This window comes from Marinovum sedimenti (assembly GCF_054052205.1).
The window spans coordinates 2,343,990-2,398,917 of the sequence record NZ_CM133223.1; the positions used below are offsets into that span (position 1 = coordinate 2,343,990).

The window sequence follows — 54,928 nt, forward strand, 5'->3', positions numbered from 1 at the left end:
CCATCGAATCCGGCGCTTGGGTGCTCGCGGCGGCGCAGTGTGGCAGCCATGCCGCCACCCGTGGCAAACCGCGCACAACATACGGGCATTCCATCGCAATCGACCCCTGGGGTGCAGTTGTGGCCGAGGCGGATGACACGCCGGGCGTGCTTTTTGTTGACCTCACGGAACAGGCGGTGGACAAAGCGCGCAACCGGGTGCCCTCGCTCACCCATGACCGCGAATTTACGGGACCGTGATGGCCGATCAGACAGTTAATAGCCTTGCGGTGGCGCTGTTTTCAGAGCTGTTCACCGCCGACCAAATGCTGCGCAACCGGCTCAGCCGGATGCTGCCAAAAGGCATGGAACTGTCGCATTTTTCGGTGCTCAACCATCTCGCGCGTTTCAAACTGGAACGCACTCCTGCGCAATTGGCGCGCAGCTTTCACGTCACCCGTGGCGCGATGACCAACACGCTGAACAAGCTCGAGATCGCCGGATTCGTCCACATTCGCCCCGATTGGGACGATGCGCGCTCAAAACTCATCACCATTTCGCCCGCCGGGGTACAGGCCCGCGACGCCGCGCTTGACGCGATCACGCCGCTGATCACCGATCTGGTCGATGAACTCGGGCAGGACAAAGTGCGCGCGACCCTGCCTGTCCTGCGCGAACTGCGCCAGAAGCTGGAAAAAGAGGACTGACCTGCCCCGTCACTCTGGTTTGAGGCTGGTCGTCACATAATTCACGCTCAGATCACGTGGGGACAGCGACCATGTCCAGGCGATCGGATTGAACACAAACCCCTTGCGATCCACCGGCGTCATCCCCGCGCGCGTCAGCAGGTCAAACAGCTCATCCGGCGTGATAAATTTCGACCAGTCATGCGTGCCCTTGGGCAGCCAGCGCATCACCCATTCCGCGCCAACAATCGCCATCGCAAAGCTTTTCGGGTTGCGGTTCAGTGTCGAGCAAACCTGAAGCCCGCCGGGCTTCAACAGCCGCTGGCAGGCGGTCAGATAGGCCAGCGGATCGGCCACATGCTCGACCACTTCCATGTTCAGCACCACGTCGAATTGTTCGCCCTGCTCCACCATCGCCTCGGCGGTGACATGGCGATAATCAATCGTAAGTCCTTGTTGCTGCGCATGTAATTGCGCCACCGGAATATTGCCCGCCGCCGCGTCGGCGCCCACCACAGTGGCCCCCAGCCGCGCCATCGGTTCGCACAACAGCCCGCCACCACAGCCGATATCGAGCAGCCGCAGCCCCTCGAACGGGCGCGCCACCGAAAGATCGCGGTCAAACTCCGCCGCAATCTGGCTTGTGATATAATCCAGCCGGCAGGGGTTGAGCATATGCAACGGCTTGAACTTGCCGTTCGGGTCCCACCATTCGGCGGCCATCGCCTCAAATTTCGAAATTTCCGACGGGTCTACTGTTGTCTCGGCGGATTGCATGGCACGCTCCCTATGGTCATTCGGTCCTTCGGTCTCATATAGGATGATTATGGACAAGTTCTCAGGCCAAAAGCGCGCAGTGCAATATCTCTATCCCCAGATCGATCCGTTTGATCAACGGGTGCTTGATGTTGGCGACGGCCACAAGATTTATGTCGAGCAATCCGGCAAGCGTGATGGCGTGCCGGTTGTGGTTTTGCATGGCGGTCCCGGTGGCGGCTGTAGCCCGGCGATGCGGCGCTATTTCGACCCCGAAGTTTACCGCGTGATCCTGTTTGATCAGCGCGGTTGTGGCCGGTCGCGGCCCCATGCCACCGTGAACCACAACACCACCTGGCATCTGGTGGCCGATATCGAGCGGATCCGCGACGCCTTCGACATTGACCGCTGGGTTGTGTTCGGCGGCAGCTGGGGCGCGACCCTGTCGCTGATCTATGCCCAAGCCCACCCCGAGGCCGTGCGCGCGCTGGTGCTGCGCGGTGTGTTCCTGATGACCCAAGCCGAGCTGGACTGGTTTTATGGCGGCGGCGCAGGGCAATTCTGGCCGGAAACCTGGGCGCGCTTTGCCGATCTGATCCCCGAGGACGAGCGCCACGATATGATCACCGCCTACCACAAGCGGTTGTTTTCCGGCAATCTTCCCGAGGAAACCCGCTATGCCCAGGCTTGGTCCGCATGGGAAAATGCCTTGGCCTCGGTCTATTCTTCCGGCCACGGCGGCGACACGCCCGGCGAATACGCCCGCGCCTTTGCCCGGCTGGAAAACCACTACTTCATCAATGCGGGCTTCCTGGAATACGACGGCCAGATCCTCGATCAGATGGACCGGATCGCGCATATCCCCGGCGTCATCGTGCAGGGCCGCTATGACATGATCTGCCCGCCGCGCCGCGCCTGGGAGCTGGCGCAACGCTGGCCCAACGCCGATCTTCGCATGGTGCGCAACGCCGGACACGCGCTGTCAGAGCCGGGCATTTCGGCGGAACTGGTGCGGGCGATGGATCAATTGACGGAACGTTAAGCCCGCCAAATTCAGTCACTTACGCCGTTATGGCCCCGCGTGGGCCGGATATGCTGGTGCCTGAACGCGGAGTTGATACCATCGGCGGCGCCGTTGTGGATAAGATGTGACACGAATCGCATACGAAGGGCGGCACCTGCAAGACGATCGGGGAGGATACCATGGCCAGACTGACACGACGCGGGTTGCTGCGCACCGGTGCCGCTGCGGGCATGTTGGCCGCCTCGGGGATGCCGCTCAGGGCCCAAAGGGCGCGCGGCGGGTGCCTGCGCGCGGGCCTCGCCGGGGCCAACACCTCCGACAGTTGGGATGCCCGAACCCACACTGACGCCTTCATGCAAAACGCCGCCCAAGGCGCGGTGTTTGACGCGCTGACCGAAGTCAAAGCCGACGGCACGCTGGCGGGGGAACTGGCCGAAAGCTGGGAGGCCTCGCCAGACGCCAAGGTCTGGACCTTCAATCTGCGGCGCGGCGTGACCTTCCACAACGGCAAGGCTTTCGGGGCAGATGACGTGCTCGCCTCGCTGGCCATGCACACCGCCGAGGGGTCGACCTCGGCCGCCAAACCCATCGTTCAGGCCTTCACCGAGATGAAAAAGCTCGGCCCGCATCAGGTGCAGCTCACGCTCGCGGCGGGCAACGCCGATCTGCCGTATCTGCTGTCGGATTATCACCTGATGATCTATCCCGCCAACCAGATCGACGACGCCATCGCGCAGGGCATCGGCACCGGCCTTTACCGCGTCGAAAGCTTTGAACCGGGGGTGCGGTTCACCGGCAAACGGGTCGAGGGCCACTACAAAGGCGACAGCGCCGGTTTCTTTGACGAGATCGAGTTTATCGCGATCAATGATCCCGCCGCGCGGCGGGACGCGCTGCTCTCTGGGCGCGTCGACACAATCAACGAGGTCGATGTAACGGCCAAGGCGCTGCTGACGGCCAACCCGTTGATTCGACTGCAAGACGTGACCGGCAACCGCCATGTCACCTTTCCGATGAACAGCACCCTTGCGCCGTTCGACGATGTGAATCTGCGCCGCGCGCTCAAGCACGGCATCAACCGGCAAGAGATGGTCGACAAGGTTCTGCTTGGCCACGGACGCATCGGCAACGACAGCCCCATCGGCCCCGCCAACCAGTATTTCGCCGAGGATATGGCGCCGCTGCCCTATGATCCCGACAAGGCAAAGTTCTACCTCAAACAGGCGGGCCTTGGCGCGCTCACCCTCGATCTGTCGGTCTCATCCGCGGCCTTCGCGGGCGCAGAACAGGCGGGGCAGCTCTATCAAGCCTCGGCCAAAACCGCAGGCATCACCCTCAACGTGGTGCAGGAGCCGGCGGATGGCTATTGGGCAAACGTCTGGCGGAAAAAGCCATTCAGCGCCGGATTTTGGTCGGGCCGCGCCACCGAGGATTGGATGTTTTCCGCCGCCTATGAGGCCGGCGTGCCGTGGAACGACAGCCAATGGAGCGGCAAGGACAACGCCCGCTTTCAGGACCTGCTGATCACCGCGCGCTCCGAGCTCGACAGCGACAAACGCCGCGAGATGTACACCGAAATGCAGATGATCCTGCGCGACGAAAGCGGCGTGGTCATCCCGATGTTCGCCAATTGGGTGCAGGCGGCGTCAACTAAGCTTTCGGTGCCCGCCACCCTTGGCAACCTCTGGGGGATGGACAACGCCCGGATGGCCGAACGCTGGTCGATGGCCTGATTTCAAAGCCCTCAAACGCAAAACGCCCCACAGATCTGCGGGGCGGTTCTCTGTAGCTTGGTCGGCTCAGATCAAAGAACGTAGCGGCTCACATCCGTCGAACGGGTCAATTCGCCAAGGTTCTTTTCAACGAAATCAGCATCCACAACAACGCTCTGGCCACCCCGATCTGGCGCATGAAAGCTCAGCTCCTCAAACACCCGCTCCATCACCGTATACAGCCGCCGCGCGCCGATATTCTCGACACTGTCATTCACCTCAGCGGCAATCTTGGCGAGCTGCGCGATGCCATCCTCGGTGAAGGACACCTCAACCTCTTCGGTGCCCATCAGCGCGGTATATTGCAGCGTCAGCGCGTTGTCGGTCTCGGTCAGGATGCGGACAAAATCGCCCTCGGTCAGCGCCCGAAGCGTGACCCGGATCGGCAAGCGACCCTGCAATTCCGGCAACAAATCCGAAGGCTTGGCAATGTGAAACGCGCCCGATGCGATGAACAGAATATGGTCGGTCTTGACCGTGCCATGCTTGGTGCTGACGGTCGTGCCCTCGATCAGTGGCAGCAGATCGCGCTGCACCCCTTCACGCGAAACATCGCCACCGCGCGCATCCTGACGGGCGCAAACCTTGTCGATCTCGTCGAGAAACACGATGCCGTTCTGCTCGACCGACTCCAACGCCGCCTTGGTGACTTTTTCATCATCAAGCAGCTTGTCGGCCTCTTCCGAAATCAGCGTTTGATAGCTCTCGGCCACGGTCATCCGCTTGCGCGTGGTGCGCCCGCCAAAGGCTTTGCCGAAAATATCGCCAAGGTTCATCATGCCCATCTGGCTGCCGGGCTGGCCGGGGATGTCCATCGTCGGCATCGGGTTGGAATGGTCGGCCAGTTCCAGCTCGATCACGGTGTCATCAAGCAGCCCATCTTTCAGCTTTTTGCGGAACATGTCGCGCGTGCCCTCGCGGGCATCCTCGCCGGCAATCGCAGTGATCACCCGCTCTTCGGCGGCGTGATGCGCCTTGGCTTTCACCTCGTCGCGCATCAACTCGCGGGTCTGGATGATCGCACCGTCCACCAGATCGCGGATGATCTGCTCCACATCGCGGCCAACATAGCCCACTTCGGTGAACTTGGTCGCCTCAACCTTGATAAACGGCGCCTTGGCAAGCTTGGCCAAGCGACGGCTGATCTCGGTTTTGCCAACGCCGGTGGGGCCGATCATCAGGATATTCTTAGGGTAAACTTCGTCGCGCAGATCATCGGAAAGCTGCTTGCGCCGCCACCGATTGCGCAGCGCCACAGCAACGGCGCGCTTGGCGTCGGCCTGGCCGATGATGAAACGGTCGAGCTCGGAAACGATCTCGCGGGGGGTAAGGTCGGTCATGATGGTCCCTTTGTCGTTGCGCCAAGAGATACGCATGGTGAGGGCGGATTTGAAGGGGCTGTGCTGGTCAGGCCCGGATTGAAGGCCAAAGGCCGCCGGGTTTGCGCCTGCCCACCCCACCGGGCTGCCGTTTGCGCGACCCTCCCGGCTGGTGCGGGCATAAAGCGCCCCGAATTGCCGTAGCAGCGGCCCCCCGAAGGCAGCCACTGGCGCGGCGCGGCGCTAGCCCCCGATGGTCTCAACCGTCAGATTGCCGTTGGTATAAACGCAGATGTCGGCGGCAATCGCCATCGCCTTGCGCGCCACTTCTTCGGCAGACAGGTCAGTGTCCATCATCCCGCGTGCGGCGGCCAAAGCATAGTTGCCGCCCGATCCAATGGCCGTCACGTCATGTTCCGGCTCAAGCACATCACCGGCGCCGGTGATCACAAACATCTGCTCGCCGTCCGACACGATTAACATTGCCTCAAGCTTTTGCAGATACTTATCGGTGCGCCAATCCTTGGCCAGCTCGACACAGCCGCGTGCCAATTGGCCCGGCGTGCCTTCCAGCTTGGCCTCCAACCGTTCGAGGAGGGTAAACGCATCTGCCGTTGATCCGGCAAAGCCACAAACGACATCCGTACCACCGGGCGATATCCGCCGCACCTTGCGTGCGGTGCCCTTGATCACGGTTTGGCCAAGGCTGACCTGCCCGTCACCGGCAATCACCACCTTGCCGTTTTTCTTGACGCCGATGATCGTGGTGCCGTGCCAGCCGGGGAACTCTTGTTTTTGCATGGATAGGTCTCCGTTTAGGCAGTACTTGTGATTGGGCCGAAGGGTTCGCAAGGGTGTACAGCGGAAAGGTCCGGAATTGAACGCGTTTTCTGACATACAAGACGTGGCGGTGGATGTGTTCCACCATCTTGCCGCGCAGGCCGGGCTTGATGCCGGGGCCTATGCCCCGACACGCCATTGGCTCAAGGACAATCCCCAGCGGCTGCATCTTGTGATGCGGTTTGATGCACCGAGGCAGGCTCCGCTGATCCTGAAACAGGTGTTCCGCCCCGAAGACCCTAGAGAATTCAACGGCATGCTCGACGCGCAAGCGATGGCGTGGCAAGCTCTTAAAGAGGCTCCGAACCTGACCGTGCCGCGCATTCTCGCCGAAGATCGCGCGTTAAAGGCCTGTCTGATGGCATTCCAGCCGGGCGAAACCCTGCGCGACCTGTGTCTCACGCACGAAGACCACACACCCTTTCTGCGCCAGGCCGGGCGCTGGCTCGCGGCCTTCCATCGCGGCACATTTCAGCAAAATCGCAAGTTTCGGCCGCACTTTATGGCCGACCACATGCTGCATCTCGCCGCTCAGATCGAGACCGGCGAACGGCGCATTCGCGGCCAGCGCCGTTTCATCGATCTGGCCCGTCGGATGCCCGCTATCGCGGCCGATCACGAAGGCGGTAAAAGCCGGATTTCGGCCAAGCATGGCGACATAAACTGTCACAACATCCTGATCGAGGGCGCCAGCGTCGCGGGCTATGATTTCATGCCCGCCAGACACGCGCCTGTGGGCTACGATATCGCCCGACTGCTGCTCAGCTATGCCATCACCGCGGCTGATCTCGAGGCGATCCCATCGGGGCAAATGCTGCCGCCCGCCGCCATGGAGGCGTTTTTCGAGGGCTATGATTTCGTCAGGCCCGAGGATCCGAGTGTGCAATTCTTACTGCGTATCCAGGTGCTTACCGAGTGGAACCGCACCGCCAATAGAAAAGGCGCCCAAGCTCTGATAGAGTTTGAGCGCCTCAAAGTCATCGCGCAGCGCGCGTTTGGTTGAGCCGCCGCGCGCGTTTGGTTAGGCCAAAGCCTTAGATCGATTCGTCGATCCAGCTTTGCAGCGCGGCCTTCGGCGCAGCACCGGTTTTGTTGGAAATCGGCTGGCCGTCCTTAAAGATGAACAGCGCCGGAATGCCACGGATGCCCATCGCGGCGGCAGTGTTTGGGTTGCTGTCTACATCAACCTTGGCGATCTTGATCTTGTCGCCGTATTGCTCGGACAGCTCTTCGAGCGCCGGGCCGATCTGTTTGCAGGGGCCGCACCACTCGGCCCAGAAATCCACAACGACGGGTACGTCGGATTCGCGGACTTCGGCGTCGAAGGTCTCGTCGGTAACGGCAACAGTGGCCATGCTCTTTCTCCTGAATGAGTCGATTGTCTCGCTTGGAGGGGGAACGTAGGTACGCCCCCCCGTGGCGTCAAGGCGATGTTGTGCGCGCCAGGGCGGCTGTCACCAGATCGTGTGGCAGAGTCATAAGCGCGGCGGACCTTGTCCAGAGAATGGCGGTCTGGATTTCGTGCTTTGGATAGAGATGCTTAAGCATTTCCGCGTAAGCTCCCATTTGCCGCAACAGCGCTTCCGGCGTGTCCTCGGGCCGCGTGGGCACGGTGGCATTTGTTTTGAAATCCACCGCCAAAACGGCGGTCTCGGTCACAATCAGCCGGTCGATCACGCCATGACATCGGCCCAAAGGCCCGGCATCTGCGCTCACCGCCACCTCGGCCAGGGTGCCGGGGGCAAACAGGCTGGCCAATTCGGGCTTGGCCAAAACGTCACAGGCTTCGTGATGGGCGCGGGCGCGCGTCTCGTCCTCGGGCACTTTCTGGCGCGCGGCTTCAGGCAGATTGCCCAGCCGTTCCAGCGCGAGGTGCACCAGCGTGCCAAAGCGCTTGGCGGCCTCCTCGTCTTGTCCGGCATCACCGGGCAGCGCATGCGCCCCGCCCAGTTTCGAAGGCGAGCGCGTTTCGGCCAGCGGCAGTGGTGCTGTGGCAGGCACCTTGGCCCAGTTCGGCAAAACAGCCGCATCCGGGTCCTCCGGCGGCGCGTGCACGGCCGCAACAGTCGGCCAATCGCCGCTTTGATAGCGCAGCCCCGCGCCAAAACCAAAGTCGTGCGGCGCGGCATTGGCGGCCTTCATCGCGGCCTCAATCGGCTCGTACCAGCTTTGGCCATCCTTGCCCAAATCCCCCGCCGCCGCGATGATCAGCCAAGTTTCCGCCCGCGTCATCGCCACATACAACAGCCGATCCCGCTCTTGCCGCTGCTTCTCTTTCGCCGCGTCCAGCGCCTCGGTCATGGCGCGCGGGCTCTCTGCCGCCGCTGTTTTCCACGTCACCGCGTCACCCACCGGAATCACCGCATCGCGGATCTGCACATCGCGTTTGCCGGTGTCAGGCAGGATCACAATCGGCGCCTCCAGCCCCTTGGCCCCATGCACCGTCATCACCCGAATTCGGTCACCCGCGCTGTCCATCTGGCGCTTGATCTCAAGCTCGTCGGTCTCCATCCAGATCAGGAAACCCGTCAGGCTGGGGATCTCGGTCTTTTCATAGGCAAGTGCCTGAGACAAAAGCGCATTTATCCCATCCTCGGCCTCTGTCCCCAACCGCGCAAGCAGCTTTGACCGCCCGTCATGCCGGGTCAAAATCCGCTCAATTAGGTCAAACGGACGCATGAAATCAGCCGAATTTTGCAAGTCGGTCAGCATCGCCCAAAGGTCTGGAAACTCGGCCTGCCGCGCCGCCAATTCGCGCCACAAATACTTCTGCTCCCGCCTCTGCGCGAGGTCATAAAGCTGCGCCTCATCCCAGCCGCCAAGCGGCGATTTCAACACCGTCGCAAGGCTTAAATCATCCTCCGGCAGCGCCAGCCACGACAGCAAAGCCGCCAAATCGCGCACCGCCAATTCCGCCCCAACCTTAAGCCGATCCGCCCCGGCAATCGGCAGTCCGGCCTCTTTGCAGGCGCGAATGATCTCGGCAAACAGGTCTGACCGCCGCTGAACGAGGATCAGGAAATCGCCGGGGCTGACGGTGCGCCCGGCCCAGCCATGCGGCTCTTTCTTCCACGGGATCGGCGTGTTCGCGTCCAGCATCCGCTTGATTTCACGCGCAATTCGGCGCGCCAAAATCACGGTGTGGTGGGTGTCAGCCGGCAGGTCAACGGGATCGTCCCACTCGCCCTTTTCGCTGTCGCTCGATTTGTCGATCAGCGGCCAGACATCAACGCGCCCGCCCATATCGGATTTGAACGCGCGGTGGGTTTCGTCGCGCGAAAAGCCCGAGCGCGCCCGCGCCTCAAACAACGTGTCCACCAGCCGCAGAATCGCCTCGGCAGAGCGAAACGAAAATTGCAGCGTGGTGTCCTGAAGCGGTTGATCGGTCGACAAAAGGCGCTCGGCAAACTCCGCTTTCATCCGGTCAAATTCCGCCGGATCCGCGCCCTGAAACGAGTAAATCGACTGCTTCTTATCACCGACAACAAAGATTGTCCGCGCCACATCCTGCCGCGCGCCATCGCCGCTGGTAAACTCGCGCGCCAGCTCCTCGATCACGCGCCATTGCACCGGACTGGTGTCCTGCGCCTCGTCGACAAGGATGTGATCGATGCCGCCGTCCAGCCGATACAGCACCCATTGCGCCACTTTGCGGTCGGTCAAAAGCGCCATCGTCTTGTGGATCAGATCGTCGAAATCGAGCCAGCCGCGCGCCAGTTTCGCCGCCTCATAGCGCGGCAGAAAGGCAGCGGCAAAACTGTGCAGCGCCTGCGTTTTGCCAACGGCAGCAAGGGCGCAGCGGCTGTCGCGCGCCTCTTCGACCCGGCGCATCAGGTCCTCCAACTGCGCCATCACCTCGGCCAAGGCCCCTTCGCGGGGGCCCTTGGTGGGAAAGCTGCCGATCTTGGCAGAATACGGCCCGGCCTTGGCCGCAGGGCCGTTCAAAAGCACATCTTCCAGCACCGCCAGCGCCTTCAAATCCGGCGCGGTGATCGTCCGCAGCTTGGCGGCGGCCTTCTGGTCATTGGCACCACTGCCCTGCAACACATCGGCCACCTGACCGATCAACTCCAGCTCACCGCCCAAAAACACCCGCCCCAAAAGCCAGCTTTCACTGGCCTCTTCCGGCAGTCCAAACAGCGCGCTGATCTCGGCCGCCTCCATCGGCTGCGCCAGCGCATGACGGTTGTTCACCACCTCATAGGCGATGCTGTCGAAATCGGTGTCGGTCAGATAGGCGGCCAGCGCCTCGATCTTGGGCGCGTCCGGCCCATCGGCCATCTGGTCGATAATCTCGGCCCGCAACAGCACAGCGGCGCGGTCCTCCATCTCTTTGAACTGCGGCGACACCCCGGCCTCCAGCGGGAAACGCCGCAGGATCGAGGCACAAAACGAGTGAATCGTCTGGATTTTCAGCCCGCCGGGGGCCTCAATCGCGCGGGCAAACAGCGTGCGGGCGCGGCGCAGCGCGTCTTCGGAAATATGCCCCTCGATCCCCAGATCGTGCAGCGCGTGATGCAGCGCCGCATCGTCTTTCATCGCCCAGTCGCCCAGCCGTTGAAACAGCCGGTTCTGCATCTCGCTCGCGGCAGCCTTGGTGTAGGTCAGGCAGAGGATATGCTCGGGCAGCACGTCTTGCAGCAACAGCCGCGCCACCCGGTCGGTCAGCACGCGGGTTTTGCCCGATCCGGCGTTGGCGGCGAGCCAGGTCGAGCGGTCAGGATTGGCCGCCGCGATCTGGCGCAGGGTGGCTTCGTCGCGTTGGGTCATCGCACAGGCCCCACGTCTGGTGCCGCAACGGGCCGCGCATCCGGCTGGTCGGTCAGATCCCATTCGCCGTAGCGTGCCAATTGATCGTAATCGCCAGTATCGCCGGATTTCTGCACCGCGCGACGGGCGGTAAAGCCCTGATTTTCATCCATATACTTGCCAATCAGAGCCTCGAACTGCGCCCACACCTTGGCCGGCGGCACCTCGTTCAGCGGCGCATCCCGGTTTTCCGGGCTGGACCCAATGCCGATGTAAACCGCGCGTGCGACCGCCGCCGGATCAATGTTTTCAAAGCCGCCCGCCTCGGCCACCGCCGCTTCAAGCAGCAGTTGCTTGTCGAAATGCGTTTGCTCGGCGGGGCCGGGCGGTTTGCCGGTCTTGTAGTCATAAATCATCAGCCGCCCGTCATCGCGCCGCCGGTCGATCCGGTCGGCCTCGCAGACCAGCCGAAAGCCCAGCGCCGGGATGTCGCGCGCGCCTTTGACCTCATAGGTCAGCGGTTTTGCCACATCCTGCCGGGCTTCTTCGTCGCGGATGAAACCATCCGCCGCCCGCGCCATCCGCGCCTGCCACATGGCCCGCGCCGAGGGCCAAGGCACGTTGTCGGCCAGCGCTTGCGCCGTGGTTGCCAACAGATGCGCCCGGCTCAGCTTGCCGGGATCGGCGGCGCTGTCCTTGATAAAATCTTCCAGAACCTCATGCGCAATGATCCCGCGCAACAGCGCATCAGGCGCTTTGGCAAGGCTGTCAAGACGGCGCAACCGCAGCACGTGCTTGGCATAGATCGCATAGGGATCTCGGATCAACCGCTTGATTTCAGTGACAGAAAGCTGTCGAGGCCGCGCCTCGGCGGGTGGTTTTGGCGAGGGGCGCGAGGCAGGCGGCACTGGCGTGACCTTCTCCACCGCGTGCGCCATCGCCAGCCAGTCCTGACCGCGCGCCTGCATGCCCGCGTAAGCATCCTTACCGGGCTGGCCCAACCCGCGCAGCAGGTTCGACAGCCGGTTGAGCCAGCGCGACGGCACCGTTTCGGCATCATCCGAGCGCACCGAACGCGTCAACCAAACCTCGCGCGCGCCAACCGCCTGTTGGAAATCATGCGCCGACAGGCCAATGCGCCGCTCGGGCAACAACAGCCCAACCTTGTCGCGCAGCACCCGGTTAAGCCAGGGATCAGGCGCAGGCGGTTCGGGCCAGCTGCCCTCGTTCAACCCGCCAAGGATGAGCAGATCGGCCCCCATCACGCGGGCTTCAAGCGTGCCCCAAATGCGGATATGCGGATGGCCGAGATCGCGGTCGCGCTGCTCTTCGCGGCCCAGAACAGCGCTGAACAGATCAACATAATCGCGCGCCGACAGCGTGCCGCCATGCGGGGCCGCCTGTTCCAACTTGCGCACCAGCGCCAGCGTTTCGATCCCCGCGACCTGCACCCAAAGATTGCCCGCGCCGTCGCGTAAATGCCCGGCGGCCAGCGCTTCGGTCAGCGCACGATGGCGCGCAAGCCAGTCGGCCAGCGGCATCGGCGCCTGCCCATCTTGCCCCGTAACCTGCGTCAGCCACGCGCCCCACTCGGGTGCGTCGCGCCCGGCGGCAAAATCGCCCAGCATTTCGGCATCGGGAAACGGCGGGCCTTCGCGCCGCAAGCGCAGCTCAAGATCGCGGGTCAGGCGCAGGTGATCGTTGCGGCCCCCGCCCGAATGGCATAGCGGATGTTTGAGCAGCGTCAACAGCGCGGGCGCATCCAACGGCCCGGCAAACAGCGCCGCGACATGGCGCAAAAATCGCCCCGGCGCGGTCAGTTGCAGCGGGATGCCGGCGCTGTCGTCGGGAATGATGCCCCAACGGTCGAGCGTGGCGGTCACTTGCCGCGTCAGATGCCGGTCGGGGGTGATCAGCGCAGCGCTCTGGCCATCCTCGGCCGCCTGCCGCAAACGCAGCGCGATGGTCAGCGCCTCTTCGCGTCGGCTTTGCGCCTCGATCAGCGTAACGTCTTCGCAGGCGCGGTCCAGATCGGCAAGCTTCGGCCCTTCGGTCAGCCAGGCATCCGTCACCGGCGCGGGGCGTAAGGCCAATGAAATCAATTTGTTGCGCGCAGGGCTGGGCGCGGACACCCGGTGCCAAAGGTGCACCGCCTCGGGGCCAACCTCCAGCGCGCGCATCAGCCGGGCAAAGCGGTACTGCGGGTGATCCTCCGAGATCAGCGCCTGATCGAGCGCAGCCCAATTGGCCGGCTTCATATCAAAATCGAACCCCGGCAGGACAAGCGCGCCCTGCGGCAACCGCGACACCGCCTCCATCAACAGCGCCGCCGCCCCACGCGACCCGGTGGACCCGGCAATGATGATCGGATGGTCGGGCGGATCGGTTTGCCAATGCGCGGCCAGCGCTTCGGAGACCATGCGCAGCCGGGCGGTGCCGTCGGGCGCATCGGTTTCGGGGTCAAAAAACTGCTGCACAATCGTCAGAAAATCGCGCGCGCGCTGCCAATGGCCGGATTGGTCGGTCACGTCGAGCGCATCGATGTCGGCCGGGGTCACGCCCTCGCCCTGCATCTCGTCCATCAGCCCGGCCAGCCCATCGGCCAGATCAAACAGCGCCGCGCGCGGGGCCATATCGGGCTGCGCCTCAAGCAGACCGGACACCAGCTGCACCAGTTCCAACCGGCGTTGCAGCGGCGGCACGGCCTCGGGAATATCGGTCGTCCAGGGCGGTTCAAGCTCGCTCAGCACCCGAATCCGAGGCAGGGCGCGCGGCGGACCCGCATCAAAAATCGCGCGAATGCGGCGGCGCATCCGCTCGGTGTTCACAATCAGCTCGACCCGCGCCAGCGCCTCGGGCGGCTGGCCCGCGACCCGGTGCAGCAGCCCATCGACCAAAGCTTGCGGGAAGTCGACGCCAGAAGGCAGGCCGAACAGGCGCGGTGTGGCGAGGCGTTCAAACATCGGCAAGCATATCCTCTGCGATTCCAATGGCTTCTGGATAGCCGACATCGCACCAATGGCCGCCATAGGGCAGGCCAAACATTCGCCCCGCCGCCAGCATCGGATGCCACAGATCCCACATCGAAAAGGCGGACTTCTCGATCGTGGCGAGGCCCTCGGTCTTGACGATCTGCAGCCCGGAATACACCAGCCCCGGCCCGCGGCTCAGCCGGCCTTCGGCGTCGAGCAAGAAATCGCCACGGCCTTTGTGGCCATGCGCGTTCTCCAGCGGAATGCACAGCAAAAGCGCGTCCATCACCTCGGGATTCCACGCCTTGCGCAGCGCAGTCAGCGGGTTGGGCCCGTGCCAAACCGCATCGGTGTTCAGCGTGAAAACCGGCCCGGTGCCCAAGAGCGGCAGCGCCTGTTTCAACCCGCCACCGGTCTCCAGAACCTGCGGTTGCTCCTCGGAAATCGTCACTCCGCGCCCGGCCAGATGCGCCGCCATCATCTCGGCGTGGTAATGCGCATTGGCCACCACGCGGGGCAGCCCAAGCGGCGCGACCAGATCAAGCGCGTGATCAATGAGCGTGCGACCGCCCACCTCGATCAGCGGTTTTGGCCGGTCATCGGTCAACGGGCGCATCCGGGTGCCCAGCCCTGCGGCAAAAAGCAGGGCGGCTTGCGGCTGGGTCATGCGGTTACCTCGGGTGCGGGCAGGGGGGCCAGGATTTTACGCAGATCGGCCAGCGTGGGATGGGACAGATTGGCCTGAAGGTGGTGCCAAACGCGGGGCTGCAGGGCGAGGTACTGCGGCTTGTTGCGCGCCTTGGCGAGGTTGGAAAAAATGCCCAGAATACGCAGGTTTCGCTGTGCGCCCAGCGCGGCGTAGGCGGCCTCAAACGGCTGGGGCGCGGTGCCGGTGCGGGCGGTAAAATAGGTACAGATGTCCTCTTCGATGCCGGGCGAAAGATCGCGGCGGGCGTCTTGCAACATCGAGACCAGATCATAGGCCGGGTGGGTCGCAAAGGCGTCCTGAAAATCCAGCAGCCCGACTTGGCGATCACCGTTGCGATTGGACAGATAGATCATGTTTTCCGCATGAAAATCGCGCAAGGACAGAACGGCAGGTGCCTCGGCCGCCGGGCGCAGCGCCTGCTCAAATGCCGACGTCGCCTCGGGCAACAGTGCCGCGCAGGCGGGTGCGTAGGCCTTGAACGCGGGTTCGATCATCGTCGCCAGATCTCGCGCCGTCATCGGCGCCATCCCCGGCGGAAGCGGTTTGGTATGCAGCCGGGCCAAGAGGTCGGCCGCAGCGGTATAAAGCGGGCGCTCCAGGGCGGGGGTGTGTTGGATCACGCTGGCAAACAGCGCGTCACCGAAATCTTCAAGCACAAGGAAACCGGCGTCGATGTCTTGGGCAAAGACCACCGGCGCGGAAAATCCATATTGAAACAAATGCGTGCGGATATGCAGAAACGCGCTTTGCGGGCCGCATGTGGCGGGATCGGCGTCCATCAGGATAACGGTTTGGCCGTCCGGCCCGGTCAATCGCTCGTATCGGCGCGAAGATGCATCGCCGGCAAGCGGGGCACATGCCCAATCGGCGTGGCCCGAGCCGAGCAGAAAGCGGGCGCGCCGTGCGTTACGGGTCATGCGGCCAGCGCCTTTGGCAAGACATCCCAGCGCGCATCGCTCCAGCGTAAGGTCACAACGCGGCTGTCATCCGAAGGGCCGGGTGCAATGGAAAGGCGCAAAGCTGTTTCGGGCGCCTCAGCGCCCAGCCTGTCGGGCCACTCTACAAGGCAAATCGCGCTGTCGAAGGCCTCGGTAAGGCCCAGTTCCTCGACCTCGGCAATGTCACCAAGACGGTACAGGTCGGCGTGCCAGATCTCGCAATCGTCGGTGATATAGGTCTGGACCAAGGTAAATGTCGGTGATGGCACGTCCTCGGGAACAGTCAGCCGATGCTGAATCAGGCAGCGGCAAAAATGGGTTTTGCCCGCGCCGATGTCGCCTTCGAGCAACAGCACATCCCCCGGTGCCAGCCGCGCACCCAGCCGTGCGGCGAGGCGACAGGTCGCATCGGGGGAGGGCAGGGAAAGCGTGAGGTTCTGAGTGGAAATCATGCGCGGACATTACCGCGCCCAACGCGCCGCGCAACCCCGTCTGCCCCGGTTCTGGGTCGTTACTTGCCGGAGTGCAGCGCATTGCCTTGGGGCTGGCGGTCCGTCGCGACATCGGTCTGCGAAAATGAGATCAGCGTCGCGCCTCCGGGCAAGGGCTCGGCTCGGAAATTCATCGGGCCCAATGTCTCATGAATGATGTCAGCTTCGCGCACCTTACGCTCGCCAAAGGATGTCACAAAGCTTTGCAACCCGTCCCAAAGCGGCGAAGGGGCGCATTCCGCTCTCCAGATCTTGATCACATCCGGCACGGTTGTCTCGGCAAAGCTGCTGTCGGGGTCGAAACGCCAAATCCGACGAAAGGCATCGTTGGAGAAGTTCAGAACGCCAAGCTGGGAAAACACCGCCAGCGCCTTGTCCTGCCGGTCAAGCACCGCCTGACTGGTCTCTAGCTCGGCCCGAAACCGGCGGGTGAGCGATATTTCCGCGCTGATGTCTTCGATCAGGAAGGCCACCGCGCCATCGGGATGCGGCTTGCCCGTCACCCGATAGGTTAGTCCCGAGGGCAGGTTCCACGTCTTGCTGTACCGTCCGTCGCGCGCTGCGGCGACAACGGCACCGATCTTCTCGCGCCAATTGCTATAGTTTTTCGGCTCCGGCATGATCTGTTTTTCGCGCAGATAGTCGAAAAAGGCGGCAAGGCTGGGCTTGGCTGTCAACAGCTCCACCGGCATCGCCGTCAGATCGATCAGCGCCGGATTGAACAGCACCAACCGTTGATCGCGGTCAAAAATGGCCAGCCCGGTCGAAAGATGCGCAAAGGTCTTGGTCAGCGTTTGCACGAAATTGCGCTGCGCCTGTTCCGCGCAGACCACCGCATCAACATTAACCGCATAGGCCAGCCGACCCTCGCAAGTGGTGCGGGTTGTCACCTCAAACCAACTGGTGTCCTGACTCGCGCCAAATTGCATCGGAACCCGGAAAGGCCCCGGCCCATCCTCCTCAAGCGAGATGGCAAACAGCGGCTCTCCAGTGCCAACCTGAGAGCGCGCCTTTTCGGCAAGCCGATTATAGGCGCGGTTCTGCCAACTCACAGTGCCATCCGGGGCCATCAGCCAGATCGGGCTGGGCGCTTCGGAAATCGCATTGCGCAGGAATCGCAGCTCCTGGCTCGCGTCAAAGGCCATCTGACGGTCAAGCTCCATCGGCGCCTCATCCATCAGCGACACCCGAATGCGCGCCCCAACGCGGGCAAAGACCAGCCGACCACGGTCTTCCGGTGCGCGTGCAGGATAGATACGCGCGCGTTCGGGGCCAGAAACAAAGGCGTCAATCGGCGTCTCTGGCAGGTCGCCAAATCGCGGCTCAAACGCCTTGCGCACGGCCAGCCAAGGGTCTTCGCTCGCGTCCTCATCCGATTCCGCAAGGATATTGGCGGGTCGGGTGGCATCCACAAGGTCAGTGCCGCTGAACAAAAAGCTGATGCCCTCATCCTCGGCCTCGGGCGGTGGCGGCGTGCGCGCGTCACGTCGCCCGACAAAATACAGCGTCGCGGCCGTGCCGATCAGGCTGGCCAGCAGGATGACAACAAATTCAGTGATGGGCAGGTCGATAGGCATGGCATTCTCCCTTGCCTCACCATGCGCGCCTAAGGTTAAGAATCTCTTAACTAATCTGGGACAATTTTAGACTTCTATCAGACGGTTTTCACCCAAAGGTTCCGACGGCGCACCGAACGTCGAGTCAAGCTGACTGCGCGACCAACTCACCTCGACCAAGGCACCGCATTTCTCGCCTAACTGACCGCCCAGCATGTAGGATTCCGATGCATTGGCAAAGCTCAACTCGGCCCCCGACCGCTCCAACAGCGTCTTGGCGATGAACAGGCCCAGCCCCATGCCCTCGTATCCCGGCCGCCTGCTTTTGTCCTGTTCGCTGCGGCGGCGGCGCATGAACGGATCGCCAATGCGGCCAATCAACTGCGGCGGATAGCCGGGGCCATCATCGACAATCCGCAGGGAAATGTGGTCATCGGTCCACAGACTGTCGATCCAGACGTTCCCGCGTGAGAAATCGACAGCGTTCTGCACCAGATTGCGCAGGCCGTGGATAATCTCGGGCTTGCGGATCACCGTCGGCACGGTCACTTCGCCGCCGGGGCCGGGGCTGTGCTCATAATGAATGATCTTGCCGCGCGCCTCATGCGGCTCAGCAGCCTCGCGAATAATCTCGGATAAGGGCGCGCGGCGCACCTGCATATCCTCTTTGCCGGCCTTGCCCATCGAATGCAGAATATCGCGGCAGCGGTCGGCCTGTTGCCGGATCAACAGCGCATCTTCCTTCAGGTCGGGCCGGTCATCCAGCTCTTCGGCAATCTCGGCGCTGGTCAGCTTGATCGTCGCCAACGGCGTGCCAAGCTCATGCGCCGCCGCCGCGACAACCCCGGCCAGATCGGTGATCTTCTGTTCCCGCGCCAGCGCCATTTGCGTGGCCGTCACCGCGTCGGACATAGAGTGCAGCTCGCTTGTCACCCGCCGGGAATAGACCGACAAAAACACAATCGCGATGATCATCGCCACCCATTTGCCAAACACAAAAAGGTTGGGCGTGCGCAGCAAAAACCCCTCTTCGGTGCGCAGCGGCAGGTGATAGACTGACAGAAGCGACACCAGAAGGATCGCAATCCCGGCAATCATAATGGTCGGCCGCGTTGTCAAAACCGCCGCCGAAATCAGCACAGGCCCCAGCATCAGGATCGCAAAGGGGTTGTGCAGCCCGCCGGTGAGAAACAGCAAAAACGCCAGCTGCAGCAGATCGAACAGCACCATCAGCATGTTCTCGGTGGCGCTAAGCCGTTTGTTTTGCGGGAAAATCGCGATGGCAATCAGGTTGGCAATCACCGACAGCCCAATGGCCAAATAACACAAGCCCAGCTCAAGCGAGAGGTTAAACCACTGCTGCGCCACGATAAGCGCGGTCAGCTGGCCAAAGATCGCCGCCCAGCGCAGCATGATCATTGTCCGCAGCCGGACCCAATTGCCGCGGCGGTGTTCCGTCAGGAAGTCCGATCCAAGTTCTGACATGCGCGCTTTCGTCCCTTGATCCCCGGTGCCAGATTGATACGTGTCACGGGCCAGTCAATCAACGCTCATCGTCATTGGAAACGTCTCATGGTCCGTACTGTCGCCGCTCTTGCCTCTGTTGCCGTCGTCGCGCTTTTGGGCGGGGCGTGGTATGTCTCGCAGCCCTCGAACGACGATCCCTTTGCCCAGTGCCGCACCACTGCGGTGGCGGGCGGCACCGACACGATTGGCGGACCGTTCACATTGGTCAATGGCGCGGGCGAAACGGTGACAGACACCGATGTGATCACAGAGCCGACGATTGTCTATTTCGGCTATACCTTTTGCCCGGATGTCTGCCCGCTCGATTTCGCGCGCAATTCGCAAGCGGTCGATCTTTTGGCGAAACAGGGCCACAGCGCCACGCCAGTGTTCATCACGGTTGATCCGGCGCGCGACACCCCCGATGTGGTGCGCGATTTCGCCTTTAACAACCATGAAAAGGGCATCGGGCTGACCGGCACCGAAGAGCAGGTCAAGGCCGCCAGCCGCGCCTATCGCACCTATTACAAGGCGCATGAGGCCGAAGACGGCTATTACCTCGTCGACCATTCAACCTTTTCCTACCTCGTGCTGCCCGAGGTCGGATTTGTCGAATATTACCGCCGCGACATCCGCCCCGAACAGATGGCCACCAGCGCCGCCTGCTTCATCGAGGCCGCCAGCTAGGCCCCGGCCAGGCCCCAGTCCGGCTCCAGTGCGGGCGGTGTGATCACATTTCAGAGCCTCAAATCCCCGATTTGCGCAAAGATTTCACCGAATGCAGCACAGGGGCCCCATGGCCGTTTGACACCATGCGACCGGTCTGGGAATAATCGCCGCAATGCGAGGGGACGCATTTGAGGAGAACCGACTTGGCCGAAAACACTTTTCCGGATCTGGGTGACGACAAGACGCTCATGCTGGTCGATGATGACGAACCGTTTCTGAAGCGTCTCGCCAAGGCGATGGACAAGCGCGGTTTTGAAGTCGAAACAGCCGGGTCCGTGGCCGCAGGCAAGGCCATCGCCACCGCGCGGCCCCCGGCCTATGCCGTGGTTGACCTGAGGCTTGAGGATGGCAACGGGCTCGACGTGGTCGAAGTGCTACGTGAAAAGCGCCCCGACAGTCGCATTGTGGTGCTGACCGGCTATGGCGCGATTGCCACGGCGGTGGCTGCGGTCAAGATCGGGGCGACAGATTACCTCTCGAAACCCGCCGATGCCACCGACATCACCAATGCGCTTCTGGCCAAGGGCGAAGACCTGCCCCCGCCGCCGGAAAACCCGATGAGCGCGGATCGCGTGCGGTGGGAGCATATCCAGCGGGTCTATGAGCTGTGTGATCGCAACGTGTCGGAAACCGCGCGGCGGCTTAACATGCACCGCCGCACCCTACAGCGCATCTTGGCGAAACGCTCGCCGCGCTGATCACTGCAAATCGAAGCGTTTGCTGATCGTGCCGGTCTTTTGGCCGTTCGAAAGGCGCGCTTCGGGGTCGCTTCTGTAGGTCTCGAACCCCTGCGACTGGTAATAGGTCAAACCGCTTTCGTTGTCGGCGCGGATGGTGGCATCAATCCATTCATACCCCATCGCGCCCGCGGCCTGACGGGTGGCGGCAAACAGTTTGCTGCCCACACCCAGCCCGGTCTGGCCAACCCGCACAAAGCTGGCAATCTGCGCCACTTCGGGGCCAAAGCCGGGGCAGGGCTGAAGCCACTGAAACCCCAGCAAGGTGCCCTCATCGTCCCGCGCCACTTGGCCAAGCCCGCGCGTCCCGGCGGCGCTCATCCAGCCGCGAATATCGTCGCCACTCAGCGGCTCGACATAGGCGGTGGTGCCGCCGATCTCGATGACTTCATTCAACAAATCCGCCATTTCCCGCGCATCGGCGGGGCAGGCGCGCGAGATGAACACCCGGCTCATAGCGCGGCCAACAAATGCAGGTGGCGGGCGGTGAAATCATCACGCACCTCGCGCGGGGGCCGCAGCGCAATCGACAACCCCTCGATCAGTGCCCTGTCAGGCTTGCCAAAAAAGCCATCGGCCTCTTTCTCGGTGAACCCGGCAATCTGCGTCGCTTCCATCCAGGCGCTGATGCGGTCGGCCTTCTTGATCTGCTTCTTCACCGTCACCGGCAAAGCGGCCGGCAGCCCAAACCGGATGTGAATCGCCGCCGCCAGCCTGTCATCCAGCACGCCATAGCTCGCCCCCACCGCCGCTTTGACCGGCGAAATCATATCCCCGATTACATATTCCGGCGCATCGTGCAGCAGCGCGGCCAATTGCCAGCGCACCGGTGCCTTGGGCTGCATCCGCGTAAACAACGCCTCAACCAACAGCGAATGCTCGGCCACCGAATAGGCAAAATCGCCCCGCGTCTGGCCATTCCAGCGCGCAACAAAGGCCAGCCCGTGGGCGATGTCCTCGATCTCGATGTCCATCGGCGTCGGGTCCAGCAGGTCAAGCCTGCGTCCAGACAGCATCCTTTGCCAGGCGCGCGGGGGTTTGGGGGGCATCATCTCTCTCCGGTCTAACCCTGTTGCTAACCGCTCTCCAAAGCGCCTGCAAACGCAATTGCACGCGCTCTGCACGGGATTGTGCCCAATGTTTCATGGAACCAAACCGCGCCCATAGCCATTTAGTCTGTATATCAAACAGTCAAACCACGGGGCCCAAGTGCCTGGCGCATGAGGCCCCTCCAGTCAGGAGAGACCCCATGTTCAAGCGCACCCTCGCCGCCACCCTCATCTTCGGAGCCGCCGCTTTGGCCCCTCCGGTCCTCGCCCAATCCTCCGCCTGTTTGCCGCGTGACAAGCTGGTGGATTCCCTGTCCGACAAGTTCTCCGAATCCCTCGCCGGGGGCGGTCTGCAAAGCGCCGAGCAGCTGATCGAAATCTGGCGCTCCGAGGCCTCTGGCAGCTTTACCATCATCATGACCCGCCCCGACGGCCTCAGTTGCGTGGTTGCCACCGGCGAACACTGGCAAGACGCCGCTGTCGTTCCCGCTGGCGTGACCGGCTGACGCCTCTGGTGTTGCCCGACCGCAGGCCGGGTGTTATCTGCCGTCCAAACGCTTTTGCCGCAAGGACCGCAGACATGACCAGTGACTATGTAGTAAAGGATATTTCGCTCGCCGATTTCGGCCGCAAAGAGCTTGATATCGCCGAGACCGAAATGCCGGGCCTGATGGCGCTGCGCGAAGAATACGGCGAGGCCAAACCACTGGCCGGAGCTCGTATCGTCGGCTCGCTGCACATGACGATCCAGACCGCCGTTCTGATCGAAACCCTCACCGCGCTGGGCGCGGATGTGCGCTGGGCCTCCTGCAACATCTTCTCGACCCAAGACCACGCCGCCGCCGCAATCGCTGCCGCAGGTGTGCCGGTCTTCGCAATCAAAGGCCAATCGCTCGAAGAGCATTGGGACTACCTCGACAAATCCTTCGCCTTCCCCGAAGGCGCGAACCTGATCCTCGACGATGGTGGCGACGCCACATTGTACGTGTTGCTCGGGGCCCGTGCCGAAGCGGGCGAAGACATCCTCGCCGTGCCGGAATCCGAAGAAGAAGCGGTGATCAAGGCGCAGATCGCCAAGCGCATGGCGGAAACCCCCGGCTGGTTCACCAAGACCCGCGACGCGATCAAAGGCGTCTCCGAGGAAACCACCACCGGCGTCCACCGCCTCTATGATCTGCACAAAAAGGGCCAGCTGCCCTTCCCGGCGATCAACGTCAACGACAGCGTGACCAAGTCGAAGTTCGACAACAAATACGGCTGCAAAGAAAGCCTCGTCGACGGTATCCGCCGCGCCACCGACACCATGATGGCCGGCAAGGTCGCCGTGGTCTGTGGTTATGGCGACGTTGGCAAAGGCTCCGCGGCCTCGCTGCGCGGCGCCGGTGCCCGTGTCAAAGTCACCGAAGTTGACCCGATCTGCGCCCTGCAAGCGGCGATGGACGGCTTTGAAGTGGTTGTTCTCGAAGATGTGGTCGACAGCGCCGATATCTTTATCACCACCACCGGCAACAAAGACGTGATCCGCATCGAACATATGCGCGCGATGAAGAACATGGCGATTGTCGGGAACATCGGCCACTTCGACAACGAGATCCAAGTGGCCAACCTGAAAAACCACAAGTGGACCAACATCAAGGAACAGGTCGACATGATCGAAATGCCCTCGGGCAACAAGATCATCCTGCTTTCTGAGGGCCGCCTGCTCAACCTTGGCAACGCCACCGGCCACCCCAGCTTTGTGATGTCCGCCTCCTTCACCAACCAGGTGCTCGCCCAAATCGAGCTTTGGACCCGTGGCGAAAACTACGACAATCAGGTCTACATCCTGCCCAAGCACCTCGATGAAAAGGTCGCCCGCCTGCACCTTGCCAAAATCGGTGCCAAGCTGACGACCCTTGGCGCGGATCAGGCCGCCTATATCGGTGTTGCGCCGGAAGGCCCGTTCAAACCCGAGCACTACCGCTACTGATCTCTCCGCCGCGTTCTGGGCCCAGCGCCCCGGACGCGGCGCACACCTCAAATACACGCTCTAATTGAAGCACCTCCAGCCTGCACAAGTGTATCATATTTCACGCAGGCCACCCGCCTCTATGCGCTGCGGGGAAAATCCACGCCAGATTTACCGTTGTCACCGAAAAGCCAGCCAGTAAGGTTGCTCTTGTCTGTAGAATTGGCCCGGCGAAACGGGCTGAACGAGGGGAGACGAACATGGGTAAACGCGACGATTTGATTGAGCGTTACGCGGAAGATCTGCGCAGCAAATGCGGCACCGAGCCGGACATGGACCTGCTGCGCAAAGTGACCATCGGCTGTGGACCGGCGATTTACAACGCCGATGCCTCAACAGTGGCCGGGTCGCAAACCAGCGAGCTTGAGACCATCGAAAAGAACTTTCTGGTGAAAAAGCTCGGCCTGTCCGAAGGCCCCGAGCTGATGGGCGGCATCCAGAAAGCCATCGAAACCTATGGCCGCTCCGAGCGCAACAAATACCGCGCCGTGGTCTATTATCTGCTGACCAAACACTTCGGCAAAGAATCAGTCTACGGCTGAAAACCCGCCCAACTGCTGCTGTTCACGAGGCGTTCCACACCGGGACGCCTCTTTTTTTGTGCTCTGGGGATAAATCTGAAAAACCATTGTTTTGGTTGATAAATTGTAACCAGGCGCGGGGATCGTTGATAATAACCGCAAACAACCAATAGTGGAAAAAGTGTTAATTCGTTTTTTACTAAGCCGGATAGACTTATTAACAGTATAGCGACAAACCAATGTTGTTGCCGATAGGCGCGCGCCCCATTTTAGGGTAGGTATATTACACCCCGACCGAAGCGGTTGGGACAAGGTTTAAGCGACACGAAGGATGTGTGGGAGCATCTGGGGTGAGAGGGGGCTCTGGCTGCAACGCAGTCGGGGCCCCAACGCTTTTTGGCCCCCCGAACCCTTCACACCAGCGTCAAAACCAGCCCCATCACCGCACAGGCCAGCGTGGCATATCCGCCATCAATCAGCGAAAGCTTGAACGGACGCCCGCCATACAGATTGTTGATCACAATCCACGGGCTGATGAAAAACAGCCCAATCCCCAGCCCGGCCACCACGCCCTTGCCAATCGAGTCTACCCCCGACAGCGCAAAGGTGTGCCGCATCATCCCCGCAACCAGAAGCTGCATCACAAAGGTCGCGGCAAAGATCATCGGATCCTGCCCGCCCTTGGGCTTGCCGTCCGCATCCCGTTCGATCCCGGCGGCCTCCATCCAAGGCTCGGCCAATTTCATATACCAGACCGCGCCCAGCCCAAAGCTGACGGCGGCGGCGATGATAACAATGACAAATCCCATGTGCGCGCTCCTGTGATCACATCCCGGTCACAGGAAGCTTAGCGCAGGAAATCCGATCCGGGCAAAATTTCGCGGCTCAAACAGCACTACGCCGGGTCAAAGCCCGCCCAACCCGCAAATATGCTGCCATTCCGCCTCAGTCACCGGTTGCACCGACAGCCGCGAGTTCTTGACCAGCACCATATCGGCCAGATCGGGATCGCTCTTGATATGATCAATGCTCACTGCACGCGGCAGACCCTCAACAGCGCGAATATCGACGCACTCCCAGCGGTCATCGTCGGTCGAGCTGTCGGGATGGGCCTCGGCGCACACCTCGACAATCCCGACAATCTCGCGGTCTTTCTGCGAGTGATAGAAAAACCCGCGGTCGCCCACCTGCATCTCGCGCATGAAGTTGCGCGCCTGATAATTGCGCACGCCGTCCCATTCCTCGCCCACGTCGCCCTTGGCCACCTGATCGGCCCAAGACCACGTCGACGGCTCGGATTTGAACAGCCAATAGCGCATCAGCCGATGACCTTTTTCCACTCGGTCAGCTCAACACTTTCGAACAGCCCGGCCTTGGCATAGGGGTCGCTTTCCGCCCAGGCCTTGGCCGCCGCCATATCCGCCACGTCCAAAATCACCAGCGATCCGGCCATCTCACCGCCAACAATCAGCGGCCCGGCCTGCGCCACAACGCCGGTGGCGTCGATATAGGCCAGATGCGCGTCGCGGTTGTCTTTTCGGGTCTGGAGCGCGCCGTCTTTGTCGCGGGCCATCAGGGCAATCAGCATGTCATTCTTCCTTTAAGGGTCGCGCCAGAAGCTGGTCCATCGCGGCCCCAACGTCAAGCTTGCCTGCGATCACCGCCGCCACCGCTTTGGTCACCGGCATATCAACGCCCAGCCGCGCCGCCACCGACAGCATCGCCTGCGCCGTCGCAGCCCCTTCAACCGTGGTGGCGCTGTCAAAGCTTTCGCCGCTGCCCAGCGCCTGCCCATAGCGATAATTGCGCGACTGCGCCGAGGTGCAGGTCAGCGTCAGATCGCCAAACCCCGACAGCCCCGCCAGTGTCTCGGGCCGCGCGCCCAGCGCCTTGGCAATCCGGGTCATCTCGGCAAACCCACGGGTCAACAGCGCCGCCCGCGCCGACTCGCCCAAGCCCGCGCCAATCACCACGCCACAGCCAATCGCCACCACGTTTTTCAACCCGCCGCCCAGCTCGGCCCCGGTCACATCCGTGGTGCGATACAGCCGCAGGTTCGGCGTGGTCAGCTCCCCCTGCAACGCCTCGCCGCGCGCAGCATCACCGCAAGCCAGCGTCAGCGCCGTCGGCAGGCCCCGCGCAATATCAGCGGCAAAGCTCGGCCCAGTCAGAATAGCCGCCTGCGCCTCGGGCAGCACCCGATTGATCAGGCTGACAGGCCCCTCGCCGGTGGCCACGGAATACCCCTTGCAGCAGGCCACCAAAGTCTTGCCGCGCAAGGTCTCGGCATTTTCGGTCAGCAGGCGCTCCAATTGCTGCATCGGCACCGACAGCAGCAGCACCTCAGGCGCAGAAGCAGCGGCAAAATCCCCGGTCGCCGTCAGGCTCTCGGGAAACGCCGCCCCCGGCAACCGCCGCGCATTTTCGCGCGCGTCCTGCATCGTTGCCATCGCCGCGCCGTCGCGGCCCCACAGCGTCACCGCCTGTCCGGCATTGGCCAGCGAAATCGCCAGCGACGTGCCAAACGCCCCGGCTCCGATCACGCCTACGCTCATGCTTTCGCTCCCTTTTTGCCGCTGCCCAGCATCGGGGCCGCCGATTGATCCAGCGGCCAGCGGGGCCGCGCCGACAGGCTCATGTCGTCGATCAGCCCCAAAGCCATCCGCTCCAGCCCGGCATAGGCAATCATCGCCGCATTATCGGTGCACAGCGCCAAGGGCGGCGCCGTAAACGCCACGCCCTCAACCGCGCAAACCGTCTCAAGCCGCGCGCGGATCGCATTATTCGCCGCAACCCCACCGGCCACCGCCAGCATCGGCACCGCCGGTTCCTCGGCCAGGTAAATCTCCAACGCCCGCCGGGTCTTTTCCCCCAGCACATCAACCACCGCCGCCTGAAACCCGGCGCACATATCCGCACGGTCCTGCCGTGTCAGCCCGCCTTTCTGCGCAATCACCCCGTCACGGGTGCGCAACAACGCGGTCTTCAGCCCGGAAAACGACATGTCGCACCCCGGCCGATCCAACAGCGGACGCGGAAAGGCAAACCCCTTGGCATTGCCCTGCAACGCCTCCCGCTCCACCGATGGCCCGCCCGGCTGCGGCAGGCCCAACAGCCGCGCAGTCTTGTCAAACGCCTCGCCGGGGGCATCGTCGATGGTGCCGCCCAACCGGCTAAAATCCTCGGTGCCGCGCACGATCAGAAACTGGCAATGCCCGCCCGACACCAGCAACATCAGATAAGGAAACGCCGCCCCATCCGTCAGCCGCGGCGTCAGCGCATGGCCCGCCAGATGATTGACCCCGACCAAAGGCAACCCGGTTCCCGCGGCAATCCCCTTGGCGCACATCACGCCCGACACCACGCCGCCAATCAGCCCCGGCCCGGCCGTCACGGCAATCCCGTCCAGCGCATCCAGCCCCAGCCCGGCCTGCTCCAACGCCGCCATGACGCAAATATCCAGCCGTTCCGCATGCGCGCGTGCCGCAATTTCAGGCACAACGCCGCCAAATGCACTGTGCAGCCCGGTTTGCCCTTCGACAATCGAGGCCAAAACCTCGGCTTTGCCGGGCACGCCACGCACAATCGCCGCGGCGGTATCGTCGCAGCTGCTCTCAAGTCCAAGAAGGGTCAGCGGTGTTGTCATGAAAAACCAATGGGGTGTTTCGTTGCACAGTTGGTGCAGGGCAGGTAACACTTGCCACCATCGCAAACAATCCCGAGCCGCACCGATGCGCCACGACACGCCAGCGCTGCTTCTGACCCGGCCCCGCGCCGATTCAGCCGCATTTCTGGCCGATCTGAGCGCCGAGGTCGCGCTTGGCCCCGTGGTGATTTCCCCTGTTCTCTATATTCGCCCCACCGGGTTGCGCCCGGATATGACGGGTATGACGGCGGTGATCTTCACCTCGACCAATGGCGTCGCGGCTTACAAAGGCCCCCGCGCCCTACCGGCCTATTGTGTGGGCCGCAAAACCACCGAGGCCGCAAATGCCGCGGGATTTCAGGCAGTTATGGCCGGCGAAACCGCCGAGGCCCTGATCGACACCCAGACAAAGACCCCGCTTAAGGGGCCGGTGATCCACCTGCGCGGCGCCCATACCCGTGGCAATATCGCCGCCCGGCTCACCGAAGCCGGAGTCGCGATCACGCAAGCGGTGCTTTATGATCAGCAGCCGATGGATTTGACCATTCAGGCCCGCGCCTTACTTGACGAGGGACGGCCCGTGATCCTTCCTGTGTTTTCCCCCCGCAGCGCCGATATTCTGGCGCAACAGGGGATAGGCAAGGCCCCGCTTTGGGTTGTCGCGCTAAGCCAGGCCGTCGCGGATCGGGCGGCTGACTTGGCACCTGACCGGCTGATTGTCGCAAAGCGGCCGGATCGTATTTCAATGTGCGCTGCGGTTGCGGCGCTCTACCGCAACGGAACCCCGCTTGAGGGGGCCATTGCAGTACCATAAGGTAACGATGTTGCGTCGCAGCAGTAAGATTCGGAAAGGGTGTTCTCTGGTGTCCAATAAAAACGATCCCAAGTCGAAACAGACAGAAGACGAAAATGCGTTGGAGGACCGGTTAAAACAGGTCGAGGCGCCCGAGAATCCCAATCCGGCCAAGGCGGGCAGCGAGATTGAGGATGCCGAGGTGCTGGGGGATCCGACCGATACCCCAGAAACCGATACGCCCGAGGCTGATACGCTAGGCTCCGATACCCCGGACGACGATACCCCGGACGCAGACACGCTCGCGGCCTCGGAGGACAGCGCGCCTTGGGGCACCGGCGGCACCGATGACAGCGATACGCTGGCCTCGGCCGACACGCTCAGCGGCGAAACCCTGTCCGACGACGACAGCAGCAGCCGCAATAACGACCACTCCACACTGGTCACCACGCCTCCCCCGGTCAAAGAAACCGTGGTCGAGCGCAAAGGCGGCTTCGTCCCGATGGTTCTGGGCGGCATCGTTGCCGCCGGGCTGGGCTATGGTGCCGCCTATTACATGACCCTCGACGACAGTTTCGAGTCCGAAACCCGCAGCTCCCTGCAAGCGCAATCCGACAAGATCGGCGCGGTCGAGGGCCAGGTCTCCACCCTCTCGGAGGACATCTCTACCCGGATCGACGGCGTCTCCACCGAAATCGCCGGCACCCGCGACGCCCTCACCCAAGCCGAAACGAGCATCGGCGCGCTGGACGAACGGCTCACCAACGCCGAGGCGCTGCGCGATGACCTTGGCGCGCTGGAAACCCGGCTGACCGAACTGGCGAAAAAGCCGATTGCCGACACCGTATCGCGCGAAGCCATTGCGGCCTACGAATCGGAACTCGAACGCCTCCGCGGCTCGATGGAAGAGCAGCGCAAAGCGATTGAAGACACGATTGCCGCCGAAAAGGCCAAGATCGAACAGATCGCGCAAGACGCAACCCAGATGGAAGAGCGCGCCTTGGAAGAGGGCCGGCTTGCCGCCGCGCGCTCTGCGATGACGCGGGTGATTTCGGCGCTCGACAGCGGCGACCCGTATGCAGAGGCGCTGGCCGACCTGGCCAAAACCATCGACGACCCGCTTGAGGCGCTGCAAGCCTCGGCTGCTGAGGGCGTTGTCACCCAGTCCGAACTGCGCGAAACGTTCCCCGATGCGGCCCGCGCCGCGCTGCGGGCCTCGCGCACCGCCGCGAGCGACACAGACGGCAGCGGTGGCATCGGCGGCGTGTTGGAAAAAATGTTCGAGGTGCGCTCGGTCGCGCCCCGCGACGGGGCCGATACGGACGCGATCCTGTCGCGCGCCGAGGCCGCTGTGCGCAATGGCAACATTCGCACCGCATTGGAAGAAATTGCCGCTCTGCCGGATGAGGCAAAAGAACCGCTGGCCCAATGGGTTGCGGATGCCGAAACCCGGATTGCAGCGCTGGAAGAAGCGAACGCCGTGGCGGCGCGCCTGAACCAGGGATAAGGACGAAAATATGCTTTGGTCACTTTTGAAAATTCTCGTCTTTGTCGCGATTGTCGCTGCAATCTCCTGGGGGGCCGGTTGGCTGCTCGAATATGATGGCGCCGGTCTGCGCGTCACCTTCAACGGTCAGGAATTCTCGTTCTCCGCGATTCAGGCCGTGATGGCGCTGGCCGCGCTTTTGGTTGCCCTTTGGGTGCTGCTGAAAGTGGTGTCGTTCCTCTTTGCCCTGCTGCGCTTTATCAACGGCGATGAAACCGCGATCTCGCGGTATTTCGACCGCAACCGTGAACGCAAAGGCTTTAACGCCCTCAGCGACGGCATGATGGCGCTGGCCTCGGGCGAGGGCAAATTGGCGATGGCCAAGGCCGCCAAAGCCGAGCGTTACCTGCACAAACCCGACCTCACCAATCTTCTCACGGCGCAAGCTGCGGAAATGGCGGGCGACCGGGCCAAGGCCGAAGCGACCTATAAAAAGCTCGTCGCCAATGAAAGCACCCGCTTTGTCGGCGTGCGCGGCGTGATGAAGCAACGGCTTGCCGAGGGCGACACCGACACCGCGCTCAAACTGGCCGAACGCGCCTTTGCGATCAAGCCGCGCCACGAAGAGGTGCAGGACATCCTGCTCAAGCTTCAGGCCGAGCATGGCGACTGGAAAGGCGCGCGCAAAACCCTGAACGCCAAGCTCAAGCACGGCTCTTTGCCGCGCGATGTGCACCGCCGCCGCGATGCGGTTCTGGCCCTGTCCGAGGCCCGCGCCGTGGCCGACGAAGACAGCACAATAGAGCAACGCGAAGCCGCGATTGAGGCCAACCGCCTGTCGCCCGAGTTGATCCCCGCCGCCGTGATGGCCGCGCGCGGCTATATCGAGCAGGGCAAACCCAAATACGCCGTGCGGGTGATCAAGAAGTCGTGGGAGGCGCAGCCGCACCCCGATCTTGCCGCCACCTTTGCGGCGATCGAGCCGAACGAAACCCCCGAGCAGCGCCTCAAACGCTTCCAGCCGCTGATCCGCATGAAGCCGGACCACCGCGAAACCAAGCTGTTGCAGGCCGAGCTCAACATCGCGGACGAAAACTTTCCCAACGCCCGCCGTGCGCTGGGCGATCTGGCCGAAACCGATCCCGACACCCGCACGCTGACGGTCATGGCCGCCATCGAACGCGGCGAAGGGGCCTCGGATGCGGTTGTCAAAGGCTGGCTGGCCCGCGCCCTGACCGCGCCGCGCGGCCCGCATTGGGTTTGCGACAAGTGCTCCAACATCCAAGGCGAATGGACCGCGACCTGCACCAACTGCGGCGCGCTCGATACGCTCAGCTGGAAAACCCCGCCTGCGGACACCAGCTCATCGCACGCCGACAGCGCCATGCTGCCCCTGATCGTAGGCGCGCTTGAGGATCACTCCGGCATGAACATGGCCGATCAGGATAGCGTCATCAGCGGCAGCCGGATGAGCGGCGGCCCGACAATGGCCGACACGCTCGCAGGCCACGCCAACACTGAAGACACCACAATGGCTGGCAAAATGGCCGCAGACGCTGAACCGACGATGGCTGAGAAACTGGCCGAAGACGCGGTGATCGTCGAAGACGACAAAGCCAAGGCGTAAACCACGGCCCCGGTGGATCACTCCGCCGGGGCGAACCCCACGACCAACTGGCGCAGCCCGATATAGCCCCCGGCAAGGATGCAGGCCAAGGTGACCGGCGCGCTCCACGCCAGCAGCGACATCGCCGACAGGCCTTGCCCCACGCTGCACCCGGTCGCCACCACAGCCCCCAGCCCCATCAACACCGCCCCGCCAAGTTGGCGGCGCAATTCGCGCGGGTCGTCGCAGGCTTCCCAGCGGAAATGGCCCTTGAACATCGACCCGATGAAGGCCCCCAAAAGCACGCCGATCACCGACCCGATGCCAAAATTCAGCGTTAGCCCAGACGACAGCATGGCAAACAGGATGGTGTCGCCCAGCGGCTCGGAAAAGGTATGTGACGCCACCGGCACATCCTCCCACCCGGTGCGCGAGATCCACGACGTGCCCGCCCAGGCCACCACAATCGCCAGCCCGACAACAAAGCCCCAAAACAGCGTCTCACCCGAGTCGCGCACATGTTTCGGCAGCGCCACCAGCAGGATGATCACCAGCCCGATCAACATCCCAATCGGCGCCGCCTCGGTGCCAAACAGCCCGGCCAAACTATGCGCGATGCCGGGCACAACCGCCGCCTCCTCAACCGGAAACACCATGATCCGCAGGCTCGCCAACGGCCCAGACAGCGCCACATACGAGGCAATCCCCGTCACCAGAACAATCACAAAAGACCGCAGATCGCCGCCCCCCAGCCGCGCCAAGGCGCCAAAGCCGCAATTGCCGCTGATCGCCATGCCATAGCCAAACACCAGCCCGCCAAGGATCGAGGCCAGCGGATTCCACACCCGCGCCAGATAGATCGGCGCGCTTGCATCCAGCCACCCCAAGGCAATCAGCCCAAAGGTGCCCACAATCGACGCGCCAATCGCAATGCCCCACATCCGTAGGCGCAAGTCACTGCTCGAGTAGAAGAAATCCTCAATCGCACCCAAGGTGCAAAACCGGCCCAGCCGCGCGGCAAGGCCCAGCATCAAGCCGCTCAGCAGCCCGACAAGGGCCACCGCAACGGGTTCACCCAGCCATTCCAGCATCAGACACTCCCTCCCCGAAGTGCCGACCGGACAACAGATCTAGCGCGCAGGCGTCTCCGGTCTGCAAAACAGATCATAGACGATTTCCATGATCTGGCGCGGCCTGTCATCGGTCAGTGAGTAATAGATCGCTTTGCCGTCGCGGCGGGGTTTGACCAACCCTTCCAGCCGCAAACGCGAAAGCTGTTGTGACACGGCCGCCTGACGGGCGGCCAGCAAATCTTCCAACTCGGTCACCGATTTCTCCCCGGTGGCCAGGTGGCACAGAATCATCAACCGGCCCTCGTGGCCCAGCGCCTTGAGGAAATTCGCCGCGTTGGTGGCGTTTTCCATCATCCGTTCCAGATCATCATCACAGGTGTTTTCGTCAAACACCGGCAGGCCCGCCGACGGACGCACGTTCAATTCAGTTCCCGAAACATCAGTCATCCGGCGGTCTCCATCGTCGCGGCGGTGTCGATCAACTTGCCCAGCAAGCCCCAGAAAAAGGCTTCGCCCGGATAGCCTTCGATCCGGCCGGTTTCCTCGCCGTCGACCAACAAAACGAAGGTCGGCGTAAAGACAAGCTTGCGGTCAAAGACCATATTTTCCGGTGTCGGCTCGCGAATGTCGATGCGCGTAAGTGGCGCAGCCTCACCCTCGGCGGTCTTGGGGTAGATCGGGCCAACCTCGGCGTTCCACTTGGCGCACCAGACACAGCCGGGTTCTTCGACCATAACCAATGTCATCTCGGCACGCGCCACCGTGGCCAGCAGCATCAGCGCCGGCACAATTGCGGTAACAAATCGGGCAATGCGAAAATGTTTCATTTGATCCTGACCTGATAAACTACATAATCTGAATATGTGAATTCTACAAGTTAGGTTGTACGCGATGTTCGACATAAGCTTTGCAGGTGCGTTGATTGCGGGACTGTTGTCCTTTCTGTCGCCCTGCATCCTGCCGATCGTGCCGTTTTACCTCAGCTACCTCGGCGGGGTCAGCATGGGGCAGGTCTCGGCCAACACCGAGATCACCGGCGCCGTCCGCCTGCGCGCGGTTCTGGCCGCCACTGCCTTTGCGCTTGGGGTGATCACGGTGTTCATGGCGCTTGGCGCCACCGCCACCATTTTCGGCCAGCTGATGCGCGAGTATTTCGACATCCTGCGCTATGTCGCGGCGGGGCTTATCATCCTGATGGGTCTACATTTCCTCGGGGTGATCCGCATCGGTTTTCTCTACCGCCAGTTCCGCGCCGACGCCGGTGAAACCTCAAACATGAGCTTTCTCGGCGCTTATGTCATCGGTCTCGCCTTCGCCTTCGGCTGGACCCCCTGCGTCGGCCCGGTGCTGGCCGCTATCCTGTTCACCGCAGCGGGCCAAGACACCGCCGGCACCGGCGCGGCGCTGCTGTTTGTCTATGGCCTCGGGATGACGCTACCCTTTATCGCCGCCGCCATGTTCATCGGCCCGTTCATGCGCTTTATGGCGCGGTTCCGCCGCCACCTGCCGATGGTGGAAAAAGCGATGGGCGTGCTGCTGATCATCTTTGGCGTGCTCATCGCCACAAATACGGTAAACTACATCGCACAGTGGATGCTCGAGACCTTTCCGGTCTTCATGAACATCGGCTGATCCGGGGTCACTTTGGGGAGGATGAGATGAGATATTTTATGGCCGCCTGTGTCGCCATGCTGCTGGCGCTGCCGGTCTATGCGGTCGAACTGGGCGACGATGGCCTGCACAAAACACCGTGGCTGCGCGACACCTTCAAGGACCTGCGCGAAGACCTGGCCGAAGCCAATGACGAGGGCAAACGGCTGGTGCTGTTCTTTGAACAGCGCGGCTGTGTCTATTGCACCAAGATGCACCAAGAGGTGTTTCCGCAGCCCGAGATCACCAAGATGATCGAAGACAACTATTTCGTGGTGCAGTTGAACCTGCACAGCAACACCGAAATGACCGATTTCGACGGCGAGATTCTGAGCGAAAAGGACATGGCCCGCAAGTGGGGGATTCTCTTTACCCCGACCATTATGTTCCTGCCCGAAGCGGTCGAAGACGGCCAAACCGCCCCGCAGTCGGCGGTCGCGGTGATGCCCGGCGCCTTTGCCCCCGGCACCACACTGGACATGTTCACCTGGGTGGTGGAAAAGAGATACCTGCTTGATAACGATGAAGACTTTCAGCGATACCATGCCAGAATGATTCAGGAACGAGACAACGGGCGCACCGACTGACGACACGGGCTGACGTAAGGGCGGCGTTAATACTAATTCACAATAATGAATTTGTTGTTGCGTTCTGAGGCATCGGTGGCCTACGGTATACCACAGCTACCGGAACCAAAGACCAAGGCAGCTACCAGGGAGGAAATATGAGGGTCACGACCATTGCACTGGCAAGTGCCGTGCTGATCGCAGGCGGGGCAACCGCCGAGACAGTCGAACCAACAGCCGTCGCCTATGATGAATACGGTGCCATCTCGGCATCGCTTTCGGGTGCGGCGGGCGACGCCGAAAGCGGCGCAGTCATCATGAAGACCAAATCCAAGGGCAACTGTATTTCCTGCCACGCGGTTTCTGCGCTCGACGATGCGCCGTTCCACGGCGAGGTCGGACCAGAGCTCAACGGTGTCGGGTCGCGCTGGAACGAGGCCGAACTGCGCGGCATCGTTGCCAATGCCAAGATGACGTATGACGGCACGGTGATGCCGGCATTCTACAAGACAAGCGGATATATCCGCCCCGGCGATGCCTTTACCGGCAAAGCAGGCACAGAGCCACTGCCGCCGCTGTTGACGGCACAAGATATCGAAGATGTGGTCGCGTTTCTGATGACGCTCACCGACGAATAACAGCGACCCGAAAGACCAAGGAGAGCAATGATGGATTTTACGCGACGCGAAACGCTGGCACTTGGTGCCGGTGCCGCGCTTCTCACTGTCCTGCCGCTGCGTGCATTCGCATCGGTGGACGACATGATCAACGAATTCACCGGCGGTGCCGAACTGGGCGAGGGCGGGCTTGAACTCACAGCCCCCGAAATCGCCGAGAATGGCAACACCGTGCCGATCGAAGTATCGGCACCCGGTGCCACGTCGATTGCCGTCTATGCGGCGGGCAACCCGACACCGGCCGTGGCCACGTTCAACTTCGGCCCGCTGGCCGGGGCGCAATCGGCCTCGACCCGTATTCGCCTTGCTGGCACACAAGACGTTGTTGCCGTTGCCAAAATGGCTGACGGCAGCTTTGTGAAAGCATCCAAGACCGTGAAGGTCACCATCGGCGGCTGCGGCGGCTAACCAGAGACACGGAGGACGAATAACATGGCAAAAGGTGTGAAACCCCGCGTCAAGGTGCCGAAATCGGCCAGCGCAGGTGAGACGATCACAATCAAGACCCTGATCAGCCACCAGATGGAATCCGGGCAACGCAAAGATGGCGACGGCAACGTCATTCCGCGCTCGATCATCAATCGCTTTACCTGTGATTTCAACGGCGAGAACGTGATCGACGTCAAAATGGAACCGGCGATCTCGACCAACCCGTACTTCCAGTTCGACGCGCAAGTGCCGGCAGCCGGTGATTTCAAGTTCACCTGGTATGATGACGACGGTTCGGTCTACGAAGAAGTCAAATCCATTACGGTCTGATCAAGACCCCTGTCTGCCCCGGTTCATCCGGGGCAGCGTGCCATCTGACCCCGCGATAAGGGGCAGCAGAGCCTTAGGGAGGGAAAACATGAAATTTACGGCATTTACGGTCGCCGCCGCGCTTTTGGTCGCTGGCCCCGCATTGGCGGGCGGGCCGGACGATGACAAACTCATCATCAACGGTGATGTTGAGTTGACCACCAAGACCGAGGCCCCGGCCCATCTGGACGGCGCGTTGACCGAGGTGATCTCCGGCTGGCACTACCGCACCGACGAAACTCAAGCGCTCGAGCTTGATGATTTCGACAACCCCGGCATGATCTTTGTTGATCAGGCGCTGGATCAATTCGAAGTTGTCGAGGGCGATGCGGGCGAAAGCTGCGCCTCCTGCCACGATGACATTTCGGCCTTCGAAGGTCTGGCAACCTCGATGCCCAAGGTTGACGAAGACGGCAAGCTTGTCGTCATGGAAGACCTGATCAACACCTGCCGCACCGAACGCATGGAAGCCGACGCCTGGAAATGGTCGGGTGCCGAGATGCAGGGCATGGTCGCCGCGATCAACCACCAGTCGCGCGGGATGCCGATCAACGTCGCCGTCGATGGCGATGCTGCTCCGTTCTACGAGCAGGGCAAAGAGATGTATTACACACGCTACGGCCAGCTCGAACTGTCCTGCGCGTCTTGCCACGAAGACAACAACGGCAATTACATCCGCGCCGATCACCTGTCCCAGGGCCAGACCAACGGTTTCCCGACCTACCGTCTGAAACAGGCCAAGCTGATCTCCAAGCACAACCGTTTCCGCGGCTGCATTCGTGACACCCGCGCCGAAACCTTTGCCGAAGGCTCCGATGAGTTCCGCGCGCTGGAACTTTATGTCGCCTCGCGCGGCAACGGGCTGTCAATCGAGACTCCTGCCGTTCGTCAGTAACGGCCACGACCCCGCGCTTCCTTCATGGAGTGCGGGGTTTTTCCCTCCCCAACGCATTCACATATGCGCATGTAAAGTAAACTCAGGAAAAGAGACCCGAGCATGATTTCCCGCCGTGATTTTCTTCAGGTGTCCATGGCCGCTTCGGCCCTTGTTGGCGCATCCGGTTTTGGCAATTGGTCGCGGCTTGCCGCGCAACAGGCGCTGACCCAGGACCAACTGCTTGAGTTTGATACCTTCGGCAATGTGTCCCTGATCCACATCACCGATATTCATGCGCAGATGAAGCCGATCTACTTCCGCGAACCGTCGATGAACATCGGCGTTGGCGAAAACAAGGGCGCAGTGCCCCATGTCACCGGTGCCGATTTCCGCAAACTCTACGGCATCGAAGACGGCTCGCCCTCACATTACGCCCTCTCGTCCGGCGATTTCTCCTCTCTGGCGCAGGGCTATGGCCGCGTCGGCGGCCTTGACCGTGTCGCCACCGTGATCAACTCAATCCGCGCCGCTCGCCCCGATGCCTTGCTGCTGGATGGCGGCGACACATGGCACGGCAGCTACACCTGCTATCAGACCGAAGGCCAGGACATGGTCCACGTGATGAACGCGCTCAAACCCGATGCGATGACCTTCCACTGGGAATTCACCCTCGGCTCTGACCGGGTGAACGAGATTGTCGAAGGCCTGCCCTTTGCCGCCCTCGGCCAGAACATCTTTGATTCCGAATGGGATGAACCCTCCGAGCTGTTCCCGCCGTACAAATTCTTCGAACGCGGCGGCGTGAAGATCGCCGTCATCGGCCAGGCCTTCCCCTATATGCCGATCGCCAATCCCGGCTGGATGTTCCCCGAATACAGCTTCGGCATCCGCGACGAAAACATGCAAGCGATGGTGGATGAAGTCCGCGCTCAAGGCGCCGAACTGGTGGTCTGCCTGAGCCACAACGGCTTTGACGTCGACAAAAAGATGGCCGGCATCGTCACCGGCATCGACGTGATCCTCTCGGGTCACACCCACGATGCCCTGCCCGAGCCGGTGCTGGTCGGTGACACCATCATCGTGGCCTCCGGCTCCAACGGCAAATTCGTCTCCCGCGTCGATCTCGATGTGCAAAACGGCCGCATGATGGGCTTCCGTCACAAGCTGATCCCGATCTTCTCCGACGTGATCACCCCCGACGCCGAGGTCGCCGCGCTGATCGACGAACAGCGCGCGCCGTATATCGACGATTTGAAAGAGGTCGTCGGCACCACCGACAGCCTGCTCTACCGCCGTGGCAACTTTAACGGCAGCTGGGATGACCTGATCTGCGATGCGCTCCTGTCGGAACGCGACGCCGAGATCGCCCTGTCGCCCGGCGTGCGCTGGGGCCCGTCCCTGATCCCCGGCCAAGAGATCACCCGCGAAGACATCTGGAACGTCACCTCGATGACCTACCCGAATGCCTATCGCACCGAAATGACAGGCGAATTCCTGAAAATCGTGCTCGAAGACGTGGCCGACAACATCTTTAACCCCGACCCCTATTACCAACAGGGCGGCGACATGGTGCGCGTCGGTGGCATGGGCTACCGCATCGACATCTCCAAGCCGCAAGGCGAGCGCATCACCGAGATGACCCTGCTGAAAACCGGCGAGGCCATCGACCCCGCGCGCAACTATGTTGTTGCCGGTTGGGCAAGCGTCAACGAGGGCACCGAAGGCCCGCCGATCTGGGACGTGGTCGAAAACCACATCCGCAAAATGGGCACCGTCACCGTAACCAATAATGACAGCGTCGAAGTCGCAGGCCTGTGACCCACGCCGCTGCACCTCAGGGAGTTCCACAATGAAACGCATCTTCACCGCCCTCTTCGTCATGCTGTCCCTCGCCACCGCCGCTTTGGCCGAGGGCGTCACCCACCGCGTCGCCTTCCATGTCGATGAAAACGATCCGCAATTGATGAACATGGCGCTCAACAACGTCGCCAATGTCACCAGCTATTACGAATCCATCGGCGACACCGTGATTGTCGAACTGGTAGCCTATGGTCCCGGCCTCAACATGTTCGTCGCGGGCAAAAGCCCGGTCGAAGACCGGATTTCCGCGATGTCGCTGCAATATGAAAACCTTTCGTTTGCGGCCTGCGGCAACACCCACCGCGCGATGAGCGAAAAGGCGGGCAAAGAGATCGAGCTGCTGGAGGAAACCGGCATGGTCGAATCCGGCGTCGTGCGGCTGATCGAACTTCAGGAAGAGGGCTACGCCTACATCCGGCCGTAAACCGGACCTAAGCCCCTCACATCACACAGCTAAATTCGCTGCCTTCGGGCAGCGAACCCGAGAAACTTTGCCGATTGTCCGGCGCATATCCATTGAAATGGGAGACAGGCACCACATGACCGACACCCCGAACCCCACCCGCCGCGCCTTCCTGCGCGGCTCTGCCGCCGCCGCTGCGGGCGCACTTGGCGGCGCAGCCAGCGCGCAGACCGCCGATCCGCTGATCACCGAGGTCCAGGACTGGGCCACCGGCCTTGGCGCGGGCGTTGATGAGGTGCCCTACGGCCTGCCCATCGAGTTCGAATCCGATGTGATCCGCCGCAATGTCGAATGGCTCACCGCCGATACCATCAGCTCGATCAACTTCACCCCGATCCACGCGCTGGACGGCACCATCACCCCGCAGGGCTGTGCGTTTGAACGCCACCACTCGGGCGCGATTGAGCTGAAGAAAGACGATTATCGCCTGATGATCAACGGCTTGGTCGATACACCGCTGGTCTTCACCTATGCCGATCTTGAGCGTTTGCCGCGTGAAAACCACGTCTATTTCTGCGAATGCGCCGCCAACACCGGCATGGAATGGGCCGGTGCCCAGCTCAATGGCGCCCAGTTCACCCACGGCATGGTGCACAACATGGAATACACCGGCGTGCCGCTGCGCACGCTGCTGAACGAGGCCGGGATCACCGGCGATCTGACCGACAAATGGGTTTATGTCGAAGGCGCGGATGCCTCCTCGAACGGCCGTTCGATCCCGATGGAAAAGGCGCTTGATGATGTGCTGGTGGCGTTCAAGGCCAACGGCGAAGCGCTGCGCAAGGAACACGGCTACCCCGCGCGCCTCGTGGTGCCCGGTTGGGAGGGCAACATGTGGATCAAGTGGTTGCGCCGCATCGAAGTCACCAACGGCCCGGTCGAAAGCCGCGAGGAAACCTCGAAATACACCGACACGCTGGACAATGGCACCAGCCGCAAATGGACATGGGTGATGGACGCAAAATCCGTCGTCACCTCGCCCTCACCGCAAATGCCCATCACTCACGGGACAGGGCCACTGGTGATCACCGGCATGGCTTGGTCAGGGCACGGGCGGATCACCCGCGTCGACGTCTCAAAAGACGGCGGCAAGACATGGGAGACCGCGCGTCTGGCGCAAGAGGGCGGAAATAAATCGCTGGTACGCTTCTATCTCGACACCGTCTGGGACGGCGAAGAGATGCTGCTGCAATCCCGCGCAATCGACGAAACCGGCTATGTGCAGCCGACCAAGAATGCCCTGCGCGAGGTGCGCGGCGAAAATTCGATCTACCACAACAACTGTATCCAGACTTGGTATGTGAAAACGAACGGAGAGGCCGAGAATGTCGAAGTATCCTAATCTTAGCCTGTTCGGTGGCATTGCCGCCGCCATCACCGTCAGCGCCGTGGTCGCGATCAATTTCGCTGATCGCAACATCTCGCTGGTGCCGCAAAACAATGACACCGTCGCCTTTGTCATCCCCGGCAGTGGCGCCGCCAAAGCGCCCGGCGGCCTGATCGTCAGCGCGGCGCAGGCCGCAGACGGCTCTGGTGGCACCTACGGCCTTGGCCGCGCCGCTCTGCCCGAAGAAATCGCCGCGTGGGATGTTGACGTCATGCCCGACGGCTCTGGCCTCCCCGAAGGTTCGGGCGACGTGATGACCGGCGAAGAGGTCTTTGCCGACAATTGCGCCTCCTGCCACGGTGATTTTGCCGAAGGTGTGGGCAACTGGCCCAAGCTCGCCGGCGGCTGGGACACGCTTGACCGCAAAGATCCGGTCAAGACGGTCGGATCGTATTGGCCATATCTTTCAACGGTTTGGGACTATGTTCACCGCTCGATGCCCTTTGGCGCGGCACAGACCCTCAGCGACGATGATGTCTATGCGATCACCGCCTACATCCTCTATTCCAACGACATCGTCGACGAAGAGTTCACCCTCACCCATGAGAACTTTCTCGAGGTTGAAATGCCCAACGCCGATGGGTTTATCGTCGATGACCGGGCCGAAACCGAATACGCCCAGTGGCGGGCCGAGCCATGCATGGAAAACTGCAAGGACAGCGTCGAAATCACCATGCGCGCCTCCGTGCTTGACGTGACCCCCGATGAAGGCGGCGCGGAAGAGGACTTCGAAGAGGCCGCGACCGAGGTCAACGAAGAAGCCCCCGTCGTCGTGGCCGAAACAGCCACCGAGACCGAAGCCGAAGCCGAAGCCGAGGTCACAACCGAAGCAGAACCCGAAACTGCCGCGCTTGATATGGCGCTGGTCGCGGACGGTGAAAAGGTCTTCAAAAAGTGCAAAGCCTGTCACCAGGTGGGGGACGGCGCGAAAAACCGCACCGGTCCGGTCTTGAATGGCATCGTCGGTGCCGCTGCGGGCGCTGCGGACGGCTTCAAATACTCCAGCGCGCTGTCGGATGCGGGGGCCGAGGGCCTCACATGGTCCGAAGAAGAGCTGAAGGCGTTCCTTGCCAAGCCCAAAGACTATCTCAAGGGCACCAAAATGTCGTTCTCGGGCCTGCGCAAAGACTCCGATCTCGACGCGATTGTCGAGTTCCTCAAGGCGCATCCCGCCGAGTGACCGCATGAAAGCCCATCGCGCTTTACTGGCGCGAGGGCGCATGATCGGTCATGATCCAAGACAACATCGGGCGGCATTCAGGTGCCGCCCGTTTTGGCCACCAGACAGGAGATCCCACATGAAACTGTTTTACGCCCTGGCCCTGATCGCGTCTCCGGTGCTCGCCGATGACCACGCCATCCTCGAACCCTACGACGGCAGCTTTGACGACGCGCTGTTTTCCGTTGAAAACGCCATCGTCAACCAAGGTCTGGTGATCGACTACCGCAGCCGCATCGGCGAAATGCTCGACCGCACGCGCGAAGATTTTGACGGCAAACCCCTGTTCGACAACGCCGAGGCCTTCATCTTCTGCTCCGCCCGCGTCTCGCGCGAGGTGATGGAAGCCGACCCGACGCTGATCGCCTTTTGCCCCTATTCGGTGTTCGTGACCGACACGGGCGGCACCGTCGAGATCGGCTATCGCACCTACCCCGACGGCCCGATGGATGCAGTCGAAGCGCTGCTTGAAAGCATCGTCGCCGAGGCCGTCGCCTTCTAAAACCGGCCTTCTAGCGCAGGCGTTTCAGCGCCGCGCTATTCCCACTCCATCTGCTCATACACCCGGCCCGCGTTCTTCGTCGCCAGCTCCTCATAGGTGTCGAGATGGGCATAAGGCGTCTGATCCACATAATACGACCCGGCCAGATCGCCGCCGTCGTCGATATGTTCGCCAATGCGCGCCCGCAGGTATTCCAGATAGCCCTTGGTGTATTTACGCACCTGATCCATGTTGGTCGGGTGGCCGTGGCCGGGGATGACATAGGTGGCGTTCAGCGGCTCAAACGCGGTGTCCCAAGTCTCAAGCCAATCCGCCGTGATCGTGTGCTCAAACACCGGTAACATGCGTTCGTGGAACGCCATATCGCCCGAAATCACCAGCGACTGATTGGGCAACCAGATCACAATATCACCGGGGCTGTGCGCCGGCCCAAGATAGCGCGCCTCGATGCGGAAATCGCCTTTCTCAAGGATAAAGGCGTCGTCAAACGTCTCACTCGGCAGGGTAATCTCGGTGCCGTCGCCCTGTTCGCGATTGTAACGCATCATACCCTGCAGGCTCTGCGCGCCGTACTCCTCAACCTCATGCGCCGCGTCTTCATGCGCGATGATCGGCACGCCCTGCGCGGCCCAATAAGAGTTGCCCAGCGTGGCATGGCCCTGACCGTTCTCATTGAACACCGCAATCACCGGCTGGTCGGTGACCTGCTTGATCTCATCGTGCAGCGCCTCGGCCAGCTTATGCGCCGCGCCGCCGTTGATCACCACCACACCCTCGCCGGTGACAATAAAGCTCAGGTTGTTGTTATGCCCCGCGTTTTCATAGGTCGGCGCAGCGGTCGCGCCAATCGCGGACCAGACGCCTGGAATGAATTCCACCGGCTTGGAATACAGCAGCGACCCCGGATATTGATCCGCAATATCTTCACTGGCGAGGGCAGGCGAGGCCGCGAAAACAGTGGCCAAAACGACGTATTTCATGCCGATTCTTCCACAAAAATATACCCATCGCCGTGGGTGTCGACATGGCCAAGCCCGCCGGGCAAGTGAAAGCCGATCATCCGCATTTTCTCGGCAGTGATCATCTCAAACAGAACCTTGCGGGAATAGGCGGCCAGCTCAGGATCTTGATCCGAGCCAGAGGCCCAGCTCGGATGCTCAAACGCCACATGATGATTGCCAATCGCATCGCCCACGACCATCAGCGACTCGGACCCGCTGCGCAGCTCAAACGCCATATGCCCCGGCGTGTGGCCAAAGCTGGCATGGGCGCGCACACCGGGCAGGATCTCTTCGCCGTCGCGAAAGGTGATCACCCGCTGGGCAATCGCCTCAAACCGCCGTTTCGCCCCCACGGCAAAGGACTGCCGCGCGGTGCCGATGGTATCGACGGTGGTGTCGTCCATCCAATAATAAAACTCACGATCGCCAATGTAGTATTCGGCCATGGGAAACATCGGATCGCCAAAATCGTCCATCAGCCCCCAGATATGGTCGGGATGCCCGTGAGTAACCACCACATCGGTCACGTCATAGGGGTCGAGACCGATGGCATCAAACGCCTCCATCAGCTTGCCTGCCGAGGGCTGAAAATCAGGGCCAGCGCCGACATCAAACAGTACAATCCGGCTCCCATTGCGCATCAGCGTCAGGTTGCACTCGGGAGTCAAAGTCTCGGTCGAGAGGTCATATTTGGCGATGATCGGGGCCAGATCGTCTTTGAGCATCGGGCCAAAGATGAAATCGCCGGGCAGCACCAGATTGCCATCGCTCAGCGTGTCGATCTGCATGGTGCCGACCTTGGTGCTCGCCCAAACCGGCCCGGCCGCGATTAGCCCTGCCGCCGCGCTTAAGCCCGCTAAAAACTCTCTGCGTGTCTGCACCATGGCACCTGTCCTCCCAAACATACTGTCATATTTGAATATGATCGAGTGTCTGGCAGGACGCAAGGAAAAGAGGGGCTCTGCCCCCGGCCTACGGCCTCCCCCGCGATATTTTTAAACAGAAGAAGGGATTAGACCCCGTAGTCGCCGCCAAGGTGCTTTTCGCCGCGCTGGCGAGCGAGTTCGATCTGTTTTTGGCGCTCGCGGAAGCGGGTTTTGTCTTGGTCCGTGGTTTCCGCAACGCAGTGATGGCAGGACACGCCATGTTCATAGCCGTCGCGGGTGCGATCTTCGGGCAGGATCGGGCGGCGGCAGGCGTGGCAGAGCATATGCGGCCCTTCGGTGAGGCCGTGGCCAACCGAGACCCGGCCATCGAACACAAAGCAGTCGCCTTGCCAGGTGCTTTGCGCTTCGGGCACCTCTTCGAGATATTTCAGGATACCGCCCTTGAGGTGGTAGACGTCCTCAACCCCTTGGCCCAATAGATAATTCGTCGATTTCTCGCAGCGGATGCCGCCGGTGCAGAACATTGCAATGCGCTTGTTGTGAAAGCGATGCTTGTTCTCCTCCCACCACGCCGGAAAGTCGCGGAAACTGGCGGTTTCGGGATCAACCGCGCCGTCAAAGGTGCCGATGGCGACCTCGTAATCGTTGCGGGTGTCGATCACCGCCACATCGGGGCTTTGGATCAAGGCGTTCCAATCGGCAGGCTCGACGTAATGCCCAACCTTGGCCAGCGGGTCTACATCGGGTTGGCCCATCGTCACGATCTCACGCTTCAGGCGAACTTTCATCCGGGCAAAAGGCTGCTCCGTCGCGGTGCTTTCCTTGTGCTCCAGATCGGCACAGCCCGGCAGCGCGCGGATATGGGCCAGCACCGCGTCGATGCCAGCGCGACTTCCGGCGATGGTGCCGTTGATCCCCTCCGACGCCAGCAGCAGCGTGCCGGTGATCCCCTGCGCGGCGCACAGGGATTTGAGCGGACCCTGTATGGCGGCAGGATCGGTGAAGCGGGTGAAGTGATAAAGCGCTGCGACGATGAACATGGGGCTGGCTTTACGCCTCTGATCGCGGGCAGGCAAGATTGCAGTGGCTCACCGTGCCGCGATGGCAAGGCCGTGCACCACGGCGGTAAAGACTTCGGCGGTTTCCTGACGCGCCTCTGGCAAGCGCTGCGCCAGCGCGCGGCGCACCCCCGACAGCAGGCTCGACCCGCCGACAAACACAACCATATCCACATCCCCCGGCGCGCAATCGGCATCCCTCAGCGTGGCCAAGGCCATCTCGCCAATGCGATCCGAGGCCGTTGCCAGCTCGCTCTGCATCTGGATATCCCAGAGGTCGACGTGCAGCCCACGCTCGACCACATCGAGCTTGATATCGCCACGCCCGCCATCATTGGCCGCGATTTTGCCGGCCTCGACCGCATAGGCGATGTCATGCCCCAGATGCATGTCGAGCACCTCGGCCAACCGCTCAAACAGCACCGGCTCCTTGGCCAGCCGCACCCAGCGCTTGACCTCGCGCAGCAGCGCCGGTTCGTACACAAAGGCGATCTTTTCCCAGCTCGCCAGATCCTGAAACAGCGCGCGCGGGGCCGCGTGGGTCTTGCTCCCCAGTTCCGCGCCAATCTCGGCCCCGTGCCCCAGAAGCGGCATCACATGCGCAAGGCTCAGGCTGCGGTCAAAATCGGTGCCCCCAAGCCGCAAACCCCGGCTGGCAATCACCCGCGTTTGGCCGTTGGTCCGTTCGCACAGGGTGAAATCCGAGGTCCCGCCGCCGATATCAACGATCAGCATCCGCCCATCGCCTTCCACTGCCAGCGCCGCCGCCTCCGGCTCCGGCAGGAATTCGACGTCGCGAAACCCCGCCAAAGCGTAAGCCTCGCGCAGATCGACCTCGGCCTGCGCGTCCTTCTCATCGCTTTCAGAGTGAAACTTCACCGGCCGTCCCGACACTGCCGCATCAAAGCTCTGCCCGGTCAAGGTCTCCGACCGCTCCCGGATCTCCGCCAAAAACCGCCCGATCACCTCGATCAGCGTCAGCCGTTCATTCAAAAATCGCCGCTTTTCGCGGGCCAGCGGCGTGCCGAGGATGCTTTTCAGCCCGCGCATAAAGCGGCCATCCTGCCCCTCCATCATCGCGCGCGCGGCGGCCTGACCATAGACAAACTTCTGATCCGCGAAATCGATAAACACCGCCGTCGGCAGGGTCTGCGCGCCATCTTCAAGCAGGATCGCGTGCGGGCGCCCATCGGACACAATGCCCGCGCCGGTATTGGAGGTTCCAAAATCTATGCCAAGTCGCGCCATCATTGCCCCTCCGGACCACCAAGAAGCGGCGGCTATACCCCCAAGGATCGGGCATGGCAATTCCGGAATGGCGATTCTAAGCTGTGGCAAATAAGGGACCAAACGGAGGCCGCCCCATGCGCGCACTACTCGTGATCGACGTGCAAAACGATTTCTGCCCCGGCGGCGCGCTGGCGGTGGCCGGTGGCGATGAAATCGTGCCCCCGATCAACACGCTGATGGCAGAGTTTGACGCCGTCATCCTGACCCAGGATTGGCACCCGGCGGGGCACTCCTCGTTCGCGAGCTGCCACACCGGCAAGGCCCCGTTCGAGACCGTCGAAATGCCTTATGGTACCCAAGTGCTCTGGCCCGATCATTGCGTGCAAGGCTCTGATGGCGCTGCCTTTCATCCCGGCCTTGATACCACCCGCGCTGATCTGATCATCCGCAAAGGCTTCCGCCCCGAGATCGACAGCTACTCGGCGTTTTTCGAGAATGATCACGAAACCCCCACCGGGCTTGAGGGCTATCTGCGCACCCGTGGCATCACCGATCTGACGCTGGTTGGCCTCGCCACCGATTTCTGCGTCGCCTTCTCGGCGGTGGATGCCGCAAACCTCGGCTTTGGCGTCACCGTTTTGACCGAGCACTGCCGCGCCATCGACCTCGACGGCTCTTTGGCCGCCTCCCAGACCAACATGCAGGATGCGGGCGCCACGCTGCGCTGATCCCTCTACCGAAAGGGCCGAACATGGTCGATATCGCCACCCGCGTCTGGAATCACAAATGGAAGATCGATCCGATTGTCCGCTCGATGATCGACACCGATTTTTACAAGCTGCTGATGTGCCAATCGGTGTTTCGCAACAAACGCGACACCCAAGTTACCTTTTCGCTGATCAACCGCAGCAAAACGGTCCGCTTGGCCGAGTTGATCGACGAAGGCGAGCTGCGCGAACAACTCGATCACATCCGGTCGCTCTCGCTGTCACGCGGCGAAAGCACATGGCTGCGCGGCAATATGTTCTACGGCCAGCGCTCGATGTTCCGCCCGGATTTCATGGAGTGGTTCGAGAATCTGCAACTGCCCGCCTACCATCTCGAAAAGCGCGACGGCCAGTATGAGCTGACGTTTGAAGGCTCGTGGCCCGAGGTGATGCTCTGGGAAATTCCGGCTTTGGCGGTGCTGATGGAGCTGCGGGGCAGGGCGGTGCTAAACGACATGGGCCGGTTTGAATTGCAGGTGCTTTACGCCCGCGCGATGACCAAGCTGTGGGAAAAGATTGAGCAATTGCGCGCAGTCGATAACCTGCGTATCGCCGATTTCGGCACCCGTCGCCGGCACTCTTTCCTCTGGCAAGATTGGTGCGTGCAGGCGATGACCGAGGGGCTGGGCGACAAATTTGTCGGCACCTCCAACTGCCTGATCGCCAAAGAGCGTGACGTCGAAGCCATCGGCACCAACGCGCATGAATTGCCGATGGTCTACGCCGCCTTGGCCAAGGATGACGCGGCTCTGGCCCGCGCGCCCTACGACGTGCTGGCCGATTGGCAAGAAGAGCATTCCGGCAACCTGCGCATCATCCTGCCCGACACCTATGGCACCCAAGGATTCCTCGACCGCGCGCCGGATTGGCTCGCGGGCTGGACCGGCATCCGCATCGACAGCGGCGACCCGGCCAAAGCCGCCGAAGTCGCCATCGACTGGTGGAAAGCCCGCGGCGAAGACCCGCGCGACAAGCTGGTGATCTTCTCCGACGGTCTGGACGTCGACACCATCGCCGCGCTGCACGCACAATTCTCAGGCCGGGTGCGGGTGTCGTTCGGCTGGGGCACCAACCTCACCAACGATTTCCGCGGTCTGGTCCCGAACGGCGGGTTGGACGCCTTCTCGCTGGTCTGCAAAGCGGTCTCGGCAGAAGGCCGCCCCACTGTCAAACTCTCGGACAACCCCGAAAAGGCGATGGGACCAACAGAGGAGATCACGCGCTACAAGCGGGTGTTCGGCGTCGGAGAGCAGGAGCGGATTGAGGTGGTGGTGTGATTTTCAAAGGTGTCAGCGCTAACACTGTGTGCGTTCTGGAAACACTGTGTGTACACTCATTATTTACTCATTTTGAGTATTGAACGATAGGAAAATCCGTGTAGTGTACCCGTGCCGAGGCTGATGAATGATTACAATATCGGAACTTTTATAGCTCCAGTGCGTTGAGATGGCTGAAAGACCACTGTTAAATTCCACCGGGTGGAGGCACCTACCATATCGCAACTGCACAAAGAGTAGAGGCTTATTTTATGACCAAATCTACTACTAGGGTCCAGTTGGATCTCTCACCTAAAGAAGTCGCAAGACTGAATGCCGTGATGGAGGCTTGCGATATTCACACGCGCAAAGAGCTTTTTAACAACGCATTTACCGCGCTGGAATGGATGGTTCGCGAACGCAGGTGTGGACGTGAGGTGTATTCCACGGAGCAGGACAGCGAAATCCGATACGCGCTGCAGCTGCCTGCCTTGAATAATGTCGAGTTGGGGGCTGACGCGGCGGAAGCGAAGTGCGGGGCCGGCTCTCATGAGATGCAAGAGAGCGAAGATTTCTTCGAAACCATGCCCCGAAGAGCCGTCGGTTAAAAACTTCTGACGGAATGGCGGTTTGAGGCTATAGTTCTGAGTTGTATTAACTCGGAATCATTTGCCTTGAAGACGATCTTCGTAGAGCCAGATCCTTTCCTGCCTGAAGTTACGTTGGAGGACGAGACGCCGATCGTGCATCTCGTGGTGTGCCTTCACGGCATATTCTCCGTTTCCGGAGATTGGTCGGATTACGAGGCGGTTTCAGCGGGGTTTCGGGATATCTCGATTAAGTACGCGGCGGTCAGCCATGCGATGATGGGGCTGAGAGGGCTGGTGCTGAGGCACGGTGCGGATATTCGGCGAGCGCTTATTAAAGATCGAATTCTCGACATTCTGGAAGAAAGTGAGTTCGACGCAGTCTCGATAATTTGCCATAGCCACGGTACGAAAATCTTTGCCGAACTGCCGAAAGCGGTGCAATCACAGTTCGATTGGGTATTCTTCGTTGGATCCATCTGCCACATGGATGATGATCGCCGACTCAAATCTTGTAGCGCCAATCTAATTAATGAATGCGGTGTCGTTGATCCTTGGCCAGTCGTGCTTGCGGCTGTCCGACCCGGCACCTATTGGCATACCGGCGTAGTGGGGTTTAACAATTCCCCAATCACAGATCGTTACTTCAAATATGGGCACTCGCGTGGCGTGCGTGCCCGGCACTTTGGCGATTGGGTGCTGCCGGTGCTTCGCGCCAATGATATTCGCAAACCACGCGACCTTCGCCCGGGTAAATTTCTCGTCAACGCGCCAGTAATTCTACGGTGCAGCGGGGCTGTCATTGTTGCACTAGCCGGTCTTGCTTGGTGGATGTGATGCGTGTTCACTCCTCTACCTTCCCCCGCATCGATTTCACCTCGCCCCGCTTCTTCTTCGCATCCACCCGTTTGCGCTTCTGGTTCTGCGACACCCGCGTTGCGATCCGCCGCTTGGGCCGCTCCAGAGCCTTGCGCACCATCTCGGCCAGACGCTCGCGGGCGATCTCGCGGTTGCGCGCTTGCGAGCGGGTGTCCTCGACCTGGATCACCAAGGCCCCCTCGCGTGTCCACTTGCGCCCCGCGATCCGTTGCAGCCGGTGTTTGACCGCGTCGGGCAGCGATGGCGACCGGGCGGCCTCGAACCGCAGTTCCACCGCCGTTGACACTTTGTTAACGTTCTGACCGCCGGGGCCAGAGGAGCGGACGAACTGCTCGGTCAGCTCCCAATCGGCGATTTCGATCTGCGGGTTGATGGTCAGGGGCATGGCACAGGAACTCTTCGGGCATTTGCACAGATACATAGGTCACTTTGCCCCAATTGTACAAAACTCAGGGCCGAAACGATGGGCAAACGAAAAGGGCCACGCCCAGCGGCATGGCCCTTCGAGAATGTCAGGAGGTGGGGCCGGTTAGGTCCTACCAATTCGGGGATCGCTTCCCCCTAAGGGTTGCCCTAGAAGGCATCCCCCCGAACTGTTCCGACGCCTTTCTCCAATACCTCTCTCGACACTGAAGCACCTCCTTTCGATTTGTTTCCACATAAGAATCATGGCACGGCAAAACGAAATTTCAAAAGGAAATCTTCACGCGAGGGCGCGATTTTTTCCCAGCTGCGCAACGATTGCCCGAAACGGGATCAGCACCACCAGCGCCAGCGAAAGCTTCACCAGCCAGTCGGCAAAGGCCAGCGTGACCCAGAGCGGTGCCATCGGTCCGACGTTCATAAACGGCACCGACTCCCACGCCCAATTGATCGCGGCATCGGCATCGGGGCCGAAAAACGCGACACTGGCGGAGAAGGCGATGGTGAAGAACAAAGCGGTGTCGAGCGCCGAGCCGACCAGTGTCGACAACAGCGGCGCACGCCACCAGCGGCCTTCGCGGAAACGGTTGAACACGGCGATGTCGGTCATCTGCGCCACGAGGAAGGCAAAGCCCGAGGCCACAGCAATGCGCAGCGGCACGGCGGCATAGGTATAGCCATCGCCCTGCAACATGATCTGCGAGCCGATCAGCGAACAGATCACGCCGGTCACAAAGCCGGCCAGCACGACCTTGCGTGCAGCTGTCACGCCATAGACGCGGTTCATCACGTCGGTCACAAGGAACGCGAGCGGATAGGTGAAAGCGCCCCAGGTCAGGAGGCCGTCAAGTATAAGAAATTGAACGAGAACGTTCGAGGCCACGACAATGGCGGCCATGGCAAGAATGCCAGGAAGATGGGTGCGGTTCATATCTGATGCCCGTTTTAGCAAGGTTGCGGCGACTTGGCCCCCGATCGCCGGGAACGGGCGGGGCATACGGCCAGCCCAGCCACAGCGCAAGCCATTTCTCATCTGCCGCCGCGTCGCGCGTGCACCGATCTGTTGACAGATCGGATCTGATCCATTGATGGATCAGGCAGCCCCGATGCCGGTTAACACCGTATTCGACGATCTCGCTCAGCCAAAGCGGTGCCATTCCTCATCCGCCGCTGCGCCGGGCGCGCACCGATCTGTCAACAAATCGGCACTGATCCATCAATGGATCAGCTCCCTCGGCGCCAATTTACGAAGCAATTGACGATCTCGGTCCGCTGAAACGCGCAAAAACATCGCCCAGGATCATCGCCAGCCAGGCCCGCCACAGCTGTGGCATCCCACATCCGCCGCTGCCTCGGGCGCACACCGATCTGTCAACAGATCGGCACTGATCCATCAATGGATCAGGCTCCCTCAGCGCCGGTTTACAATGTATTCGACAATCTCAGTCCTTTGAAACACCCGGAAATTATCGTCCGAGATCATCGTCAGCCGGATCTCTCCAGTGGGCGTTTCACCCACCGCCAACCCTTCAAGATTGTCATGCTGCCCAAGGCGGCTGGTGAACAGCGTCTCGCCCGGCCCAATGCCCGTGGCCGTCAGGCCAAAGCGACGCACGCGCGAGCGAAAGCCGATGCCGGAGAATTCGCGCTCCAGCAGGTAGAACTTGCCGTCCGGCCCAAAATCGGCCCCAACCGGCTGAAACCCTCCGATACGCGGAATGCTGAGCGTGTTGTCCCAAACCCCATCGCGGTAGCGATAGATCGGAAACGGCCGGGTCAGCTCGCCTGACCGCTCCGGCAGCGTATACAGCCAGCCGCGATCATCCACCGCCAGCGCCTCGAGCGAAGAGTTGTTTTGCAACCCGTTAAAGTCGGCGTGCGAGGGAAGCTCTTTGGCCCGCGTCATATCGGGATAGGTCCAGACCCGGTGAATCCCCTCCAGGGACACAAAGCGCTTCCCGTCCGCGCCAATCGCCAGCCCTTCGCTGTCATTCTGCGTCTTGCGTCGCGTATTGGGCTTGCCCGCCGTGTCATTCAACGGCTGCGGATCGGTGCTTTCGATCCGGACAATCCGACCCTTCTCGCGGATAAGACGCCCTTCGATAAAGCTCCCCCGGTCCGAAATCGTGACAAACCCATCGCCGTCGCCGGTGAAATCAAAGCCGGAAAACCCGCCAAACGCGGGCGCTTCACTCTGCCAGACAAAGCTTTGCGCATGCCGTGCAAACGGCACGTTTTCGGCTGCGATACAGCCGCTCGCCATCGCGGCCAACCCAAGGCTGGCCGCCTTCAAAACTTGCTTCATCTGACCCTACTGCGCCTCCAGCACACTGGCGCATTGCAGCGGCAGATCGGCCAGCACCAGTTCGCGTTTCGGCTTGGGCGGTGGTGCGTTGGGGTCGGGTGGCGGCGGGTTCAGAATACGGTCAACCCAGCCCTGCGCCTCGGCACAGCCGTCACCGGGGGGCGGTGCCGATTGGTTGACACAGCCACTGGCCCCTGCAGGGCATTTGAGCCGCACATGGAAGTGGTAGTGATGCCCCCACCACGGCCGAATATTGCGCAGCCAGGACCTGTCGCCTTTTTCGTCGTTGCACATCTTCACCTTGGCACCGGGAAAGATGAAGATCCGCGCCACCCGCGGATCACTCGCCGCCGCTTTCAGCAGGGCGTGGTGTTCGGGGGTCCAATCGCTGTTGGTATAGGCCCCATTGGCCCGGCGCAGCGAGGTCGAGGACAGGGATTCGCGCGCCTGCCGCGACAGCTCGAGGTTCGACGTCCGGCGCAGCCAGATGTCGGCATCAAGCCCGATCTGGTGGCTGGTGTGCCCGGTCAGCATTGGCCCGCCGCGCGGTTGCGACATGTCACCGACATAGATGCCGTTCCACCCCGGAAGCTGCGCCGCACGCGCCGACAGTTTGCGCACGTAATCAATCACTTCGGGATGCGCCCAATTGCGGTTGCGGCTCAGCCGCATCGCCTGCCAGGTCGGGCCGGTTTCGGGCAGTTGCACACCCCCCGCCAGACAGCCCTTGGCATAGCTGCCATAAGGCGCGGGCGATTGGTTTGATCCGGCGCGCTTGGCCCCGAAAAGCTGTTTGGCCTGCTTGCTCGACAGCACCCCCATCGAATCGCCGATCGTCGGCTGCTGGGCACTGGCGAGCGTTGCCTTGGTCGATGCGCCCTGAGACCCGCCACAGGCGGCCAGAAGCGTCAATAACAGGGTAACGGCGGTTACTTTGAACGGACCTCGGCCCATGCTGCTCGGTCTCCCTCTGGTTTTACCCAGCGTAGCAACAAAAGCCCGATTAGGAAAAGAGCGATAAGCGGGGACACGCCCAATTGCTGCGATCCGGTCAGTTGCGTCATGATCCCAATCGACAGCGGTGCCAAAAAAGAGGTCGCTTTGCCGGTCAGCGCATAAAGCCCGAAGGCTTCGGTCATCCGCGCCGGGTTGGCTTGGCGGACCATCATGGTGCGGCTGGCCGATTGCATCACGCCCCCCGCAGCGCCGATCACCGCGCCGATGAAATAGAACGCGATGTCCGGCAGGTTGGACCCTTCCGGCAACGCCACGCCATAGAGCGATGTGGGCGAGACCAGCACCGTGGACACCGCCGCAAAGGTCAGGGCACAGATCGCGGCGATGATCACCGGCTTGGGCCCGAACCGCGCATCCCAGATGCCGCCGAGCCAGGCAAACAGCGCCCCGGCGATGATCGCCACGATGCCGAAGATGCCGACATCAACAACCGACCAGCCCAGCACCCCCGCCGCATAGATGCCGCCAAAGACATACATGCCATTCAGCGCATCGCGGTAGAACATCGAGCTTGCCAGATAGGCAAACAGCGACGGTGTCTCGGGCAATTTGCTGACGGTGCGTTTGAGATCCTT

58 protein-coding genes (2 of these 58 only partly in view) are annotated in these 54,928 nt (G+C 61.7%); 28 read left to right on the forward strand and 30 right to left on the reverse strand.

Features of this window, described 5'->3' with window-relative positions; genetic code table 11:
• Together ACW9UO_RS11300 and ACW9UO_RS11305 are read left to right on the forward strand one after the other, a co-directional pair.
• Positions 1-239, forward strand: partial view of a carbon-nitrogen hydrolase family protein gene (locus tag ACW9UO_RS11300; protein ID WP_457085908.1) — the 3' end only. The gene continues 592 nt to the left of window position 1, outside the view; the window shows 239 of its 831 coding nt (coding positions 593-831); its start codon lies beyond the left edge, outside the window; it ends in the stop codon at positions 237-239.
• Positions 239-685, forward strand: a complete 447-nt coding sequence (locus ACW9UO_RS11305; protein WP_457085909.1) for a MarR family winged helix-turn-helix transcriptional regulator — start codon at positions 239-241, stop codon at positions 683-685. The genes ACW9UO_RS11300 and ACW9UO_RS11305 overlap by 1 nt, the downstream gene beginning before the upstream one ends.
• Before the next feature lie 9 nt (positions 686-694).
• On the opposite strand, the gene ubiG is transcribed toward ACW9UO_RS11305, so the two are convergent.
• Positions 695-1,441: a bifunctional 2-polyprenyl-6-hydroxyphenol methylase/3-demethylubiquinol 3-O-methyltransferase UbiG gene (ubiG, locus tag ACW9UO_RS11310; protein WP_457085910.1), complete on the reverse strand. Its 747-nt coding sequence runs from the start codon at positions 1,439-1,441 to the stop codon at positions 695-697.
• A 49-nt stretch (positions 1,442-1,490) separates the two neighbouring features.
• Here ubiG and pip point away from each other — a divergent pair, with 49 nt between their 5' ends.
• Together pip and ACW9UO_RS11320 are read left to right on the forward strand one after the other, a co-directional pair.
• Positions 1,491-2,462, forward strand: coding sequence for a prolyl aminopeptidase (pip, locus tag ACW9UO_RS11315; RefSeq protein ID WP_457085911.1), 972 nt, complete (start codon positions 1,491-1,493; stop codon positions 2,460-2,462).
• Positions 2,463-2,623: 161 nt separating this feature from the next.
• Complete coding sequence (locus tag ACW9UO_RS11320; RefSeq protein ID WP_457085912.1) at positions 2,624-4,177, forward strand: ABC transporter substrate-binding protein; 1,554 nt, start codon at positions 2,624-2,626, stop codon at positions 4,175-4,177.
• Between the two features lie 71 nt (positions 4,178-4,248).
• Here ACW9UO_RS11320 and hslU read toward each other — a convergent pair whose 3' ends face one another.
• Together hslU and hslV are read right to left on the reverse strand one after the other, a co-directional pair.
• Entirely contained in the window at positions 4,249-5,556 is a 1,308-nt protein-coding gene (gene hslU / locus ACW9UO_RS11325; RefSeq protein ID WP_457085913.1) for an ATP-dependent protease ATPase subunit HslU, read from the reverse strand.
• A 222-nt stretch (positions 5,557-5,778) separates the two neighbouring features.
• Entirely contained in the window at positions 5,779-6,336 is a 558-nt protein-coding gene (hslV, locus tag ACW9UO_RS11330; RefSeq protein ID WP_457085914.1) for an ATP-dependent protease subunit HslV, read from the reverse strand.
• 76 nt (positions 6,337-6,412) lie between these two features.
• Between hslV and ACW9UO_RS11335 the strand changes: the two genes are divergently transcribed.
• Positions 6,413-7,378: a phosphotransferase gene (locus ACW9UO_RS11335; protein WP_457085915.1), complete on the forward strand. Its 966-nt coding sequence runs from the start codon at positions 6,413-6,415 to the stop codon at positions 7,376-7,378.
• A 31-nt stretch (positions 7,379-7,409) separates the two neighbouring features.
• On the opposite strand, the gene trxA is transcribed toward ACW9UO_RS11335, so the two are convergent.
• From trxA to regB, 8 genes are all read right to left on the reverse strand, one after another.
• Positions 7,410-7,730 carry a thioredoxin gene (trxA, locus tag ACW9UO_RS11340; protein WP_457085916.1) on the reverse strand — a complete coding sequence of 107 codons (321 nt, stop codon included), beginning with the start codon at positions 7,728-7,730 and terminating at the stop codon, positions 7,410-7,412.
• Between the two features lie 67 nt (positions 7,731-7,797).
• A complete protein-coding gene (gene addA / locus ACW9UO_RS11345; protein WP_457085917.1) occupies positions 7,798-11,145 on the reverse strand; it encodes a double-strand break repair helicase AddA in 3,348 nt (1,115 codons plus the stop codon).
• Positions 11,142-14,087, reverse strand: coding sequence for a double-strand break repair protein AddB (addB, locus tag ACW9UO_RS11350; RefSeq protein WP_457085918.1), 2,946 nt, complete (start codon positions 14,085-14,087; stop codon positions 11,142-11,144). The genes addA and addB overlap by 4 nt, the downstream gene beginning before the upstream one ends.
• Positions 14,080-14,763 (reverse strand): nucleotidyltransferase family protein, encoded by a 684-nt coding sequence (locus ACW9UO_RS11355; RefSeq protein WP_457085919.1) that lies wholly within the window; start codon positions 14,761-14,763, stop codon positions 14,080-14,082. Before ACW9UO_RS11355 ends, addB begins: the two co-directional genes overlap by 8 nt.
• Entirely contained in the window at positions 14,760-15,722 is a 963-nt protein-coding gene (locus ACW9UO_RS11360) for an aminoglycoside phosphotransferase family protein (RefSeq protein WP_457085920.1), read from the reverse strand. The genes ACW9UO_RS11355 and ACW9UO_RS11360 overlap by 4 nt, the downstream gene beginning before the upstream one ends.
• Positions 15,719-16,195, reverse strand: a complete 477-nt coding sequence (tsaE, locus tag ACW9UO_RS11365) for a tRNA (adenosine(37)-N6)-threonylcarbamoyltransferase complex ATPase subunit type 1 TsaE (RefSeq protein ID WP_457085921.1) — start codon at positions 16,193-16,195, stop codon at positions 15,719-15,721. Before tsaE ends, ACW9UO_RS11360 begins: the two co-directional genes overlap by 4 nt.
• A gap of 59 nt (positions 16,196-16,254) precedes the next feature.
• Entirely contained in the window at positions 16,255-17,811 is a 1,557-nt protein-coding gene (locus ACW9UO_RS11370; RefSeq protein ID WP_457085922.1) for a PAS-domain containing protein, read from the reverse strand.
• A gap of 66 nt (positions 17,812-17,877) precedes the next feature.
• Positions 17,878-19,275, reverse strand: coding sequence for a sensor histidine kinase RegB (gene regB / locus ACW9UO_RS11375; RefSeq protein WP_457085923.1), 1,398 nt, complete (start codon positions 19,273-19,275; stop codon positions 17,878-17,880).
• A gap of 87 nt (positions 19,276-19,362) precedes the next feature.
• Here regB and ACW9UO_RS11380 point away from each other — a divergent pair, with 87 nt between their 5' ends.
• On the forward strand, positions 19,363-19,983 hold the full coding sequence (locus ACW9UO_RS11380) for an SCO family protein (RefSeq protein WP_457085924.1): 621 nt from the start codon (positions 19,363-19,365) through the stop codon (positions 19,981-19,983).
• A gap of 230 nt (positions 19,984-20,213) precedes the next feature.
• Complete coding sequence (locus ACW9UO_RS11385) at positions 20,214-20,723, forward strand: ActR/PrrA/RegA family redox response regulator transcription factor (RefSeq protein ID WP_457088641.1); 510 nt, start codon at positions 20,214-20,216, stop codon at positions 20,721-20,723.
• Here the strand turns inward: ACW9UO_RS11385 and ACW9UO_RS11390 are convergent, their stop codons facing one another.
• Positions 20,724-21,218 carry a GNAT family N-acetyltransferase gene (locus tag ACW9UO_RS11390; protein ID WP_457085925.1) on the reverse strand — a complete coding sequence of 165 codons (495 nt, stop codon included), beginning with the start codon at positions 21,216-21,218 and terminating at the stop codon, positions 20,724-20,726.
• Positions 21,215-21,811 carry an HD domain-containing protein gene (locus tag ACW9UO_RS11395; protein ID WP_457085926.1) on the reverse strand — a complete coding sequence of 199 codons (597 nt, stop codon included), beginning with the start codon at positions 21,809-21,811 and terminating at the stop codon, positions 21,215-21,217. The genes ACW9UO_RS11390 and ACW9UO_RS11395 overlap by 4 nt, the downstream gene beginning before the upstream one ends.
• Positions 21,812-22,011: 200 nt before the next feature.
• Between ACW9UO_RS11395 and ACW9UO_RS11400 the strand changes: the two genes are divergently transcribed.
• The 3 genes from ACW9UO_RS11400 to ACW9UO_RS11410 all read left to right on the forward strand — a co-directional run bounded on the left by ACW9UO_RS11400 (position 22,012) and on the right by ACW9UO_RS11410 (position 24,361).
• Positions 22,012-22,317, forward strand: a complete 306-nt coding sequence (locus tag ACW9UO_RS11400) for a hypothetical protein (protein ID WP_457085927.1) — start codon at positions 22,012-22,014, stop codon at positions 22,315-22,317.
• Between the two features lie 74 nt (positions 22,318-22,391).
• Positions 22,392-23,780: an adenosylhomocysteinase gene (ahcY, locus tag ACW9UO_RS11405; protein ID WP_457085928.1), complete on the forward strand. Its 1,389-nt coding sequence runs from the start codon at positions 22,392-22,394 to the stop codon at positions 23,778-23,780.
• A 239-nt stretch (positions 23,781-24,019) separates the two neighbouring features.
• Positions 24,020-24,361: a DUF2853 family protein gene (locus ACW9UO_RS11410; protein ID WP_457085929.1), complete on the forward strand. Its 342-nt coding sequence runs from the start codon at positions 24,020-24,022 to the stop codon at positions 24,359-24,361.
• A gap of 392 nt (positions 24,362-24,753) precedes the next feature.
• Here the strand turns inward: ACW9UO_RS11410 and ACW9UO_RS11415 are convergent, their stop codons facing one another.
• From ACW9UO_RS11415 to tsaD, 5 genes are all read right to left on the reverse strand, one after another.
• Positions 24,754-25,149, reverse strand: a complete 396-nt coding sequence (locus tag ACW9UO_RS11415; RefSeq protein WP_457085930.1) for a DUF1761 domain-containing protein — start codon at positions 25,147-25,149, stop codon at positions 24,754-24,756.
• A 96-nt stretch (positions 25,150-25,245) separates the two neighbouring features.
• The gene (locus ACW9UO_RS11420; RefSeq protein WP_457088642.1) at positions 25,246-25,659 is read right to left on the reverse strand and encodes an EVE domain-containing protein; all 414 of its coding nucleotides are present in this window, start codon (positions 25,657-25,659) and stop codon (positions 25,246-25,248) included.
• Positions 25,659-25,928, reverse strand: coding sequence for a YciI family protein (locus ACW9UO_RS11425; protein ID WP_457085931.1), 270 nt, complete (start codon positions 25,926-25,928; stop codon positions 25,659-25,661). The genes ACW9UO_RS11420 and ACW9UO_RS11425 overlap by 1 nt, the downstream gene beginning before the upstream one ends.
• Before the next feature lies 1 nt (position 25,929).
• On the reverse strand, positions 25,930-26,895 hold the full coding sequence (locus tag ACW9UO_RS11430; RefSeq protein ID WP_457085932.1) for an NAD(P)H-dependent glycerol-3-phosphate dehydrogenase: 966 nt from the start codon (positions 26,893-26,895) through the stop codon (positions 25,930-25,932).
• A complete protein-coding gene (gene tsaD / locus ACW9UO_RS11435; RefSeq protein WP_457085933.1) occupies positions 26,892-27,986 on the reverse strand; it encodes a tRNA (adenosine(37)-N6)-threonylcarbamoyltransferase complex transferase subunit TsaD in 1,095 nt (364 codons plus the stop codon). The genes ACW9UO_RS11430 and tsaD overlap by 4 nt, the downstream gene beginning before the upstream one ends.
• Positions 27,987-28,071: 85 nt before the next feature.
• Between tsaD and ACW9UO_RS11440 the strand changes: the two genes are divergently transcribed.
• Genes ACW9UO_RS11440 through ACW9UO_RS11450 form a run of 3 tightly spaced genes read left to right on the forward strand, consistent with a single transcriptional unit; the run spans position 28,072 to position 31,892 of the window.
• A complete protein-coding gene (locus ACW9UO_RS11440) occupies positions 28,072-28,800 on the forward strand; it encodes a uroporphyrinogen-III synthase (protein WP_457085934.1) in 729 nt (242 codons plus the stop codon).
• A gap of 49 nt (positions 28,801-28,849) precedes the next feature.
• Positions 28,850-30,286 carry a COG4223 family protein gene (locus tag ACW9UO_RS11445; RefSeq protein WP_457085935.1) on the forward strand — a complete coding sequence of 479 codons (1,437 nt, stop codon included), beginning with the start codon at positions 28,850-28,852 and terminating at the stop codon, positions 30,284-30,286.
• Positions 30,287-30,296: 10 nt separating this feature from the next.
• On the forward strand, positions 30,297-31,892 hold the full coding sequence (locus ACW9UO_RS11450; RefSeq protein WP_457085936.1) for a heme biosynthesis protein HemY: 1,596 nt from the start codon (positions 30,297-30,299) through the stop codon (positions 31,890-31,892).
• Positions 31,893-31,909: 17 nt separating this feature from the next.
• On the opposite strand, the gene ACW9UO_RS11455 is transcribed toward ACW9UO_RS11450, so the two are convergent.
• Genes ACW9UO_RS11455 through ACW9UO_RS11465 form a run of 3 tightly spaced genes read right to left on the reverse strand, consistent with a single transcriptional unit; the run spans position 31,910 to position 33,771 of the window.
• Positions 31,910-32,962 (reverse strand): YeeE/YedE family protein, encoded by a 1,053-nt coding sequence (locus tag ACW9UO_RS11455; protein WP_457085937.1) that lies wholly within the window; start codon positions 32,960-32,962, stop codon positions 31,910-31,912.
• A gap of 39 nt (positions 32,963-33,001) precedes the next feature.
• Positions 33,002-33,391, reverse strand: a complete 390-nt coding sequence (locus ACW9UO_RS11460; protein ID WP_457085938.1) for an ArsR/SmtB family transcription factor — start codon at positions 33,389-33,391, stop codon at positions 33,002-33,004.
• Complete coding sequence (locus ACW9UO_RS11465; RefSeq protein ID WP_457085939.1) at positions 33,388-33,771, reverse strand: thioredoxin domain-containing protein; 384 nt, start codon at positions 33,769-33,771, stop codon at positions 33,388-33,390. Before ACW9UO_RS11465 ends, ACW9UO_RS11460 begins: the two co-directional genes overlap by 4 nt.
• Before the next feature lie 64 nt (positions 33,772-33,835).
• On the opposite strand from ACW9UO_RS11465, the gene ACW9UO_RS11470 reads away from it, so the two are divergent.
• The 11 genes from ACW9UO_RS11470 to ACW9UO_RS11520 all read left to right on the forward strand — a co-directional run bounded on the left by ACW9UO_RS11470 (position 33,836) and on the right by ACW9UO_RS11520 (position 42,943).
• On the forward strand, positions 33,836-34,576 hold the full coding sequence (locus ACW9UO_RS11470) for a cytochrome c biogenesis CcdA family protein (RefSeq protein ID WP_457085940.1): 741 nt from the start codon (positions 33,836-33,838) through the stop codon (positions 34,574-34,576).
• A gap of 26 nt (positions 34,577-34,602) precedes the next feature.
• Positions 34,603-35,181, forward strand: a complete 579-nt coding sequence (locus ACW9UO_RS11475) for a thioredoxin family protein (RefSeq protein WP_457085941.1) — start codon at positions 34,603-34,605, stop codon at positions 35,179-35,181.
• A gap of 137 nt (positions 35,182-35,318) precedes the next feature.
• A complete protein-coding gene (soxX, locus tag ACW9UO_RS11480; protein ID WP_457085942.1) occupies positions 35,319-35,798 on the forward strand; it encodes a sulfur oxidation c-type cytochrome SoxX in 480 nt (159 codons plus the stop codon).
• A gap of 30 nt (positions 35,799-35,828) precedes the next feature.
• Positions 35,829-36,245 (forward strand): thiosulfate oxidation carrier protein SoxY, encoded by a 417-nt coding sequence (gene soxY, locus ACW9UO_RS11485; RefSeq protein ID WP_457088643.1) that lies wholly within the window; start codon positions 35,829-35,831, stop codon positions 36,243-36,245.
• 24 nt (positions 36,246-36,269) lie between these two features.
• Positions 36,270-36,596 carry a thiosulfate oxidation carrier complex protein SoxZ gene (gene soxZ, locus ACW9UO_RS11490; RefSeq protein ID WP_457085943.1) on the forward strand — a complete coding sequence of 109 codons (327 nt, stop codon included), beginning with the start codon at positions 36,270-36,272 and terminating at the stop codon, positions 36,594-36,596.
• A gap of 88 nt (positions 36,597-36,684) precedes the next feature.
• Positions 36,685-37,530, forward strand: a complete 846-nt coding sequence (gene soxA, locus ACW9UO_RS11495; protein ID WP_457085944.1) for a sulfur oxidation c-type cytochrome SoxA — start codon at positions 36,685-36,687, stop codon at positions 37,528-37,530.
• Positions 37,531-37,632: 102 nt separating this feature from the next.
• Complete coding sequence (gene soxB / locus ACW9UO_RS11500) at positions 37,633-39,330, forward strand: thiosulfohydrolase SoxB (protein WP_457085945.1); 1,698 nt, start codon at positions 37,633-37,635, stop codon at positions 39,328-39,330.
• A gap of 31 nt (positions 39,331-39,361) precedes the next feature.
• Positions 39,362-39,796, forward strand: coding sequence for a DsrE family protein (locus ACW9UO_RS11505; RefSeq protein WP_457085946.1), 435 nt, complete (start codon positions 39,362-39,364; stop codon positions 39,794-39,796).
• A gap of 115 nt (positions 39,797-39,911) precedes the next feature.
• Positions 39,912-41,177 carry a sulfite dehydrogenase gene (gene soxC / locus ACW9UO_RS11510; protein WP_457085947.1) on the forward strand — a complete coding sequence of 422 codons (1,266 nt, stop codon included), beginning with the start codon at positions 39,912-39,914 and terminating at the stop codon, positions 41,175-41,177.
• The gene (locus ACW9UO_RS11515) at positions 41,161-42,402 is read left to right on the forward strand and encodes a c-type cytochrome (protein WP_457085948.1); all 1,242 of its coding nucleotides are present in this window, start codon (positions 41,161-41,163) and stop codon (positions 42,400-42,402) included. The genes soxC and ACW9UO_RS11515 overlap by 17 nt, the downstream gene beginning before the upstream one ends.
• 118 nt (positions 42,403-42,520) lie before the next feature.
• Positions 42,521-42,943: a DUF302 domain-containing protein gene (locus ACW9UO_RS11520; protein ID WP_457085949.1), complete on the forward strand. Its 423-nt coding sequence runs from the start codon at positions 42,521-42,523 to the stop codon at positions 42,941-42,943.
• Between the two features lie 35 nt (positions 42,944-42,978).
• Here ACW9UO_RS11520 and ACW9UO_RS11525 read toward each other — a convergent pair whose 3' ends face one another.
• The 4 genes from ACW9UO_RS11525 to ACW9UO_RS11540 all read right to left on the reverse strand — a co-directional run bounded on the left by ACW9UO_RS11525 (position 42,979) and on the right by ACW9UO_RS11540 (position 47,140).
• Positions 42,979-43,923 carry an MBL fold metallo-hydrolase gene (locus ACW9UO_RS11525; RefSeq protein WP_457085950.1) on the reverse strand — a complete coding sequence of 315 codons (945 nt, stop codon included), beginning with the start codon at positions 43,921-43,923 and terminating at the stop codon, positions 42,979-42,981.
• Positions 43,920-44,828 carry an MBL fold metallo-hydrolase gene (locus ACW9UO_RS11530; protein WP_457085951.1) on the reverse strand — a complete coding sequence of 303 codons (909 nt, stop codon included), beginning with the start codon at positions 44,826-44,828 and terminating at the stop codon, positions 43,920-43,922. The genes ACW9UO_RS11525 and ACW9UO_RS11530 overlap by 4 nt, the downstream gene beginning before the upstream one ends.
• Positions 44,829-44,956: 128 nt before the next feature.
• Positions 44,957-45,871 carry an oxygen-dependent tRNA uridine(34) hydroxylase TrhO gene (gene trhO, locus ACW9UO_RS11535; RefSeq protein WP_457085952.1) on the reverse strand — a complete coding sequence of 305 codons (915 nt, stop codon included), beginning with the start codon at positions 45,869-45,871 and terminating at the stop codon, positions 44,957-44,959.
• Positions 45,872-45,919: 48 nt separating this feature from the next.
• Complete coding sequence (locus ACW9UO_RS11540; protein ID WP_457085953.1) at positions 45,920-47,140, reverse strand: Hsp70 family protein; 1,221 nt, start codon at positions 47,138-47,140, stop codon at positions 45,920-45,922.
• Between the two features lie 113 nt (positions 47,141-47,253).
• Between ACW9UO_RS11540 and pncA the strand changes: the two genes are divergently transcribed.
• From pncA to ACW9UO_RS11560, 4 genes are all read left to right on the forward strand, one after another.
• Positions 47,254-47,847, forward strand: a complete 594-nt coding sequence (gene pncA, locus ACW9UO_RS11545) for a bifunctional nicotinamidase/pyrazinamidase (protein WP_457085954.1) — start codon at positions 47,254-47,256, stop codon at positions 47,845-47,847.
• A gap of 23 nt (positions 47,848-47,870) precedes the next feature.
• Positions 47,871-49,163: a nicotinate phosphoribosyltransferase gene (pncB, locus tag ACW9UO_RS11550; protein ID WP_457085955.1), complete on the forward strand. Its 1,293-nt coding sequence runs from the start codon at positions 47,871-47,873 to the stop codon at positions 49,161-49,163.
• A gap of 251 nt (positions 49,164-49,414) precedes the next feature.
• On the forward strand, positions 49,415-49,750 hold the full coding sequence (locus ACW9UO_RS11555) for a hypothetical protein (RefSeq protein WP_457085956.1): 336 nt from the start codon (positions 49,415-49,417) through the stop codon (positions 49,748-49,750).
• A 66-nt stretch (positions 49,751-49,816) separates the two neighbouring features.
• Positions 49,817-50,566 carry a hypothetical protein gene (locus tag ACW9UO_RS11560; RefSeq protein ID WP_457085957.1) on the forward strand — a complete coding sequence of 250 codons (750 nt, stop codon included), beginning with the start codon at positions 49,817-49,819 and terminating at the stop codon, positions 50,564-50,566.
• A 7-nt stretch (positions 50,567-50,573) separates the two neighbouring features.
• Here ACW9UO_RS11560 and arfB read toward each other — a convergent pair whose 3' ends face one another.
• The 5 genes from arfB to ACW9UO_RS11585 all read right to left on the reverse strand — a co-directional run.
• Complete coding sequence (gene arfB / locus ACW9UO_RS11565) at positions 50,574-50,993, reverse strand: alternative ribosome rescue aminoacyl-tRNA hydrolase ArfB (protein WP_457085958.1); 420 nt, start codon at positions 50,991-50,993, stop codon at positions 50,574-50,576.
• Between the two features lie 318 nt (positions 50,994-51,311).
• Positions 51,312-51,962, reverse strand: coding sequence for a queuosine precursor transporter (locus tag ACW9UO_RS11570; RefSeq protein ID WP_457085959.1), 651 nt, complete (start codon positions 51,960-51,962; stop codon positions 51,312-51,314).
• Between the two features lie 480 nt (positions 51,963-52,442).
• Positions 52,443-53,336, reverse strand: a complete 894-nt coding sequence (locus ACW9UO_RS11575) for an esterase-like activity of phytase family protein (protein ID WP_457085960.1) — start codon at positions 53,334-53,336, stop codon at positions 52,443-52,445.
• Between the two features lie 6 nt (positions 53,337-53,342).
• Complete coding sequence (gene mepA / locus ACW9UO_RS11580; RefSeq protein WP_457085961.1) at positions 53,343-54,290, reverse strand: penicillin-insensitive murein endopeptidase; 948 nt, start codon at positions 54,288-54,290, stop codon at positions 53,343-53,345.
• On the reverse strand, positions 54,266-54,928 hold the final stretch of the coding sequence (locus ACW9UO_RS11585) for an MFS transporter (RefSeq protein ID WP_457085962.1). Its footprint extends 693 nt past the window's final position; 663 of the gene's 1,356 nt are visible here — the last part of the coding sequence; its start codon lies beyond the right edge, outside the window — the gene reads right to left on this strand; its stop codon occupies positions 54,266-54,268. The genes mepA and ACW9UO_RS11585 overlap by 25 nt, the downstream gene beginning before the upstream one ends.

What these genes read in the sequence shown, in the direction of transcription:
- soxX (WP_457085942.1), top strand. Translation starts at nt 35,319, where the DNA reads ATGAGGGTCACGACCATTGCACTGGCAAGTGCCGTGCTGATCGCAGGC.
- ACW9UO_RS11455 (WP_457085937.1), bottom strand. Translation starts at nt 32,962, where the DNA reads ATGCTGGAATGGCTGGGTGAACCCGTTGCGGTGGCCCTTGTCGGGCTG.
- ACW9UO_RS11420 (WP_457088642.1), bottom strand. Translation starts at nt 25,659, where the DNA reads ATGCGCTATTGGCTGTTCAAATCCGAGCCGTCGACGTGGTCTTGGGCC.
- ACW9UO_RS11540 (WP_457085953.1), bottom strand. Translation starts at nt 47,140, where the DNA reads ATGATGGCGCGACTTGGCATAGATTTTGGAACCTCCAATACCGGCGCG.
- addB (WP_457085918.1), bottom strand. Translation starts at nt 14,087, where the DNA reads ATGTTTGAACGCCTCGCCACACCGCGCCTGTTCGGCCTGCCTTCTGGC.
- soxC (WP_457085947.1), top strand. Translation starts at nt 39,912, where the DNA reads ATGACCGACACCCCGAACCCCACCCGCCGCGCCTTCCTGCGCGGCTCT.
- soxB (WP_457085945.1), top strand. Translation starts at nt 37,633, where the DNA reads ATGATTTCCCGCCGTGATTTTCTTCAGGTGTCCATGGCCGCTTCGGCC.
- ACW9UO_RS11410 (WP_457085929.1), top strand. Translation starts at nt 24,020, where the DNA reads ATGGGTAAACGCGACGATTTGATTGAGCGTTACGCGGAAGATCTGCGC.
- ACW9UO_RS11555 (WP_457085956.1), top strand. Translation starts at nt 49,415, where the DNA reads ATGACCAAATCTACTACTAGGGTCCAGTTGGATCTCTCACCTAAAGAA.
- ACW9UO_RS11395 (WP_457085926.1), bottom strand. Translation starts at nt 21,811, where the DNA reads ATGCCCCCCAAACCCCCGCGCGCCTGGCAAAGGATGCTGTCTGGACGC.
- ubiG (WP_457085910.1), bottom strand. Translation starts at nt 1,441, where the DNA reads ATGCAATCCGCCGAGACAACAGTAGACCCGTCGGAAATTTCGAAATTT.
- ACW9UO_RS11440 (WP_457085934.1), top strand. Translation starts at nt 28,072, where the DNA reads ATGCGCCACGACACGCCAGCGCTGCTTCTGACCCGGCCCCGCGCCGAT.
- ACW9UO_RS11385 (WP_457088641.1), top strand. Translation starts at nt 20,214, where the DNA reads ATGCTGGTCGATGATGACGAACCGTTTCTGAAGCGTCTCGCCAAGGCG.
- arfB (WP_457085958.1), bottom strand. Translation starts at nt 50,993, where the DNA reads ATGCCCCTGACCATCAACCCGCAGATCGAAATCGCCGATTGGGAGCTG.
- trxA (WP_457085916.1), bottom strand. Translation starts at nt 7,730, where the DNA reads ATGGCCACTGTTGCCGTTACCGACGAGACCTTCGACGCCGAAGTCCGC.
- ACW9UO_RS11305 (WP_457085909.1), top strand. Translation starts at nt 239, where the DNA reads ATGGCCGATCAGACAGTTAATAGCCTTGCGGTGGCGCTGTTTTCAGAG.
- ACW9UO_RS11430 (WP_457085932.1), bottom strand. Translation starts at nt 26,895, where the DNA reads ATGAGCGTAGGCGTGATCGGAGCCGGGGCGTTTGGCACGTCGCTGGCG.
- mepA (WP_457085961.1), bottom strand. Translation starts at nt 54,290, where the DNA reads ATGGGCCGAGGTCCGTTCAAAGTAACCGCCGTTACCCTGTTATTGACG.
- ahcY (WP_457085928.1), top strand. Translation starts at nt 22,392, where the DNA reads ATGACCAGTGACTATGTAGTAAAGGATATTTCGCTCGCCGATTTCGGC.
- pip (WP_457085911.1), top strand. Translation starts at nt 1,491, where the DNA reads ATGGACAAGTTCTCAGGCCAAAAGCGCGCAGTGCAATATCTCTATCCC.
- ACW9UO_RS11415 (WP_457085930.1), bottom strand. Translation starts at nt 25,149, where the DNA reads ATGGGATTTGTCATTGTTATCATCGCCGCCGCCGTCAGCTTTGGGCTG.
- ACW9UO_RS11570 (WP_457085959.1), bottom strand. Translation starts at nt 51,962, where the DNA reads ATGAACCGCACCCATCTTCCTGGCATTCTTGCCATGGCCGCCATTGTC.
- soxY (WP_457088643.1), top strand. Translation starts at nt 35,829, where the DNA reads ATGGATTTTACGCGACGCGAAACGCTGGCACTTGGTGCCGGTGCCGCG.
- ACW9UO_RS11400 (WP_457085927.1), top strand. Translation starts at nt 22,012, where the DNA reads ATGTTCAAGCGCACCCTCGCCGCCACCCTCATCTTCGGAGCCGCCGCT.
- tsaE (WP_457085921.1), bottom strand. Translation starts at nt 16,195, where the DNA reads ATGATTTCCACTCAGAACCTCACGCTTTCCCTGCCCTCCCCCGATGCG.
- ACW9UO_RS11530 (WP_457085951.1), bottom strand. Translation starts at nt 44,828, where the DNA reads ATGGTGCAGACACGCAGAGAGTTTTTAGCGGGCTTAAGCGCGGCGGCA.
- ACW9UO_RS11475 (WP_457085941.1), top strand. Translation starts at nt 34,603, where the DNA reads ATGAGATATTTTATGGCCGCCTGTGTCGCCATGCTGCTGGCGCTGCCG.
- ACW9UO_RS11460 (WP_457085938.1), bottom strand. Translation starts at nt 33,391, where the DNA reads ATGACTGATGTTTCGGGAACTGAATTGAACGTGCGTCCGTCGGCGGGC.
- ACW9UO_RS11465 (WP_457085939.1), bottom strand. Translation starts at nt 33,771, where the DNA reads ATGAAACATTTTCGCATTGCCCGATTTGTTACCGCAATTGTGCCGGCG.
- ACW9UO_RS11575 (WP_457085960.1), bottom strand. Translation starts at nt 53,336, where the DNA reads ATGAAGCAAGTTTTGAAGGCGGCCAGCCTTGGGTTGGCCGCGATGGCG.
- ACW9UO_RS11425 (WP_457085931.1), bottom strand. Translation starts at nt 25,928, where the DNA reads ATGCTGATTGCCCTGATGGCCCGCGACAAAGACGGCGCGCTCCAGACC.
- tsaD (WP_457085933.1), bottom strand. Translation starts at nt 27,986, where the DNA reads ATGACAACACCGCTGACCCTTCTTGGACTTGAGAGCAGCTGCGACGAT.
- ACW9UO_RS11525 (WP_457085950.1), bottom strand. Translation starts at nt 43,923, where the DNA reads ATGAAATACGTCGTTTTGGCCACTGTTTTCGCGGCCTCGCCTGCCCTC.
- ACW9UO_RS11515 (WP_457085948.1), top strand. Translation starts at nt 41,161, where the DNA reads ATGTCGAAGTATCCTAATCTTAGCCTGTTCGGTGGCATTGCCGCCGCC.
- ACW9UO_RS11370 (WP_457085922.1), bottom strand. Translation starts at nt 17,811, where the DNA reads ATGCCTATCGACCTGCCCATCACTGAATTTGTTGTCATCCTGCTGGCC.
- addA (WP_457085917.1), bottom strand. Translation starts at nt 11,145, where the DNA reads ATGACCCAACGCGACGAAGCCACCCTGCGCCAGATCGCGGCGGCCAAT.
- ACW9UO_RS11450 (WP_457085936.1), top strand. Translation starts at nt 30,297, where the DNA reads ATGCTTTGGTCACTTTTGAAAATTCTCGTCTTTGTCGCGATTGTCGCT.
- pncA (WP_457085954.1), top strand. Translation starts at nt 47,254, where the DNA reads ATGCGCGCACTACTCGTGATCGACGTGCAAAACGATTTCTGCCCCGGC.
- hslV (WP_457085914.1), bottom strand. Translation starts at nt 6,336, where the DNA reads ATGCAAAAACAAGAGTTCCCCGGCTGGCACGGCACCACGATCATCGGC.
- ACW9UO_RS11505 (WP_457085946.1), top strand. Translation starts at nt 39,362, where the DNA reads ATGAAACGCATCTTCACCGCCCTCTTCGTCATGCTGTCCCTCGCCACC.
- hslU (WP_457085913.1), bottom strand. Translation starts at nt 5,556, where the DNA reads ATGACCGACCTTACCCCCCGCGAGATCGTTTCCGAGCTCGACCGTTTC.
- trhO (WP_457085952.1), bottom strand. Translation starts at nt 45,871, where the DNA reads ATGTTCATCGTCGCAGCGCTTTATCACTTCACCCGCTTCACCGATCCT.
- soxA (WP_457085944.1), top strand. Translation starts at nt 36,685, where the DNA reads ATGAAATTTACGGCATTTACGGTCGCCGCCGCGCTTTTGGTCGCTGGC.
- ACW9UO_RS11380 (WP_457085924.1), top strand. Translation starts at nt 19,363, where the DNA reads ATGGTCCGTACTGTCGCCGCTCTTGCCTCTGTTGCCGTCGTCGCGCTT.
- ACW9UO_RS11470 (WP_457085940.1), top strand. Translation starts at nt 33,836, where the DNA reads ATGTTCGACATAAGCTTTGCAGGTGCGTTGATTGCGGGACTGTTGTCC.
- ACW9UO_RS11355 (WP_457085919.1), bottom strand. Translation starts at nt 14,763, where the DNA reads ATGACCCAGCCGCAAGCCGCCCTGCTTTTTGCCGCAGGGCTGGGCACC.
- soxZ (WP_457085943.1), top strand. Translation starts at nt 36,270, where the DNA reads ATGGCAAAAGGTGTGAAACCCCGCGTCAAGGTGCCGAAATCGGCCAGC.
- pncB (WP_457085955.1), top strand. Translation starts at nt 47,871, where the DNA reads ATGGTCGATATCGCCACCCGCGTCTGGAATCACAAATGGAAGATCGAT.
- ACW9UO_RS11390 (WP_457085925.1), bottom strand. Translation starts at nt 21,218, where the DNA reads ATGAGCCGGGTGTTCATCTCGCGCGCCTGCCCCGCCGATGCGCGGGAA.
- ACW9UO_RS11320 (WP_457085912.1), top strand. Translation starts at nt 2,624, where the DNA reads ATGGCCAGACTGACACGACGCGGGTTGCTGCGCACCGGTGCCGCTGCG.
- regB (WP_457085923.1), bottom strand. Translation starts at nt 19,275, where the DNA reads ATGTCAGAACTTGGATCGGACTTCCTGACGGAACACCGCCGCGGCAAT.
- ACW9UO_RS11360 (WP_457085920.1), bottom strand. Translation starts at nt 15,722, where the DNA reads ATGACCCGTAACGCACGGCGCGCCCGCTTTCTGCTCGGCTCGGGCCAC.
- ACW9UO_RS11520 (WP_457085949.1), top strand. Translation starts at nt 42,521, where the DNA reads ATGAAACTGTTTTACGCCCTGGCCCTGATCGCGTCTCCGGTGCTCGCC.